The organism is Priestia sp. FW507-14D1A, assembly GCF_058781295.1.
The window spans coordinates 135,828-176,597 of sequence record NZ_JBYSWQ010000007.1; the positions used below are offsets into that span (position 1 = coordinate 135,828).

43 protein-coding genes, 1 pseudogene and 1 riboswitch are annotated in these 40,770 nt (G+C 38.7%); of the genes and pseudogenes, 33 read left to right on the forward strand and 11 right to left on the reverse strand.

Annotated features, from left to right (window positions below; genetic code table 11):
• Window positions 1-430, forward strand: a 430-nt coding sequence (locus tag AC3WJG_RS21875; RefSeq protein WP_492588581.1) for a 3D domain-containing protein, incomplete at its 5' end; no start/stop codon positions are given.
• 80 nt (window positions 431-510) lie between these two features.
• Here AC3WJG_RS21875 and AC3WJG_RS21880 read toward each other — a convergent pair.
• Complete coding sequence (locus AC3WJG_RS21880; protein ID WP_102813056.1) at window positions 511-1,653, reverse strand: C40 family peptidase; 1,143 nt, start codon at window positions 1,651-1,653, stop codon at window positions 511-513.
• Between the two features lie 194 nt (window positions 1,654-1,847).
• Between AC3WJG_RS21880 and AC3WJG_RS21885 the strand changes: the two genes are divergently transcribed.
• The 8 genes from AC3WJG_RS21885 to AC3WJG_RS21920 all read left to right on the forward strand — a co-directional run bounded on the left by AC3WJG_RS21885 (window position 1,848) and on the right by AC3WJG_RS21920 (window position 8,000).
• Complete coding sequence (locus AC3WJG_RS21885) at window positions 1,848-2,897, forward strand: anthranilate phosphoribosyltransferase (RefSeq protein WP_217598529.1); 1,050 nt, start codon at window positions 1,848-1,850, stop codon at window positions 2,895-2,897.
• Between the two features lie 152 nt (window positions 2,898-3,049).
• A complete protein-coding gene (locus AC3WJG_RS21890; protein ID WP_028409117.1) occupies window positions 3,050-3,352 on the forward strand; it encodes an urease subunit gamma in 303 nt (100 codons plus the stop codon).
• Window positions 3,353-3,366: 14 nt separating this feature from the next.
• Window positions 3,367-3,693, forward strand: a complete 327-nt coding sequence (locus AC3WJG_RS21895; protein WP_060746914.1) for an urease subunit beta — start codon at window positions 3,367-3,369, stop codon at window positions 3,691-3,693.
• A 1-nt stretch (window position 3,694) separates the two neighbouring features.
• Entirely contained in the window at window positions 3,695-5,404 is a 1,710-nt protein-coding gene (gene ureC / locus AC3WJG_RS21900) for an urease subunit alpha (protein ID WP_337134548.1), read from the forward strand.
• A 10-nt stretch (window positions 5,405-5,414) separates the two neighbouring features.
• Window positions 5,415-5,861, forward strand: a complete 447-nt coding sequence (gene ureE, locus AC3WJG_RS21905) for an urease accessory protein UreE (RefSeq protein ID WP_098332826.1) — start codon at window positions 5,415-5,417, stop codon at window positions 5,859-5,861.
• Complete coding sequence (locus AC3WJG_RS21910) at window positions 5,854-6,540, forward strand: urease accessory protein UreF (RefSeq protein ID WP_098579458.1); 687 nt, start codon at window positions 5,854-5,856, stop codon at window positions 6,538-6,540. Before ureE ends, AC3WJG_RS21910 begins: the two co-directional genes overlap by 8 nt.
• A 39-nt stretch (window positions 6,541-6,579) precedes the next feature.
• Window positions 6,580-7,194 carry an urease accessory protein UreG gene (ureG, locus tag AC3WJG_RS21915; RefSeq protein ID WP_028409112.1) on the forward strand — a complete coding sequence of 205 codons (615 nt, stop codon included), beginning with the start codon at window positions 6,580-6,582 and terminating at the stop codon, window positions 7,192-7,194.
• Window positions 7,191-8,000, forward strand: a complete 810-nt coding sequence (locus AC3WJG_RS21920; protein ID WP_098579457.1) for an urease accessory protein UreD — start codon at window positions 7,191-7,193, stop codon at window positions 7,998-8,000. Before ureG ends, AC3WJG_RS21920 begins: the two co-directional genes overlap by 4 nt.
• Before the next feature lie 256 nt (window positions 8,001-8,256).
• Here the strand turns inward: AC3WJG_RS21920 and AC3WJG_RS21925 are convergent.
• Window positions 8,257-8,895: pseudogene (locus AC3WJG_RS21925) on the reverse strand (HoxN/HupN/NixA family nickel/cobalt transporter).
• Between the two features lie 272 nt (window positions 8,896-9,167).
• Between AC3WJG_RS21925 and AC3WJG_RS21930 the strand changes: the two are divergent.
• The 17 genes from AC3WJG_RS21930 to AC3WJG_RS22010 all read left to right on the forward strand — a co-directional run bounded on the left by AC3WJG_RS21930 (window position 9,168) and on the right by AC3WJG_RS22010 (window position 25,976).
• Window positions 9,168-9,629 carry a hypothetical protein gene (locus AC3WJG_RS21930; protein WP_013057650.1) on the forward strand — a complete coding sequence of 154 codons (462 nt, stop codon included), beginning with the start codon at window positions 9,168-9,170 and terminating at the stop codon, window positions 9,627-9,629.
• 235 nt (window positions 9,630-9,864) lie between these two features.
• Window positions 9,865-10,632, forward strand: a complete 768-nt coding sequence (locus AC3WJG_RS21935; RefSeq protein ID WP_098248161.1) for a carotenoid biosynthesis protein — start codon at window positions 9,865-9,867, stop codon at window positions 10,630-10,632.
• The gene (locus AC3WJG_RS21940) at window positions 10,629-11,342 is read left to right on the forward strand and encodes a lysophospholipid acyltransferase family protein (protein WP_050689803.1); all 714 of its coding nucleotides are present in this window, start codon (window positions 10,629-10,631) and stop codon (window positions 11,340-11,342) included. Before AC3WJG_RS21935 ends, AC3WJG_RS21940 begins: the two co-directional genes overlap by 4 nt.
• Window positions 11,306-12,445 (forward strand): glycosyltransferase family 2 protein, encoded by a 1,140-nt coding sequence (locus AC3WJG_RS21945; RefSeq protein WP_231504522.1) that lies wholly within the window; start codon window positions 11,306-11,308, stop codon window positions 12,443-12,445. The genes AC3WJG_RS21940 and AC3WJG_RS21945 overlap by 37 nt, the downstream gene beginning before the upstream one ends.
• Window positions 12,442-13,902 (forward strand): phytoene desaturase family protein, encoded by a 1,461-nt coding sequence (locus AC3WJG_RS21950; protein WP_337134547.1) that lies wholly within the window; start codon window positions 12,442-12,444, stop codon window positions 13,900-13,902. Before AC3WJG_RS21945 ends, AC3WJG_RS21950 begins: the two co-directional genes overlap by 4 nt.
• 140 nt (window positions 13,903-14,042) lie before the next feature.
• The gene (locus AC3WJG_RS21955; protein WP_102813051.1) at window positions 14,043-14,771 is read left to right on the forward strand and encodes a hypothetical protein; all 729 of its coding nucleotides are present in this window, start codon (window positions 14,043-14,045) and stop codon (window positions 14,769-14,771) included.
• A 157-nt stretch (window positions 14,772-14,928) separates the two neighbouring features.
• Window positions 14,929-15,672 carry a sugar phosphate isomerase/epimerase family protein gene (locus AC3WJG_RS21960; RefSeq protein WP_098248163.1) on the forward strand — a complete coding sequence of 248 codons (744 nt, stop codon included), beginning with the start codon at window positions 14,929-14,931 and terminating at the stop codon, window positions 15,670-15,672.
• Complete coding sequence (locus AC3WJG_RS21965; RefSeq protein WP_028409102.1) at window positions 15,669-16,628, forward strand: sugar kinase; 960 nt, start codon at window positions 15,669-15,671, stop codon at window positions 16,626-16,628. The genes AC3WJG_RS21960 and AC3WJG_RS21965 overlap by 4 nt, the downstream gene beginning before the upstream one ends.
• A gap of 2 nt (window positions 16,629-16,630) precedes the next feature.
• Entirely contained in the window at window positions 16,631-17,911 is a 1,281-nt protein-coding gene (locus AC3WJG_RS21970; RefSeq protein WP_028409101.1) for an MFS transporter, read from the forward strand.
• Window positions 17,912-17,937: 26 nt separating this feature from the next.
• Window positions 17,938-18,582, forward strand: coding sequence for a bifunctional 4-hydroxy-2-oxoglutarate aldolase/2-dehydro-3-deoxy-phosphogluconate aldolase (locus AC3WJG_RS21975; protein WP_028409100.1), 645 nt, complete (start codon window positions 17,938-17,940; stop codon window positions 18,580-18,582).
• Between the two features lie 101 nt (window positions 18,583-18,683).
• Window positions 18,684-19,694, forward strand: a complete 1,011-nt coding sequence (locus tag AC3WJG_RS21980; RefSeq protein ID WP_013057640.1) for a LacI family DNA-binding transcriptional regulator — start codon at window positions 18,684-18,686, stop codon at window positions 19,692-19,694.
• 101 nt (window positions 19,695-19,795) lie between these two features.
• Complete coding sequence (gene hxlA / locus AC3WJG_RS21985) at window positions 19,796-20,431, forward strand: 3-hexulose-6-phosphate synthase (RefSeq protein ID WP_098658293.1); 636 nt, start codon at window positions 19,796-19,798, stop codon at window positions 20,429-20,431.
• Entirely contained in the window at window positions 20,431-20,979 is a 549-nt protein-coding gene (hxlB, locus tag AC3WJG_RS21990; RefSeq protein WP_028412834.1) for a 6-phospho-3-hexuloisomerase, read from the forward strand. The genes hxlA and hxlB overlap by 1 nt, the downstream gene beginning before the upstream one ends.
• A gap of 339 nt (window positions 20,980-21,318) precedes the next feature.
• Complete coding sequence (locus tag AC3WJG_RS21995) at window positions 21,319-22,290, forward strand: DHH family phosphoesterase (RefSeq protein WP_102813050.1); 972 nt, start codon at window positions 21,319-21,321, stop codon at window positions 22,288-22,290.
• Window positions 22,291-22,311: 21 nt separating this feature from the next.
• Window positions 22,312-23,061, forward strand: coding sequence for an SDR family oxidoreductase (locus AC3WJG_RS22000; protein ID WP_028409096.1), 750 nt, complete (start codon window positions 22,312-22,314; stop codon window positions 23,059-23,061).
• A gap of 270 nt (window positions 23,062-23,331) precedes the next feature.
• Window positions 23,332-23,979 (forward strand): nitroreductase family protein, encoded by a 648-nt coding sequence (locus tag AC3WJG_RS22005; protein WP_492588586.1) that lies wholly within the window; start codon window positions 23,332-23,334, stop codon window positions 23,977-23,979.
• A gap of 425 nt (window positions 23,980-24,404) precedes the next feature.
• The gene (locus tag AC3WJG_RS22010; protein WP_492588588.1) at window positions 24,405-25,976 is read left to right on the forward strand and encodes an APC family permease; all 1,572 of its coding nucleotides are present in this window, start codon (window positions 24,405-24,407) and stop codon (window positions 25,974-25,976) included.
• A gap of 57 nt (window positions 25,977-26,033) precedes the next feature.
• On the opposite strand, the gene AC3WJG_RS22015 is transcribed toward AC3WJG_RS22010, so the two are convergent.
• Entirely contained in the window at window positions 26,034-26,597 is a 564-nt protein-coding gene (locus AC3WJG_RS22015; RefSeq protein ID WP_028409094.1) for a YdcF family protein, read from the reverse strand.
• Between the two features lie 147 nt (window positions 26,598-26,744).
• Window positions 26,745-26,924: riboswitch (cobalamin riboswitch) on the forward strand.
• 92 nt (window positions 26,925-27,016) lie between these two features.
• On the opposite strand from AC3WJG_RS22015, the gene AC3WJG_RS22020 reads away from it, so the two are divergent.
• The 3 genes from AC3WJG_RS22020 to AC3WJG_RS22030 all read left to right on the forward strand — a co-directional run bounded on the left by AC3WJG_RS22020 (window position 27,017) and on the right by AC3WJG_RS22030 (window position 31,088).
• Window positions 27,017-28,543 (forward strand): cobyric acid synthase, encoded by a 1,527-nt coding sequence (locus AC3WJG_RS22020; protein WP_081732037.1) that lies wholly within the window; start codon window positions 27,017-27,019, stop codon window positions 28,541-28,543.
• Between the two features lie 206 nt (window positions 28,544-28,749).
• Complete coding sequence (locus tag AC3WJG_RS22025) at window positions 28,750-29,808, forward strand: FecCD family ABC transporter permease (protein ID WP_028409092.1); 1,059 nt, start codon at window positions 28,750-28,752, stop codon at window positions 29,806-29,808.
• Window positions 29,805-31,088, forward strand: a complete 1,284-nt coding sequence (locus AC3WJG_RS22030) for an ABC transporter ATP-binding protein (RefSeq protein WP_221841311.1) — start codon at window positions 29,805-29,807, stop codon at window positions 31,086-31,088. Before AC3WJG_RS22025 ends, AC3WJG_RS22030 begins: the two co-directional genes overlap by 4 nt.
• A gap of 17 nt (window positions 31,089-31,105) precedes the next feature.
• Here AC3WJG_RS22030 and AC3WJG_RS22035 read toward each other — a convergent pair whose 3' ends face one another.
• From AC3WJG_RS22035 to AC3WJG_RS22065, 7 genes are all read right to left on the reverse strand, one after another.
• Window positions 31,106-31,924 carry a hypothetical protein gene (locus AC3WJG_RS22035; RefSeq protein ID WP_028409090.1) on the reverse strand — a complete coding sequence of 273 codons (819 nt, stop codon included), beginning with the start codon at window positions 31,922-31,924 and terminating at the stop codon, window positions 31,106-31,108.
• A 44-nt stretch (window positions 31,925-31,968) separates the two neighbouring features.
• Window positions 31,969-32,394: an Hsp20/alpha crystallin family protein gene (locus tag AC3WJG_RS22040; RefSeq protein WP_028409089.1), complete on the reverse strand. Its 426-nt coding sequence runs from the start codon at window positions 32,392-32,394 to the stop codon at window positions 31,969-31,971.
• An 89-nt stretch (window positions 32,395-32,483) separates the two neighbouring features.
• A complete protein-coding gene (locus AC3WJG_RS22045; protein WP_013057627.1) occupies window positions 32,484-32,987 on the reverse strand; it encodes an Hsp20/alpha crystallin family protein in 504 nt (167 codons plus the stop codon).
• Between the two features lie 51 nt (window positions 32,988-33,038).
• On the reverse strand, window positions 33,039-33,281 hold the full coding sequence (locus AC3WJG_RS22050) for a spore germination protein (protein ID WP_013057626.1): 243 nt from the start codon (window positions 33,279-33,281) through the stop codon (window positions 33,039-33,041).
• A gap of 107 nt (window positions 33,282-33,388) precedes the next feature.
• Window positions 33,389-33,631, reverse strand: a complete 243-nt coding sequence (locus AC3WJG_RS22055) for a spore germination protein (protein ID WP_013057625.1) — start codon at window positions 33,629-33,631, stop codon at window positions 33,389-33,391.
• Between the two features lie 143 nt (window positions 33,632-33,774).
• Window positions 33,775-34,554: an STAS domain-containing protein gene (locus AC3WJG_RS22060; RefSeq protein WP_098658291.1), complete on the reverse strand. Its 780-nt coding sequence runs from the start codon at window positions 34,552-34,554 to the stop codon at window positions 33,775-33,777.
• Between the two features lie 182 nt (window positions 34,555-34,736).
• Complete coding sequence (locus tag AC3WJG_RS22065; protein ID WP_337134545.1) at window positions 34,737-35,942, reverse strand: TcaA 3rd/4th domain-containing protein; 1,206 nt, start codon at window positions 35,940-35,942, stop codon at window positions 34,737-34,739.
• Between the two features lie 198 nt (window positions 35,943-36,140).
• Between AC3WJG_RS22065 and AC3WJG_RS22070 the strand changes: the two genes are divergently transcribed.
• The 3 genes from AC3WJG_RS22070 (at window position 36,141) to AC3WJG_RS22080 (ending at window position 38,878) form a co-directional block, all read left to right on the forward strand.
• The gene (locus AC3WJG_RS22070) at window positions 36,141-37,286 is read left to right on the forward strand and encodes an acyl-CoA dehydrogenase family protein (RefSeq protein ID WP_337134544.1); all 1,146 of its coding nucleotides are present in this window, start codon (window positions 36,141-36,143) and stop codon (window positions 37,284-37,286) included.
• An 89-nt stretch (window positions 37,287-37,375) separates the two neighbouring features.
• Window positions 37,376-37,930: a GrpB family protein gene (locus AC3WJG_RS22075; RefSeq protein ID WP_337134543.1), complete on the forward strand. Its 555-nt coding sequence runs from the start codon at window positions 37,376-37,378 to the stop codon at window positions 37,928-37,930.
• Between the two features lie 15 nt (window positions 37,931-37,945).
• On the forward strand, window positions 37,946-38,878 hold the full coding sequence (locus AC3WJG_RS22080; RefSeq protein WP_337134542.1) for an alpha/beta hydrolase: 933 nt from the start codon (window positions 37,946-37,948) through the stop codon (window positions 38,876-38,878).
• A gap of 154 nt (window positions 38,879-39,032) precedes the next feature.
• Here the strand turns inward: AC3WJG_RS22080 and AC3WJG_RS22085 are convergent, their stop codons facing one another.
• Window positions 39,033-39,185 (reverse strand): YflJ family protein, encoded by a 153-nt coding sequence (locus AC3WJG_RS22085; RefSeq protein ID WP_081085308.1) that lies wholly within the window; start codon window positions 39,183-39,185, stop codon window positions 39,033-39,035.
• 151 nt (window positions 39,186-39,336) lie between these two features.
• Here AC3WJG_RS22085 and AC3WJG_RS22090 point away from each other — a divergent pair, with 151 nt between their 5' ends.
• Window positions 39,337-40,200, forward strand: coding sequence for an alpha/beta fold hydrolase (locus AC3WJG_RS22090; RefSeq protein ID WP_098658287.1), 864 nt, complete (start codon window positions 39,337-39,339; stop codon window positions 40,198-40,200).
• Window positions 40,201-40,770: the final 570 nt, after the last annotated feature.

Sequence of the window (40,770 nt, forward strand, 5' to 3'; positions counted from 1 at the left end):
TCAGCAGGCTCAAGCTGAACAGGCTCAAAAAGAGCAGCAGCAGGCTCAAGCTGAACAGGCTCAAAAAGAGCAGCAGCAAGCTCAAGCTGAACAGGCTCAAAAAGAACAACAACCTGCTGAATCGTCACAACAAGCCAGCGGCAAATCAATGACAGTTGAAGCAACTGCCTATACGGCTAATTGTGCTGGATGTAGCGGTACAACTGCTACAGGAGTGGATTTAAAAGCAAATCCAAATCAAAAAGTAATCGCTGTTGACCCTAGCGTTATTCCATTAGGTTCGAAAGTTTATGTAGAAGGCTATGGTGAAGCTGTAGCTGCCGATACAGGTGGAGCAATTAAAGGTAATCGAATTGATGTATTCGTTCCTTCTGAAGGTGATGCTCAACAGTTCGGAAGAAAATCTGTTAAAATCACGGTTATGAACTAAGAAGTTCTTTATAAAATTGCTAGTCTAGTATAGAAATACATAGCTAGTAAAACAAAAGAGGTGCCTTATGGCACCTCTTTTTACTTTATAATACGCTTTGCGCCCGCATAGCTGTTTTTCCAGTACGCTGTTGAAAGTGATTGCGTTTTAACGCCTTTGCTGCTGACATAAATGAATTCTTGTTTGTCTAGGTAAATTCCTACGACTGAAACGGATTTGCCGTTTTTAAAGAAAACTACATCTCCAGCCTGCAGGCTGTTTTGCTTTACGTCCGCGCCGCTTTTATACTGATCTGCTACTGTACGGGGGATAGAAATATTTGAACCCGCGTTTTTATATACATACTGTGTGTACCCTGATACATCAAAACCTTTTGGTGTCGTGCCTCCATATTTATATGGCTTTCCAATTAGCGTTTTGGCATATGATACAATTTGCTGCTGTTTTGCACTAACGGAAGTTTGAGGTGCTGGAGCCGGCGAAGATGCGCTTGCACTTTTCACTTTCAGCACTTGTCCAACTTTTAGCGCATCTGTTTTTAAATTGTTTAATTTTTTTAATTCTGCTACCGTCATGCCGTACTTTTTAGCAACTGCTGTCAGCGTGTCTCCTTTTTTCACCGTGTAGGTGCCATTGCTATCAGCCGGTGTAGATGGAGCTGTTGGTGAAGGTTGAATATCTTCATCAAGCAAATAACTCATATTTGCGTTAAACGTTACTTTTCGCTTCGTTTTATAGCTCTTCGCTTTTTGTTGAAATTGCGTATTGTATGCGTTGATTTCTTTTTCAAAATTTGCAGAGATCTTATTAAATTCCGCGTCACTTACATCTCCATACGCATAGTCTTCAAGATCCACAATGTAATTATAAAGAGCAATTAAGCTGTCGTATAAATACCCTTGAAGCTGATCAGCTTCTGAATTAAGGTGATTCATCGCATAATTTTTATCAGTCTTTGTTAGAAACTGGTCAATTTGATCCGCAAGCTGATCATATGCAGCTAACGCTTTTTCGTCATCTTTTATTCCTTCAATTTCTTTTAGCTTTTTTTCTACGGTTTTATAAAATGGTGCGTAATAATCTGCTAGCGAATTAACGTCTTTTTGATAAACGCTGACAGAAGAAGCAGCATAAGCAGAGTGACTAAAAACAGGCGTTGTCACCGATGCTCCTACTAAAACAGATGCTGCTATAAATGGTACAAGTAGTTTCTCTTTTTTCATTTGTAAAGTCCCCCAAATATCCAAATAATAGTATAGCAGATAGATTATACTATATTAGGTTATAAAAGAACTAGTACTTTTCCTTTAATTTCATATTTTTTAGCAGTTTGCGTACTTGATAGAAGATAATCTAAGGAACAAAGAAAATATGTGATACAATGTACAAATATTCAGTTAAAAAGGAAGTGTACGATATGCAGCAATTTATCAAAGAAATAGCGCGCGGAAAAAGGGGATCAACTGACTTAACGTATGAACAAGCAAAAGAAGCAGCTCGCTTAATCGCTTCTGGACAAGCTACGGATGCTCAGATCGCTGCTTTTTTTATCGCGGAACGTATTAAAACTGAAAATGCAGATGAACTATTGGGATTCGTTCATGCTTTTCGTGAAAAAACAAAAGAAATACCGCTGTCTCAGCCGTTAAAAGATAAATCAATTGATTTTGCAAGCCCTTATGCAGGGAGGAATTCATTTTTTGCGACCATTCCTGTATCGATTTTATTAGCTGAAAGAGGTGTGCCAGCTTTTTTACACTGTACAGAAGCGCTTCCTCCAAAGTTTGGAACAACGATTGAAGACGTACTTCATTCATTACAGATCCCTCAAGCTCAAACGATTGAAGACATCGGTCATGCTTTTGAAACGTTAAAAATTGGCTTTGCAAATGCCGAAACAATCTCTTATCCTCTTAGCCGCATCAAACAAGTTCGTCATGAAATAGGTGTAAGGACACTTATTAATACGGTTGAAAAACTACTAAACTTATCAAATGCTTCTTCTTTAATGATGGGGGCTTTTCATCGAACGGCCATTAATAAGATTGTGCCTATTTTTGCTTCTCTGCCTTTCAAACATGTATACGTGGTGCAAGGGATAGAAGGATCTGAAGATGTACCTGTACATAGAAGCAGCTTTGTTTTTACGATCTCAGAAGGAGAGATGGAGTCGTTTATCGTCAATCCAAAAGAATACGGACTGTTTGTGGAAGAAGAGCACTTTGAAAAGAAAATAAGTGTTGAAAAACAAGCGGAATATGTGACGCGCATTCTGGAGGGTGAATCTTCTTCCGAACTGACTTACGTCTATAATCAAGTAGTATTAAACGCTGGCTTGCGCTATTATTTATTTGGGTATGAAGCTTCTATTGAAAAAGGAGTAGACTATGCAAAACGTCAGCTAGCTGAAGGTTTGGGCTGGAAACACCTGCAGAAATGGAAAACACAAGCGATTTCAAAAGAGTAAAAGGTGAGCAAATATGCTCATCTTTTTTTATCAGAAGAGATAAATCCTTTGTTTTTTATCAGAAAATTTACTATAATTAGTTATGTATTTGTGTTAGAAAATATCACATTTGATGTTAACAAGAAAATAGATTAGCAGAAAGGAAGCTTTCATTGAAACTTACGTCGAGAGAACAAGAAAAATTAATGATTGTCGTAGCTGCAGACTTAGCAAGACGCCGTCAGACAAGAGGATTAAAACTTAACTATCCCGAAGCAGTAGCGATCATTACATATGAAATTATGGAAGGAGCTCGTGATGGCAAGACGGTAGCACAGCTAATGCAAGAAGGGACCAAGATTTTAAAACGAGAAGATGTAATGGAAGGTATTCCGGAAATGATTCATGATATTCAAGTAGAAGCTACCTTTCCAGACGGAACCAAGCTCGTCACTGTGCACGATCCAATTCGTTAAGAGGAGGGAAAGATATGATTCCAGGGGAATATTTTTTGAAAAAAGATCCAATCACATGTAATAACGGTAAGAAATCGATTAGCGTGACTGTAATCAATAGAGGCGATCGACCTGTTCAAGTAGGGTCTCACTTTCATTTTTTTGAAGTGAATGCTGCACTCGAGTTTCCCCGCGAAGCTTCGCTTGGCTATCATTTAAATATTCCGGCCGGTACAGCCGTTCGTTTTGAACCAGGTGATGCAAAAGAAGTCGATCTCGTTGCTTTCTCCGGAACAAGAGAAGTCTACGGTCTTAACAATAAAACAAACAGATCGCTTTCTGATAGAAAGGAAGATATATAAGATGAGTTTTCAAATGTCCCGGCGTCAGTATGCAGATATGTTTGGACCAACCGTCGGAGATGCTGTTCGTTTAGCAGACACAGAGCTATTCATTGAAATTGAAAAAGATTTCACAACGTACGGAGATGAAGTAAAGTTCGGCGGAGGAAAAGTCATTCGTGACGGAATGGGGCAGCATCCTCTTGCAACACGAAGCGAAGCAGCGGACTTAGTGTTGACAAATGCAATTATTGTTGATTATACAGGCATATATAAAGCAGATATTGGAATAAAAGATGGACTCATTCAAACCATAGGAAAAGCGGGTAATCCCCTGCTGATGGATGAAGTAGACATCATCATTGGGGCGAGTACAGAAGTGATTGCAGCAGAAGGGAAAATTGTAACCGCCGGCGGTATTGATGCACATATTCATTTCATTTGTCCGCAGCAAATTGAAACTGCTCTTGCCTCTGGAGTTACAACAATGATTGGAGGAGGAACGGGACCGGCCACAGGAACAAAAGCTACCACTTGTACACCTGGAGCGTGGCATATTGAACGAATGCTCGAAGCTGCTGAAGCATTTCCAATGAATATTGGCTTTTTAGGAAAAGGGAATGCAAGTGCTAAAGAGCCTTTAATTGAGCAAATTGAAGCAGGAGCCATTGGACTTAAGCTTCATGAAGACTGGGGAACCACGGCATCTGCCATTGATACAAGCTTACAGGTAGCAGACGAGTACGATGTTCAAATTGCGATTCATACAGATACTTTAAATGAAGGCGGATTTGTCGAAGATACGATTGCAGCGATTGGTGATCGAGTCATTCATACCTACCATACTGAAGGAGCTGGAGGCGGACATGCGCCTGATATTATGGAAATGGCAAGCTTTCCAAACGTGCTTCCATCATCAACTAATCCAACAAGACCCTATACTGTCAACACGCTTGAAGAGCATTTAGATATGCTCATGGTATGTCATCATCTTGATCCCTCTGTACCAGAAGACATCGCTTTTGCTGATTCTCGCATTCGCAAAGAAACGATTGCAGCTGAAGATATTTTACACGATTTAGGTGTATTCAGTATGATTTCTTCAGATTCTCAAGCAATGGGACGTGTAGGCGAAGTGATTACAAGAACGTGGCAAACAGCTGATAAAATGAAAAAGCAGCGAGGAAAACTTGATGGTGACAGCGAAGCCGGCGATAACGCACGCGTCAAACGCTATGTAGCTAAATATACGATTAATCCAGCTATCGCTCATGGAATTTCCGAATACGTAGGATCGGTAGAAACAGGGAAAATGGCTGACTTAGTCCTATGGGAGCCAGCGTTTTTTGGAATAAAGCCTGACTTGATTGTAAAAGGCGGTTTGATTGCATACAGCTTAATGGGAGATCCTAACGCTTCAATTCCAACTCCACAGCCGGTTTTATACCGTCCGATGTTTGCTTCTTATGGAAAAGCAAGAGCTAAAACGTCTCTTACATTTGTGTCAAAAGCAGCTTACGAGAACAAAGTGGACGAGAAACTGGGGTTACAAAAGCTGCTTAAACCGGTTAAAAATATTCGTCAATTAAAAAAAACAGATATGAAGTTAAACGGGGAAATGCCTAAAATTGAAGTTGATCCCCAAACGTACGAAGTAAAAGTAGATGGACAAATGATTACATGTGAAGCAGCAGAAGTTGTTCCTATGGCGCAGCGATACTTTTTATTTTGAGGTGAAAGAAATGGTAATCGAAAAAATTATCGGAAATATGGCAACATTAGAAAAACGGGCTCCACATATAGAAAAGGTATATATCGAAAGTGATCACTTAGTAAAACGCGTTCAGCGCGTTGTAACAGATCACGGCAAGGAACTAGGAATTCGTCTAAAAGAAAACCGTGAGCTCACTGATGGCGATGTGCTGTTTATGGATGAAAGCAATATGATTGTTGTGCAGGTGCTGGCAGACGATATTTTAACCATTCAGCCGATTGATATTCAGCAAATGGGAGAAATTGCTCATCAGCTTGGCAACCGACATTTGCCGGCACAGTTTGAAGGTGGAGACATGCTCGTACAGTACGATTATTTAGTCGAAGAATTGCTTCAACAGCTTGATATTCCCTATAAGCGCGAAAAAAGAAAAGTAAAAAAAGCTTTTAAGCATATTGGACACAGTCATGACTAATTCATTGCTTTCGCTGATTCAACTATGTGATTCAAATTTTCCATCCGGTGCATTTTCACATTCGTTTGGCTTTGAAACGTATATTCAGCGAGATCAAATTTACAACACGGAAACCTTTCAAGAAGCGCTTCGTACATACCTTGATGTTCAGCTGACGTATACGGACGGCTTAGCATGCAGACTGGCTTATGAGTATGCGGCTCATGACCAGTTTAACGAAATTATGAGAGTGGATCATGAATTATACGCTCTTGCTTTGTCAAAAGAAACAAGAGAAGGGACAAGACGCGTGGGCCAGCGCATGTTAAAACTTTGCTTAGAATTATTTCAAGGCTCTTATTTAGAAAAGTATATGAGTGAGGTAAAAGCAAAGAAGGCGTATGGACATCCTGCTGTTGTATTTGCGTTAGCCAGCCTGCAGTTAAATATCACAAAAGAAGAGGCAATTTTAAGTCACTTGTACGCTAGCATTTCTTCGTTAATTCAAAATGCTGTTCGCGGCATACCGATCGGTCAAACGGATGGACAAAAAACGCTCATTCTTTTTCAGCCGCTGCTGCAGCACGCACTTCAGCATATTTTACAAGCGGATCAAGAGGAATTTGGTGCCGTGACACCAGGGTTAGAAATCGCTCAAATGCAGCATGAACAATTGCATGTCCGATTGTTCATGTCATAAAAAAGGAGGGAAGGCCTTCTAACGATGAAGGCGTAAAAAATGAATGCAATTAAAATTGGAATTGGTGGACCTGTTGGTGCAGGAAAAACAATGTTAGTAGAACGAGTAACGCGTGCACTAGAAGGACAGCTAAGCATGGCAGTCGTTACAAACGATATTTATACAAAAGAAGACGCGCAATTTCTAGTAAAAAACAGTATTTTACCGGAAAATCGTATCGTAGGAGTAGAAACAGGAGGATGTCCTCATACGGCCATTCGAGAAGATGCATCTATGAACTTTGCTGCGATCGATGAGTTAGTGGAACGTCACCCCGATGTTGAACTTATTTTTGTAGAAAGCGGAGGAGATAATTTAGCCGCAACGTTTAGCCCAGAGCTCGTTGATTTTTCGATTTATATCATCGACGTAGCACAAGGGGAAAAAATCCCGCGTAAAGGCGGGCAAGGAATGATTAAATCTGATTTATTCATTATCAACAAAACAGATTTAGCCCCGTATGTAGGAGCCAGTTTAGAAGTAATGGAAAAAGATACAATCCAAGCAAGAGGGCACAAGCCTTTTGTTTTCACCAATTTAAAAGAAGATAAAGGGCTCGACCAAGTGATAGAATGGATTAAAAAAGAGGCCTTTTTAATCGGCCTTGAATCATGAGCTACACGGGTTATTTAGAGCTTCGAGCAGAAAAAAACAGCGAGCGAACCGTTATTAAAGATACGTACCATTACGGTGCTTTCAAAGTTGCCAGACCTATTTACCTGACTCCTGAATCACCTTTTGTTTATATGCTTCACGTAGGCGGAGGATACGTGAGCGGAGACAAGTATAAAACGATGATAACGGTAGAGAAAAATGCGCAGCTGACGGCTACTACTCAATCTGCGACAAAGGTGTACAAAACACCGAACGAAGCTGTTTTACAAGAAACGTGTATAACCCTTGAAGAACAAGCCATTATGGAGTATATACCCGACCCGCTTATTTTGTATGAAAATGCTGCATTTGTCCAAGAAATAACGGTTCATATGGCACAAAACGCTGCTTTGTTTATGTGTGACAGCATCACCCCGGGGTGGTCGCCGGATGGGCAGCTGTTTCAATATACCTCTATGCGTTCCAAGCTTAAACTGTATGTAAACGAGCAGCTGAAGGTATACGATCACTTATACTTGAGGCCAGAAAGCCATTTGCGCGGCATGATGAAAATGGAAGGATATACTCATTTTGGATCGATTATCATTGTACATCCAAACGCCGACGACGCATTTATAGCGAAAGTACATCAGCTGTGCGAAGAGGCAGGCTGTAAAGTAGGAGCTTCCGCACTTCCGATCCCCGGATGTGCTATTCGAATATTAGCTGCTAGTACACAAGAAGTTGAAGTCATAATCGCTAAAGTATACGGATTGTTCCGACAGCATTTACTAAAAGCTGAAGTATCACTTTTGCGTAAGTATTAAAGAGGCTGGGACAAAAATATGTTAGTTGAAAGAAGATCCGAACGAGCTGGATTCTTAATGGAGAATCAAATTCGTTCGGATCTTTTTATTGGTAGGGTGAACGTGTGTCCCCTGTATGTAGCTCCTTCTAGCCGTTGATTAAAGGGCAAAGCGACGTCTTGCACAGAAATCAACAGCTGTGGAACAGGCAGTCCAGATCATTTATCCTACTTGTTCATCTTTAGATTGAATTGTTTTCGTTATGTCTCATTCGCTTTTAGAACCACAGGCTAAACAATCCGTCGCTTACACCTAAATTATACATATAATAAAGGCCAAATATAATGCTGACAGCGCCTGTTACCTGCATCAAGCAGCGGTTTAACGTCACTTGTTTTTTAGTTGTAACGAATGGAATCCCAATAACCGTTGTAAATAACAGCATACCAAGACAAGTGCCGATTCCAAAAATGATAATGTACAGAGCACCTTGCCATACGTGAGTAACGGTGCTCATCGTTAATACAACCATCGCTGCGCTTCCGGCCAGTCCATGAACAAAGCCAATGCCCAATGACTTTAAGTAAGACGTTTTTTCATGATGCGTATGTACTTGTTTTTTGTAAGACAGAAACGATGTGAAGCCGAGGTAAACGAGCATAATGCCCACTAAAAATTCAAGTGACATGCTCATACGTTCAGAAATACTGCTTTTTAACACCATTAAAATCATGCCAAAAATAAACAGCGTAAGCGTATGACCAATCCCTCAGTATACGCCTGCAAGCGAAGAGCGCCACAGCTTTTTACTTTTTGAAGCAATGGTTGATACAGCGATAATATGATCTGGTTCTAGAGCATGCTTGATTCCTAAAAAAAACCCTAGTATTAAAATTGAAAAAAAACTTGTTTCCATGTCAGCTTTCTCATCCTTTCGTACGTATAAAACTAGTATATCGTACGATTTTGTTTTAATAAACAGAAAATTCTAAACGAAAATGTCTGGTCGAATAGCTAAACTTTTTATCAATTTACAATAAGTTACAAATATTAAAGGAGATGTAGTATAAAAATTTTACATTTACAAAAACTATGAGTAAATTATTGTGAGGTTGATAACTATGGACAAAATTTCTACTGATATCATGCTGTGGAGTTCTTTTATACGTCAAAATGTTAGGACAGAACGTGACTAGACTAGAAGCTCTTTTATGGAGCATTGCGTTGCCGGGCTTTGGACAATTACTAAACAAAAAACATATAAAAGGAATTTTGTTTATTGTACTTGAATTTCTCATTAATATGGGCGCAAATTTTAATGAAGGCATTCGCTTAAGCTTTTTAGGAGAAACAAGGCAGTCCCTAGAGGTAATGAACATGCAGTGGTTAATGTTTTATCCATGTTTGTATTTCTTTGCAATTTGGGATGCTGTTAAAGAAGCAGAAAACGGCGCATCGAGATTTACATTTATTCCTTTTGTCTCCTGTGCTTATTTTGTTACAGTAGGCATTATGTATTCCTCAGTAACAACCATCAACGGTGTTTTTATAGGACCAATTTGGCTTCCTATGCTGTCTGTTATACCTGGACTTGTTGTCGGACTCATTGTCAAAAAGCTATTAGAAGTGTATATACATAAGAAAAAATAAACGTCATTACAATCTATACATCCGTAGATTTTAATGGACGTTTATTTTATTTTTGTTTATAAATAAGTAATAAAGTCTCTTATTTAGGGAACGTACTAACAGTGGCTGTTTTTACATAATTTTAAGAGAGCGCGGACTACTCATAAAAAAGAGCACATTGAAAATGGAGAGAATGGGTACAAGCTTATATAATAGCACTTTGACAAAAAGAAGCTGGAGAGAAGGTGGATAGAGGATGATCACAAATGGTATTTATCGTTTTTTTCTTATCTGGTACGTATGCGGAGTCGTCTTGCTTTCCTTCGATTTGCTGCCTTCATGGTTAGAATGGGCAAACGCGGTCTTTTTACACGTGAGCAGTCTTCTTGCTCTTATTTATCTAGCTAAAGCTTATGGAGTAAGGCGGGCACTGCTCGTTGCGATATTTGTGACAGGCGCATCTATTTATATCGAAAGTCTAGGTGTGAAGTATGGGTTTTTATTTGGATCCTACGATTATGAAAAAGATTTTGGCGCCAAAATTTTAGGTGTTCCTCTGACCATTGGTTCGGCTTGGTTTATGGTTGTGATTACAAGCAGAATACTAGCTCTAGGAATTATGAAACGTATGGAGTTGCCTTTTGTTGTCCATGGAATTGTCTATGCAGTCATTAGTTCGCTGTTTGCTGTTATTATGGATTTGGCTATTGATCCTGTTGCCTATGTTGTTAAACAATATTGGGTGTGGGAAGGGGACAGCTTTTATTATAATATTCCTTTATCAAATTTCTCCGGCTGGTTTTTATTGTCTTTCTTCATTCAGCTGTTCGTATATTTCTTTTTAGCTAAGTCTCCTAAAGAGGAAAATCCGGTGTGGGAAAAAAGAATGGTATTTTTGTATAGTTCAGTTGTCATGATGTTTGTGATTGTAGCGCTAGCAAATGGCCTATGGCTTGTCGTATGGCTGACGATGATTCCTTTTCTTATCCTTTATATTGTGTATAAAAAGGAGACTCGCTTATGATTTACCCGAAGAAAAACTCAATATTTGAGCGATTTTTTCAACTGTTTGTCACATATCAGCTTAAAAAGCAATTTTATCGTATTCATTTACATATAGAAGAGCTCCCAAAAGATAAAAAAATTTTATTAATTGCTAATCATTCCAGCTGGTGGGACGGTTTAGTGACATTTTATTTAAATAACGCGGTATTAAAAACAGATCTATACGCTATGATGTCCGAACAAGGAATGAAGGATTTTCCTTTTTTTCAACGAATCGGAGCTTTTTCGGTAAATGCAGCGTCTCCCAAGCATACGGTGGAATCGTTAAGGTTTGCCAGTAAGCTGTTAGAAGAGAAAAAAGCGGTGCTTATTTTTCCCCAAGGAAAAGAAGAGCATCTTGAAAAAAGACCGTTAACTTTTTCTGAAGGACCTGCTTTTCTTCTAAAAAAGCATTCTGACGTTGAAGTTATTCCCATTACATATTATTATACGTTTCGCCATGATCAGCGACCGGAGCTTTTTATCTGGGTAGGGCAAGCTGTTTTTTACGACTCAGCTAAGGCAAGAGAAGAGATAACCAACACACTAGGCGGTGCAGTCACTGCTCAGCTTGATCATCAAAAACAGAAAATAATTCAAGAAAACGATGAGGAATTTACGGTTTTATTAAAAGGAAAAAAGACGCTTAGTGAATGGTTAACGTGGTGGAAAGCGAAGGTGAAAGAATGATTTACTATATGCTTTTATTTATTTTTATGCTGCTTCTAACCATTGTAAATATTCAAGCAATGCCTAAATTAAAAAGATACGAGCCGGATTCCAAAACACCTCAGCCTCTCATTTCTATTTTGATTCCAATGCGAAATGAAGAACGAAATGTAAAGCGAATCATTTCCTCTATTAAAGGATTAACGTACAGCAATCTAGAATGTGTCATACTAGACGATCAGTCCACAGATCAAACACGAACACAGCTGTTGAAAGAAATTCACGGGGATCCGAGGTTTACCATCATAGAAGGAAAAGAGCTGAGAGAGGGTTGGGTCGGAAAAGTTCATGCCTGTCACCAGCTTTCCCAAGCTGCAAATGGAGACTATTTATTGTTTGTAGATGCAGATGTAGAACTAAAAGAACGTACACTAGAACATACTTTAGCCACAGCACAAGCGACCAAAGCCGCTCTTTTAACAGGTTTCCCACGTTTTCCCGTAAAAACGTGGTTAGAAGCATTGGTTGTTCCGCTTCAGCATGTGGTTGTTTTTAGTTATTTACCGGTTGTCGTAGCTAATCGTAACAAGATGAGCAAAGCTTCAGCGGCTCACGGTGCTTTTATGTTTATAAAAAAAGAAGCTTACGAGGCCGTAGGGGGACATGAAGCCGTCAAATCTTCATTAGTAGAAGATGTCCACCTAGCCCAGCTTTTTAAGCAAAAGAAACACCGCGTCATTTTAGCTAATATTACCTCTCATGTTAGCTGTTATATGTATGAAACAACAGAAGAAGTATGGAACGGTTTTGCTAAAAACATCTTTGTAGGTCTGGGCCGCTCCGCTAAAGCAGTTTGGGTACTAAGCGTTTTTTTTGCCTGTTACTATGTGCTGCCGCTTCCTTTTTTTATAGCAGGAATATTCACAGGCAATATGCTTTGGATTCTGCCTTTTTGCATTATGCTTTTTCAGCGGTTTTTAATTGACCGGTCGGCTCAGCAAAAAGGGCTTTTATTTTGCACGATGCCCGCGTCGGCAATTGTGCTGATGCTGCTGATGAATCATTCCATGAAGCGTGAACGAAAAAAGCAGGGATATGAATGGAAAGGAAGGCATTATCAATGAAAAAAGTACTAATAGTTGGGGCAGGGTTAGGAGGATTAGCTGCAGGAGTTCTTCTTCAAACAAAGGGGTTCGATGTCACAATTGTGGAAAAAAACGAGCATGTAGGCGGAAAAATGATGCCTGTGCAGCTAGGAGAATATTCTTTTGATTTTGGGCCTAATACCATTACCATGCCCGAAGTTTTTCAGTGGTTATTTGAGCAAGCGGGTGAACGTCCAGAAGACTATATGCCTCTTGTCAAACTAACGCATCATACGAATAATTTCTTCACCGACGGCTCCAAATTTTCCATGTCTATAGATGAAAGAAAAATGATTCAGCAGCTTGAACTTCTCGATCCCTTTGCTGCGGAGCAATACCCTGCCTATTTAAAAGAAGTAAAAAGAATATACGACATTGCAAAAAGCCAATTTTTTTACCGGACATTTTCATCGTGGAAAGATTACACAAACCCTTCTTTATTAAAAGCATTGCTGCAAGTAAGGCCGTTTGAAACAGTAGATACGTTTCATCAGCGTTTTTTTCGAAACGAAAACATTCGAAATGCATTTAATCGATATGCAACCTATATCGGATCTTCACCTTATACATCACCCGCTACGTTTTCACTGATTGGACATTTAGAAATGAATGATGGGGTGTACTATGTAAAAGGAGGAAATCCTAGAATTGCAAAAGGGCTGGGACATGTGTTCCAAAAAGCTGGAGGAAAGCTGTATACAAACTGCAGCGTTACTGAAATAATCGTAAAAAATAAACGGGCTGTCGGAGTGGAAATAAATGGAGAAGAAAAGATAGACGCGGATATCGTTATTGTGAACGGCGACTTGCTAAAAGCCTATCCGGCACTTGTAAAAGAACAGGATAGGCCTCATTTTAAAAACAAAAAAGCAGCTGAATTTGAGCCTTCCATATCAGCTTATGTGATCATGGCAGCTGTTAAGAAGCGCTTTTCTCAGCTGATTCATCATCAAGTGTATTTTTCTCAGGATTATAAACAGGAATTCTATGAGCTATTTCAGAAAAAAACGCTTCCAACCGATCCCACCATCTATATTTGTAATTCTTCATATACCGATAACACGGTAGCTCCGGGTGATAATTTATTTATTTTAGTGAATGCTCCTGCAGTGAAAGAAGAGAATCAAGAAGAAATGAAAGCTTACAGAGAAGTTGTCTATCGCAAGCTTTCTCAGTTTGGTTTAGATATCGAGCCTTCACTTGTACATGAACGAATTGTTACTCCATATGAAATTGAACAAACGTTTGGTGCATTTAAAGGTGCTTTGTACGGCGTGAGTTCAAACCGGAAAATGGATAGTTTTCTTCGCCCAAGCAACGTCTCAAAAGATGTTAAAAACTTATATTTTGTAGGAGGAACGACTCACCCTGGAGGAGGGTCTCCTATGGTCACGATTAGCGGCATCAATGTAGCTATACTTATTTCATCTTCCTAATTGATAAATCAGGATTGTCAAAAAGTTTAGTTTTTTGGTACTATAAGAAAGTGCAGAGGCTGTTAACCTGCTGTTCTTACGGATGGAAAAAATGAAAAACATGTTACATAACGAAGTTGAAAAGGTGATTACATAACTATATGATTGTATTTACGTGTCTTATTATTATCATAAGCATTATCCGTCCGTACTTGGAAAGCGTGACTGTTAAGCGAATTGCTTCAGAAGGCAAAAAAATTCGCTACTACAAAGAACAGTTCTTTTTTTATGTGCTAATTTTACTATTTTATATTGCGGTGATGGTATATCATAGGGTTCCAATTTCTATGTTAGGACTACAGGGAGTATATCTCGATACGATTCATCGCACGGCTCCGTATCCAGCGTGGATTGAATATTTGCTGCTTTTAATCTTTGCAGGCTTTATCATTCTTTCCATTATGCTTCAATGGATGAAAGATCATGGAGAAACGGTTTTTGTGGAACAAGAAATGCCCACGTCAATTGAGGCAACCGTTCCTAAAACGGAAAGAGAGCAAAAGTGGTGGCTAGCATACAGCGGTATTTCCAGCTTCGTAGAAAGCACCGTCTATTTTCCTAGCTTTTATTTATATAGTCACTATATATTAGCCATTGAAAACACATGGGTATTGGCCATCTTAATTGGTATTGGTTATTTCCTATCACAGCTAGCTTTCCAGCGTGACCGTTTAAGTGTCCAGACGCTGTTAGTTGGTATCGGGCTAGGCGCTTTATTTATCATGACGAAGTCAGTTGTCATCATGGTCTTGTACTATGGCTTTAGCTTTTTGATTTATGATATTTACCAGCAAGATCGCAATCTAGTAAAAAGCACAGATGATCACTAAGAAACAACACGGCATAAAGCTGTGTTGTTTCTTTTTTTTATAATTTATAAAAAAAGCTTGAAAAGCGCTTTCAATAGTCTTATAATTTAGATAAATCGATTTACTAAACCGGTTTAGTAAGTGTTTAGTTAGTATAATAAGAAAGGTAGGTCGATTTATGAATAGTATTATTATCCCGTTAAATGCATTCGAAACAACAGGCTTTCAGCACACCATGATTGGGAAAATACATGAGCAGCAAGTACATGGAGTGGAAATTCGAAGAGAGTTAATGAAAAAAGTAGATCAAGAGATTGAGCTTATTGCCGAAGAATTAAAAAAATATCCGCTTTTTACAGTATATTCGGCTCCAATTGAACTGTGGAAAGAAAATGGAGAGTTAAACACACAAGAATTAAAAGTTATTCTTGAAGAAGCCGTATCACTTGGCGCTCAGTGGGTAAAAGTTTCTCTTGGTTTTTATCAGCTCCAATCGCCTATGGCAGATTTACAGAAGCTATTAGAAGCATTTCCAGCTTTACGTCTATTTGTAGAAAACGATCAAACCAGTCACGGAGGCAACCTAGCATCTCTGCACGCATTTTTTGATAACGCTTACGAAGTTCCTGTTTCCATGACGTTTGATATTGGTAATTGGCTTTATGTACATGAACAACCCCAGGAAGCAATCAAAATGCTAAGGTCATTTGTGGGCTATATTCATATTAAACACGTAATAAAAAACAGCGGAAAGCTAGTGACAACCACTATATCAAACGATTCAAATGAAATGTGGAAAGATATTTTGAAAGGGTTTTCTCATTCGATTTTTAAAGCTTTAGAGTTTCCAATCGATGAACCGGAACAAATCCCCGGCTTCATTTCATTGGTGCAAGCAGCAGAACAGGAGGAAGTTCAATGAATTCATTAGACGTTATTACCTTCGGAGAAGCAATGGCGATGTTCATGGCTGAACAACCGGGACCGCTGCATGAGATTAAGCATTATACGAAAGAACTGGCCGGAGCAGAAACAAATGTAGCAATTGGTCTCGCTCGTCTCGGTCTGCGCGCAGGCTGGGTGAGCAAAGTCGGCAACGATCCTTTCGGTACGTTTATTATGAAACGGCTGCAAGAGGAGTCAGTCAACACCGATTGTGTACTAGTAGATAGCGAGCATGCAACAGGCTTTCAAATTAAATCAAAAGTGGAAGTGGGAGATCCGGAAGTTTGTTACTTCCGAAAAAATTCAGCAGCCAGTCACTTACACTCCAGCGATTTTAATCAAAACTATTTTTTAGCGGCAAAACATATGCATATGACAGGCATACCGCTTGCTGTATCAGCAAGTATGCGCGATTTTGCTCTACATGCACTTACATCGATGAAAGCAGCTGGAAGAACGGTTTCCTTTGACCCAAACCTGCGACCCACTCTTTGGAAATCGCAAGAAGAAATGGTTGTTACAATCAATGAAGCTGCTAAACAAGCAAACTACGTTCTGCCGGGTATTGAAGAAGGAAAAATCTTAACCGGCTACGAAAATCCAGAAGACATTGCTTCTTACTATTTAGATGCAGGCGTAGAGCTTGTCGTTATTAAACTAGGTGAACAAGGAGCCTTTTTTAAGACGGCTAAAGAGCAAGGGATTGTTGAAGGAATAAAAGTGAAACAAATAGTGGATACAGTGGGAGCAGGAGACGGTTTTGCAGTAGGACTGTTAAGCGGACTTCTTCAAAATAATTCTCTTACTCAATCTGTAAGGAGAGCAAATGCTATTGGGTCATTAGCTGTACAAAGTCCTGGAGATAACGACGGATATCCAACTGAACAGCAGTTGCAAAGATATATGGAATCCCAAAAACAAGGAGTGAAGTAATAATGAAACAGCAGCTAGCAAAAAAAAGATGGCTTCGGTTAATTCCTATCGTATTTATTACGTATAGCCTTGCATATTTAGACCGTGCAAACTATGGGTTTGGAGCAGCGGCAGGGTTGGCAGAAGATCTTCATATTACGCCAGGTATTTCGTCTTTATTAGGATCGCTCTTTTTCTTAGGTTATTTCTTTTTCCAAATTCCAGGCGCTCACTATGCTGAAAATAAAAGCGCCAAAAAGCTGATTTTTTGGTCTTTGATTTTATGGGGAGCACTTGCTACAGCTACGGGTATGGTAAGCCACGTCGGATTTTTGTTTGTTATTCGGTTTGCTTTAGGAGTGGTCGAAAGTGCCGTTATGCCTGCTATGCTGGTATTTTTAAGCCACTGGTTTACAAAAGCAGAACGTTCTAGAGCCAACACGTTTTTAATTTTAGGAAATCCGGCAACCGTTCTTTGGATGTCTATTGTTTCTGGGTATTTGCTAGAATCGTTTGGCTGGAGATGGATGTTTATTTTAGAAGGTTTTCCAGCTGTTATTTGGGCATTTTTATGGTGGAAACTAGTAAACGACGAGCCAAAAGATGCAGGCTGGCTGTCGAAAAAAGAAAAAGCAGATTTACACGATGCGCTGCAAAAAGAACAAGAAGGAATCAAACCTGTTAAAGGCTATAAAGAAGCTTTCAAAAATCGTACTGTCATTTTATTAAGCATTCAATATGCTTTATGGAGTATTGGCGTCTACGGATTTGTTATGTGGCTTCCGTCTATTATTAAAGCAGCGCCTAACATGAGTATAGTGAAAACAGGTTGGTTAGCGTCCGTTCCTTACGTATTAGCAGTTGTATTAATGTTAACGGTTTCATATCTATCAGATAAGTTTTTAAAACGAAGCGCATTTGTATGGCCGTTCTTATTAGTAGGAGCGCTTGCTTTTTACGGATCTTATTTAGTTGGCACAAGCAACTTCTGGCTTTCCTTTGCTTTACTCGTTATTGCCGGAGGAACGATGTACGCTCCGTACGGACCGTTCTTTGCGATTATTCCTGAAATTTTACCGCGTAATGTTGCCGGAGGAGCAATGGCTTTAATTAATAGCATGGGCGCACTTGGTTCATTTGCCGGTTCTTATATTGTAGGATTTTTAAATGGATCAACAGGAGGATTTGGCGCTTCATATATCTTTATGGCTGGATCATTATTCCTTGCGGCAGTTTTAACCATTGTGGCAACGAAAAAGCCAAGAGAAGTTCAAAGTGTAAAGCCAGTCGAAACAACGGCTTAATGTAACGATAAAAAAGGAGAATTGAGATGCATATTGAGAAAATTACAAGTAGCGGTATTGTAGCGGTCATTCGAGGAGCAAGTGCTGAGCGAATTATTCCACTTGCCTACGCATTAAAAGAAGGCGGAGTAACAAACCTAGAAATTACAATGGAAAACCCTGCTGCCGTAGAGGTTATTAAAGAGTTGAAAAATGAATTTGACGACTCGATGTTTATTGGAGCAGGAACTGTTCTAGACGAAGAAACAGCACGAATTGCCATTATGGCGGGAGCGTCATTTATTTTTTCTCCTACGGTTAATGAACGAACAATTAAAACGGCTAAAAGGTACGGAGTCATTAGCGTGCCGGGAGCTTTTACACCAACTGAAATACTAACAGCCTATGAATGCGGTGCAGATATGATTAAAGTCTTCCCGGCAAGCGTAGTAGGCCCCGCTTATTTTAAAAATATAGCAGGACCGCTTCCTCATATTCCATTAATGCCAACGGGCGGCGTTACGGCTGAAAATGCGGGCGCTTATATTAAAGCTGGAGCAGCTGCTATTGGGGCAGGAAGCACATTAGTGGATGGAAAGCAGCTTCCAACTCCTGAATACTTACTTCAAGTAACAAAGGAAGCGAAGCGTTTTACTAATGAAATTCAAGAAGCTAGGCTTGCGTACGCTTAATAAATAAAGCCTTCTGCTAGCAAGAAGGCTTTTCCTTTTTCGTTTTTTTCGTTTACACTAGGAGTAGCATAATTTTAGGGATTGAATGAAAAGGACGGATTATGATGCAAAAAGTTACTATGCTGGACGTTGCAAAAGCAGCAAATGTCTCCAAAAGCACCGTATCACAATACATTAACAAACGGTATGAATATATGGGCGAAGAAACACGAAAGAAAATTAAAGAAGCGATTGATACACTCGGCTATCAGCCCAACTATCTAGCAAGGAGCTTAAAACAAAAGCGAACGTCAATGATTGGGATTATTGTCGCAAATATTATGCACAGATTTTCTACTGAAGTCATTCGTGCAATTGAAGACTATTGCCATTCACAAGATATACATGCCATCATCTGTAACGCAGATGATGACCCTGATAAAGAAAAGAAATATATTAATATGTTAAAAGCAAAGCAAGTAGATGGGCTTATTTTATTTCCAACGGGAGCCAATACTTCTCTTTATGAGCAGATGATCAAAGAAGAATATCCGGTTGTTATTATGGACCGTAAAATTCATGATGTAAAAGGAAAAATTCCATCCGTAGTGGCAAACAACCAAGAAGCCACAAAACAGGCTATTTTGCATCTCCTCGAGCTTGGACATAAGCATATAGCGATTATTACAGAACCATTAACTATTACACCCCGGATTGAACGTGTAGAAGGGTACAAAGAAGCGTTAACATCAGCCAATATGCCTGTAAATGAATCCATGATTATCAACTGCAAAAAAGCGGACATGCAAAAAGCGCTTGAGAAGCTATTTGCAGCCGATAATCCGCCGACAGCGCTGCTTGCTGGAAACGATTTAGTATTCATTGAAGTGCAGAAATTTATTAAACAACACGGATTTAATATCCCAAATGATTTATCTTTAATTGTTTATGATAATATTCCTTACGCAGATGTAGCAACGCCTGCCGTTACGACGATTTCGCAGCCCGCTTTTGATATGGGAACAAAAGCAGCAGATTTACTTATTAAACAAATTTTGAAAGAAAAGATAGCTTATGAAGAGTACCAGTATGAGTGTGAATTAATTATTCGAGAAACAACTTTGTCGCATTAAGCTAAAAAGAGCGCCTATGGCGTGCTCTTTTTAGCTCATCAAAATATTGGTTTTTTTTACGTTATTACTAAATCGGTTTAGTAGAAAGTGAGGAGAAAAATATGAAGATACAATTAGCATTAGATCGCGTCACAATTGAAGAAGCTATCATCCTTGCCAAGCTGGCAGAACCCTCTGTTGATTGGATTGAAGTAGGTACATCTCTTATAAAAGAGTATGGAATTGAAAGTATTTATAAAATCAAACAGGCATTTCCGCACAAGACGATTGTAGCAGATATCAAAACGATTGATAACGCGGAGTATGAATTTACAATGTGCTATCAAGCAGGAGCAGATATAGCAACAGTCATGGGCGTATCACCTTTACCTACGATAGAGACTTGCGCAAATGTCAGCGAAAAATGGAATAAAAAAATGATGGTGGATTTATTAAACACGTCAAGCAGCTCGCAAAAACAAGTAGGTACTTATAGAAACGCTATTTTTTGCCATCATATCAGCAAAGACGAGCAAGAAAAAGAAGGGAAATCGCTGAGTCGAATAAATTTGCGGCAGTATTTTCATTCAGATGCCCAAATAGCAGTAGCAGGAGGAATTAATCCAGCCTCAGGAGCATCATTACTTCAAATGAAAGCGGACGTCGCGATTGTTGGATCAGCGATTACAAAAAGTGCGGATGTGGCAAAGGCATCTGCTGAATTTCAAGACTTATTTATGAGCAGGGGGAACGTATAATGACAAAAACACAAACGATTTTAGACGAAATTACGGCCGTAATGAATCACATAAAAGAACCGCAAATAGAAGAAGTAGCGTTTTCACTTTACCAAGCGAAACGAATTTTTGTTATAGGCGAAGGCCGCTCTGGGCTAATGGGCAAATCATTTGCGATGAGACTGATGCATTTAGGTGCGACAGTATATGTTGTAGGGGAGACCATTACTCCTTCGATTGCAGCAGGTGACGTGTTGGTGGCCGTATCTGGTTCAGGAAAAACACAGCAAGTGGTGAGTGTAGCTAAGAAAGCTAAAGAAGTAGGATGTTCAGTTATCGGCATTTCAGCTAGTACAGAATCACCGTTAACTGCTCATACTGATGAGCTGCTGCACATTCCCGCTGCAACCAAATATCGAAGCGAAAATGAAGCAGCTTCCATTCAGCCACTTGGCTCGTTATTTGATCAATGTGCGCACGTTGTATTTGATACCATTTGTTTAGAATACGGGAATTTGAATCACACGGATCATGAACAGGCGTTTAAGCAGCATAGCAATTTAGAGTAAATGGAAAGAGGCTAGAACAAAAGTAGGTTATTTAAAAGAAAATCCGAACGAATCCAGATTCTTGATAAAGAATCACATTCGTTCGGATTTTTTCATTGGTATTGGTGAGCTTAAGTTTCATGTGTGTAGTTGCTTCTAGCCGTTGATTGAATCGATGTAGTTATGCCTCACTCTCTTTTGATACAGATAAGTCTAAGTCTGAACGTTTACTTCAGTTTTGTTTATTGCGAGTATATTCCTTCTCTTAAAAGTAAATAACAGCATTTTTATGCTGAAATTGCTATAATATACAAGCCGGTACATATACTAAGGCGACTGAAAATAAAGGAGTTTTGATTAATGACAAAAATAAAATTAATTTCACATAACGATTTAGACGGGGTAAGTCCAGCACTATTGGGTCGGTTAGCGTTTGGCGATGATAACTTTGATTACAGCACGGTAAGCATTGGCCGCATCAATGACACTGTGACACATTTTATTGAAGAAGAAAATGATGGAGACACAGCTTTATACATAACGGATATTAGCGTAAATGAGGAAGTAGCGGAAAAATTAAATGAACTGGTAAAAAAAGGCCAGAAAATCACTCTTATTGACCATCATATCTCTGCTCTTCCACTAGCTGAGAAATACGATTGGGTTCATGTTATTGCAGAAGACGAAAACGGTAAAAAGACGGCAGCTACATCTCTTTTCTACCACTACTTAGTGCGCAACAACATGCTTCAAAAAACGACGCTGCTTGATGAATACGTAGAACTTGTACGCTTATTTGATACGTGGGACTGGTTCCATGAAAATAATTTGAAAGCAAAGCGCCTTAATCACCTATATTATCTAATCCCGCATGAAGAATTTAAAGAAACCATTCTAGAAACACTTCGTGAATCGTATCATACTGAAAATCAAGAATTTACATTTACGGACAAACACGAAATTTTACTAGAAGCAGAAGAAAAAAAGATTGAAAAATACATTTATGACAAACAAAAACAAATCATAAAAGAAAGTGTTGAAATTGATAACACAGCGTACAATGCAGGAATTGTATTTGCAGATACATATCAGTCTGAGCTAGGAAATGCACTGTGTCTAGAAAACGAAGATATCGACTTTTCCGTTATGGTGGACATGGGACGCCAAAAGATTGGCTTCCGTGCAGTAAAAGACGAAATCAACTTAGCAGAAATTGTTGGACACCTTGGAGGAGGAGGTCATCCAAAAGCTTCTGGATGCAAGCTAACGGCTGAAACATTTGCTCTTTTCGTCACGGATCACTTGTTTAAAGACGAAGAAAAAAGTGAATAAAGCGTATAAGGAGGAGATGATATGTCGTTTAAAGATTTAGTTGTTGTTGTTACCGGAGCTGCGAACGGAATAGGTAAAGATGTATCCCGCGCATACGCGAAACAAGGAGCAAAAGTGGTACTGGCAGATGTGGACGAAACCGAAGGAGAGCGTCACGCAGAAGCTATTCAAAGACAAGGCGGAGAAGCCATTTTTGTGAAAACAGACGTCCGAAAAGAAGACGACATTTTAAATCTCGTTGAAAAAACGGTCAGTACGTATGAAACGATACATATTTTGATTAATAATGCAGGCGTTTCCCGCTGGAAATCACCGTATGAGCTAACCATTGATGAATGGGATGATATTATCAATACGAACCTGCGCAGCGTGTTTCTATGCTCTCGCGAAGCAGCTAAGGTGATGAGAAAAAACGAAAGCGGAGGCTCCATTGTAAACTTAGCTTCTACGAGAGCTACAATGTCTGAACCTCATACAGAAGCCTATGCTGCTACAAAAGGAGGAATCGTTGCTTTAACTCATGCACTTTCCATTTCACTTAGTGATGACAACATCACGGTAAATGCTATTTCTCCAGGATGGATTGAGACATCTGACTACGATGGCCTTCGTGAAATCGATCATACGCAGCATCCGTCTAATCGGGTGGGAACGCCAGCCGATATCTCAAGAGCGTGCATGTACTTAACAAACGCCGAAAATGATTTTGTAACAGGAGCTAACCTCGTAGTAGACGGGGGAATGACGCGAAAGATGATTTATGAACATTAAGTATCTCCGAAAAAAGACTGCCGTATTTAGCAGTCTTTTTTCATATAATCAAGAAAAGAAAAAGATAATATTTTTTTCTTGACAGAACAAAATAATCATTGTAAAGTAAGTTACATAAAGTAATTAAATTTCAATTAATATTTTTTTAGTTTAATATCTCGAATTAGAGATATAAGAATTCATTATATCTTGTTTATCTCCTTTTATCAGGGGGAAGGGTATAAACATGCAATTTAAGCTTAAAAAAACAAACAATTAGGAGTGTGGAAAATGGGTTTTTTAGATAAATTATTTGATAAATCAAGTGATCAACAACAGGTTGGAAAAGATTTTTATGAAGCACTTAAAAACCGACGTTCTATTTATGCAATTGATAAAAATGTAAAAATATCAGAAGAAAAAATTGAAGAAATTATTAACTTTGCGGTGAAACATACTCCTTCAGCATTTAATTCCCAAAGCGCACGCGTAGTCGTTTTATTTGGCGAACAGCATGATAAAGTATGGGATATTACGAGAGAAACGCTTCGTAAAATTGTTCCTGCTGAAAATTTTTCAGATACGGATCAAAAAATGAACTTATTCGGAAGCGGCTATGGAACAGTTCTTTTCTTTGAAGATCAAGAAGTAGTGGAAGGACTGCAGAAGCAGTTTGCATCTTACAGCGAAAATTTCCCGGTTTGGTCTAACCAATCATCAGGCATGCTTCAGCATGTGATTTGGAAAGCGCTTGAGCTCGAAGGCCTAGGAGCAACATTACAGCATTACAATCCATTGATTGACGATGAAGTAAAAGCAGCTTGGAATATTCCAAGCTCATGGAAATTAATTGCCCAAATGCCATTTGGTAATCCCGTGGCACCTGCGGGTGAAAAAGAATTTCAACCGCTAAGTGAACGTGTAAAAGTATTTAAATAAGCAAAAAAAGAGGTACGGAAAAAATTATTTTAGTTGAAGCAAAATCCGAACGATGAATCGTTCGGATTTTTTTATTGGTATGGCAAGCCTAGGTGTTGCGTATGTAACTGCTTCTAGCGGTTGATTTCGTTATGTCTCAGCCTCTTTTTTTCGGTAAATAGTTTGAATATTCTTTTATGTTTAACCTAAGAAAAATGCGGTTAAATAGGAGGAGTAGTCCTCAAATCTTCTGTGGAATTTATGCGCTATACATAAGTAATTCAACGATGTTTTACAAAAAAATAAAGTTTTTAACTTGGTTTTTTAGAGAATATTTGTTAACATATCCACTTGTGAGGTCTTAGTAAGAGGAGGATGATGTAAAGAATCCCATATCGGACGCAAGGGCGTAGATGTGTGGAGTGGAAATTTTAAAGGAGGATATTATGTCTGATCAAGGAAATCAAGGAAAGTTTAAAAAATCAATATCGTTACTTGACCTAACGTTAATTGGGATGGGGGCTATTTTTGGTTCCGCCTGGTTATTTGCGGTTAGTAACGTAGCGTCAAAGGCTGGTCCAGCCGGAAGTTTTTCGTGGCTGATTGGCGGAGTCATCATTTTACTTATCGGTTTAGTGTATGCTGAACTTGGAGCAGCGCTGCCGCGTACCGGTGGAATTATCCGTTATCCGGTTTACTCACATGGTCATTTAGTGGGTTACTTAATTTCATTCATTACCATTATTGCTTACACAAGTTTGATTGCCATCGAGGTAACGGCTGTACGTCAGTATGTTGCGTTTTGGCTTCCTGGTCTAACTAAACATGGTTCTGAATCGCCTACTACAGTCGGCTGGTTATTTCAGTTCGCGTTATTAACGCTATTTTTTATCATTAACTACGTAAGTGTAAAAGCATTTGCTAAGTCAAATGTTATTATATCTGTGTTTAAATATGCGGTTCCTCTTACAATTATCGTCGTGTTAGCTTATCACTTTAAATCAGCTAACTTTACAACTGGCGATTTTACTCCGTTTGGTTTTAATGGTATTCAAGCAGCCATTTCAACAGGTGGCGTTATGTTTGCTTACCTAGGACTTCACCCTATTGTTTCTGTAGCCAGTGAAGTTAAAAACCCGCAGCGTAATATTCCAATCGCGCTCATTATCTGTATTGTACTTTCAGCGATTATTTACACAGCACTGCAAGTATTGTTCATTGGTAACATCCCGGCTGATATGCTATCAGGAGGATGGGGAACAATTCAAGAGCAATTCTCTTTACCATTTAAAGATATTGCACTTATTTTAGGCCTTGGCTGGTTAGTAACGCTTGTTATTTTTGATGCTATTTTATCACCAGGCGGTAACGGGAACATCTTCATGAATACAACTTCTCGTTTAGTTTATGCTTGGTCTCGTAATGGAACATTATTTAAACGTTTCTCAAAAGTAGATAAGAAAACAGGAATTCCACGTGCGTCACTATGGCTATCATTTGGAATGTCCGTATTCTGGACACTGCCATTTCCTTCTTGGGAAGCGCTAGTAAACGTATGTTCAGTGGCACTTATTCTGTCTTATGCGATTGCGCCAATTTCAGCTGCTGCATTCAGAGTAAATGCAAAAGACCTTAAAAAACCTTTTAAATTAAAAGGCATGAGCGTTATTGCTCCTGTTTCATTTATTTTCTGTTCATACATTGTATACTGGTCAGGGTGGACGACAATTTCTTGGCTGCTAGGATCACAGCTTCTAATGGTTGTTATCTACGTAGCGTTTAAGAAATACGTACCAACTGACGTTGTAAAATTTGCACAGCAGCTTAAATCTGCTTGGTGGCTAGTTGCTTATTATATTATTATGCTTGTTATCTCTTATCTAGGTTCATTTGGTGGAGGACAAGGTGTGCTAAGCAACCCGCTTGACTTAATTTTAATTGCTCTTTTTTCACTCGGTATTTTCTACTGGGCGAAATACACAGGTTTACCAAAAGCAGTTATCGATACAGATGATTAATAAAAAACACGGCATGAATTCATGCCGTGTTTTTTATTTGTAGAATACTTACTCTATTTATTTATCAAACAGCCATGTTTTTAAAATAGCAGCATACTCACGAAAGTAGGCTTGAAGTTTAATTGAATTTGGTGTTTTTGCACCTAAAGGATAAACGTCAAAGCCTTGACGTTTGGCAATAATAGAGGCGCGAAATAAATGAAAATCACTGCTAACAAGCACGACTTTTTTGTGTTGAATATCAACTTTCTGTTTAGTAAAAGTGAAATTCTCAAAAGTAGAAGTTGACTGATCTTCTTTTATAATTCGATTCTTTTTAATTCCTTCTTTTCGCAGAAAACGATAGGCTGCTTCTGCTTCAGAAATTTCTTCATCAGATCCTTTTCCGCCCGTTACGATAACTTTTGTCTGTTGATTTGCTTGTAAATAAGATAAAGCCGTCTTTACTCGTTCTTTTAAACTAGGAGACATTTGATCACCATCTACTTTAGAACCTAAAACGAGCACATAATCCGCGTTTTGTGGAACAGACTTGTGAGCAGTTTGATACATACAAAAAGATATGATTGCTATATAAAGAACAAACACGCTGATAAAGACATAAATGATTTTTTTCTTCAACTGTGAGCACCTTCCTAGCTATTCCATAAGATGTTTGGAAAATAATTGTTATTATAGCATACGAGACCCAAATAAGTATAAACACAGTAATATATAATAATAGAAGAAAATCGTTATTGTGAATGGTTATAAAATTCGTTACAATAAAGAATAAATAATTTTAAAAGTGCCTCTAAGGAGGATAATAGGGAAATCGGTGTAAATCCGGTGCAGCCCCCGCTACTGTAAATGTGGATGAACCTGCAAAGACCCACTAGTCAAACTAGGAAGGGTGCAGAAGTAAAATGAAGCATAAGCCAGGAGACCTGCTTTTAAAAACCCCTTATTTTTCGGTGGGAGAAATAAGTCAAGACAATGTGTTAATGAGCGCATGACCAAACCTTGACTTTTACAGTTAAGGTTTTTTTATGTGGTAGGGAGTGGAAAAAGTGAAAAAAGGAAAACCGCTTATGATTCAAGGAACGCACTCAGACGCTGGAAAAAGCATGATTGCTACAGCATTTTGCCGTATTTTTAAAGAAGACGGCTATCAAACTGCACCGTTTAAATCGCAAAATATGGCGCTTAATTCATACATTACAATGGATGGAAAAGAAATTGGCAGAGCGCAAGGAATTCAAGCAGAAGCGGCTGGAGTAGAAGCAACAACCAATATGAACCCTATTTTAATTAAACCAACTCGTGATCATGAATCTCAAATAGTTGTTCATGGAAAACCGCTACGTAATATGTTTGCTTTTCAGTATCGGCAAGAATTTTTTAATGAAGGTTTGAACGTTATCACGGAAGCTTATAAAGAGCTTGCCAATCATTATGATCGAATTGTGATTGAAGGCGCTGGAAGTCCTGCTGAAGTCAATTTGAACGATCGGGAACTCGTAAATATGCGCGTTGCAAAAATAGCAGAAGCGCCTGTTGTGTTAGTAGGAGATATTGATAAAGGTGGCGTTTTCGCGAGCCTAGTCGGTACTCTTCAATTGCTTCCAGATGAACACAAGTCTAGAGTTATCGGGGTGTTAATTAACAAATTTCGAGGAGATTTAGAACTTTTAAAACCAGGGTTAAAGTGGTTTGAAGAATACACGGGTGTTCCGGTGCTAGGAGTTATTCCTTATATGAACAACGTGGAAATTGATGCGGAAGATTCGTTATCACTTAGAAATTACTCAACGCTTGTGAATCCGTTAAAAGAAATTGATATTGCGGTCATCTCGTACCCGCGCATCTCAAATTTTACAGACATCGATCCTTTAAGCTTAGAAGAAGACTGTCACGTGAGGCTTGTAACCAAGCCGTCGCAATTAGGTACGCCTGATTTAATTGTTTTGCCAGGAAGCAAAAATACGATTGAAGATGCTCAGTTTTTACAAGAAAGCGGCCTGGCTCTAGCCATTAATCAAGTCTTGAACACAACGAACGTTCACGTCATTGGCATCTGCGGAGGATATCAAATGCTAGGGGAGACAATTACAGACCCTGATGCAGTAGAATCTCGGATTGAATCCATTAAAGGGCTGGGCTTGCTTCCAGTGGAAACCGTTATGACAACCAGCAAAAAAACAGAAAGAGTTTCTGGGTATGTCCAGTTAGAAAATGAAAGAGTTTTGATTGAAGGCTACGAAATTCATATGGGAAAGACAGTTTCTAAGAGCACCACGAAAGCTTTTGCAGTGGTAGAGCATGAAAAAGAAGGAACGGTTAAAGACAACGTTATTGGCACGTATGTTCATGATGTGTTTCATAACGATTCTTTGCGCAGAGCTTTGCTTAATCAAATTCGCAAACATAAAAAATTGCCGCCTATTACGGACACATTCAACAGTCGCCTGCAAAAAGAGGAGTCTTTTTCAAAAGCAGCAGCATATGTGAGAGAAGCCGTAGATATGGAAAAGCTATATGAGTTAATAGACAACTATAAAAGCCCGGAGCAAACACAAAAAGTATAGCTTGTAGAGGCTTTCGCTTGTTTTTTTACCGAGAACTTTAGTACGCTATTCTATGTTGCCTAAGTTCAACAGTCTAGCACTCGTAACAAAGAAAAGATGATTGTTTCCAACTTAATGCATGGTGGAAGCATGGTTTATGGACAGGAAAATGAATGGTTAATGTAATGTAAAACATCACGCCTCGTTTCCTAGAGGAGCTGAACGTATTGATTTTTAAACGTATTTTTTTAAACAAAGCATCTATTTTATACATAGTCAGTTTATTTATTGTATGTACTTCGGTAATTATGGCCGTATTTATTGGTACAGTTTCGTTAACCGTAGGAGATACAATCAAAATTATTCTTGGTCACCTTACCGGGCTATCCTTATATCACGGTCCGGAAAACATGGATTTAATCATTTGGCAAATTCGTTTTCCAAGAGTACTGGTGGCATTTTTAGTAGGAGCTTCGCTTTCAATAGCAGGGGCTGCCTTTCAAGGGCTATTAAGAAACTCGCTTGCTGATCCTTATACGATCGGGGTTTCCTCAGGTGCAACCCTTGGCTCTGTCATGGCAATTTATTTTCATTGGAGTATTTTTGGTTTGTCTATCTTCACGCTGCCTGTAGTCGGCATTGTATCTGGTTTTATTACTCTTCTTTTAGTTTTTGGTATTACGAAACTCGCAAGCGGCAATTTGGCCAATGAAACCATCATCTTAGCGGGGATTATTTTATCATCCTTTATGAGCGCACTTATTTCATTAATTGTGGCTCTTTCTCCCGAAGAAGATGTAAGGCAGGTTTTATATTGGCTAATGGGAAGCGTATCAATGAGAGGATGGTCTCATATTCAAATTTTAGGGCCGTTCTTTTTGATCGGTACAATTATGCTGTTGTTACATGTAAAAGAGCTGAACGGCTTAGCATTTGGCGATCAATCCGCTCAGTTTATGGGAATAGACGTAAAGAAGAAAAAAAGAATGATTTTAATAGGTGCATCCGTATTAACAGGAGCTGCGGTATCAGTATCTGGGGCAATTGGATTTGTTGGCTTAGTTATCCCCCACGTAGTGCGTCTCGTAGCGGGAGCTAATCATAAGCATGTACTGCCGCTTTCTATTTTAATTGGAGGAAGTTATTTGGTTTTAGCAGATTTATTGGCACGAACGATATTAGAACCTCGTGAACTGCCTATTGGAGTCGTAACCGCCTTAATTGGTTCGCCGATTTTTACCCTGCTCCTTGTAAAAGAACGTATGCGGAAGAGAGGAATATCATGATTGAACTATATAATGTGACAGGAGGATACGATAAGCAGCAGCCGACCGTTCGTGACATCACGTTCACCGTAGACAAAGGTTCTTTTGTCGCTTTACTAGGACCAAATGGAAGCGGGAAAACAACGCTTATTCGCTTAATTATGAATGTATTAACCATTCAATCAGGAGAAGTGAAGGTGGAAGGAAAGTCAGTGAAGGCTTATTCACCAAAACAACTGGCGCAAAAAGTTGCAGTCATGACGCAAGAAAATCAAATTGGGCTAGAATTTACGGTTCAAGAAATTGTTTCACTTGGACGTTACCCTTATCAGGCAAAAGGATTGTTTAGCACTGTATCAGCACAGGATGAAGAAGTGGTGGAAAGTGTGATGAAATTAACAAACGTCTGGCACTATAGAAATCATACTTTTCAATCGTTAAGCGGTGGAGAAAAACAGCGGGTTTTACTGGCTAAAGCACTAGCGCAAGAACCTGACTACTTACTTCTTGATGAACCAACGAATCACTTAGATGTAAAACATACAATGGAACTGCTTCAGCTGTTAAAAACTTTACAGCAGGAAATGAGCTTAACGGTCCTGGCCATCTTGCATGACCTCAACATCGCCTCGCTGTTTGCAGATAATGCCGTGTTACTGAAAGATGGAAGAGTAGAAGAAACCGGGATGGATGCCATTTTTCAAGATGCAGCTACGTTAAAAAGAGTATATGGCGTTGATTTGCACGTATTTCACCATCCCGCTGTGAATAAGCAACAAATTGCTTTTGTGCCGCCGTATCAATATCCAGAGACGGACTTCGATGAGTTGTATCAGTTGCAAAAGGAACCGGGCAAGCTATGTTTATCCTTTATTCGTCCTTTGAGAACTCTTTCACTGGGTTCCAATGAAACAGGTCTAGACTGGTGTCAAGAAATTGTTCAACAGCAAAGCAGCGCTAACGCGGCGTGGAAATCTGCGTCTTTATCTAGTCATGAAGTTCGCTTAAAAGACGATAAAGGTTACTCGTGGCTGGCTGTGCTGACACATGGACAAAAAGAAAACGAAGTAAATATTGTTCTGCTAACAAATGCGCCGCTTTCGGACGGGAACTTACTTCATACTGCGATGAAGGTAATTGAGTACCGGGCTTTCTTAGGAAAAACAGGACGTATTGTTGTAGCATCATCTCATCATAAAGAAGAAAATCAAGAAGAAATTTCAGAGTTCTTGATGGGACGCCTCCAGAAAGAATTACAACTATTTATGGAAACAAAAATGACCGACAATTGCTTTAAATAAGCAGTAGCGGTCATTTTTTATTCCTCGGAGTGATCAGGCTTTTCTGTTTCACCTCCTGAACTCATCGTTGTCTCAGTTGTATGTTCATCAATCTTTTTTTCTTTTAGCTTAACAGAAAACAAGTCTTTGACTTCTTCATCCACTTGATCAGAGTCAGCGCTGTAAGTGGTACCGATGTTTAGGTGACCGGTCAGATCTTTAATACCTAGCTGCCCAAAATTATTACTAAGGTCAATTTTGTCTAACAATACTTTTTCGACCATGATTTTTTCAACAACAATGGACTGCTTTGGCTGAGTTACTTCATCAATCTTTTTGTCAAGAGTTTTCACCATCTCATATAAGGCTGTATTGGACGATTCTTCCTTTAACGCAGAGAGCTGATTTTGAATAGCTTCGAAATTAGGAGCTGACTGCATAGCCGAGAGTAAATGAGCTGTTTGCTCGTGCAGTTGAGACAGTGATTGAATAAGGTGAGCTGATTCATTTAATTGCTGATGCAGCTCTTCTATTTTAGCGATCGCGTCGGTTAAACGCGTCACTTGATCAATAATTCCCTGCAGGTTCAGCGCTGAATCTGACGAAAGAGCAGGTTTTGTGAATTCAGCTTCATCAGAGGTCTTAGGCTCCATATGGCTAGGCAACTTCTTTGGCTGTTGAGGGGGTTTTTTTAGACTAGACTGTTTTTTAGCTTTCATCTTTTCGGGTAATTCTTTCCGCTTTTGATTAGAACGTTGGTCTATGGGACTTGCTTTTTTTTGAGTTGGAAGGGAAGACGGATTTATTTTACGGACTGTTTCAATTTTAGGCGATTGTTTAAACCACTTAGAAAACATGAAATTCCCTGCCTTTCATGCTACGTATAGTTCTGCACAATAAATTACAAATCAAATTTCACATGCAAAAGACCATCTTTAAATGATGCGTGACACGGCGCTTCCCCTACACCAGGCGGAAGGATGATTGATCGTTGAAACGTTCCTTCACGTCTTTCTTTGTGAAGAACATTTGCATCTTTCACGGTTAAAAGAGATGAACCGGATATGTGTAAAGTATTTTCGTGCATGGTCAATTCGACATCTGTTCGTTTAGCACCGGGTATTTCAATTACAACTAACAGCTGATTTGCCCATTCATATACATCAATTAAAGGATAATCTCGATACTCATTTACAATTTGAGGAGAAGCATCTGCTTCCGTATCATTCTTTTCTTCATGATCATCATCAAAAATCTTTTCCCAAAATTTCGTATGGTTTTCTTCTTGTAACGTTTCTGCCCACTTTTTAAATTTTCCGTGATTCATATTTGTCACCTTCTTAAAAAAAATAAAACAAGGCCTTTTGCAGCTTTCTATTTTATATGTATGCATGAAAATAGAAAAAAACGTCCACTTTAATCTAAATCGTGGACGTCTATTTGAGACATAGGAATATTAACATGTTTAGGCATCCGGATTTCCAACACTCCGGAACGATAGATGGCGCGTGTGCCTTTTTTACGAACCGAACAAGGAAGCTGAATTTCTTCTTTGAAGGATTCTTCTCCATCTATTCCTTCAATCGTACACACATATGGCGTATGATAGACTTTAATGCTTGATACAATATCGCGGTTAGGGATTTTTAGCTGCACAATGCATTCATCTAATGTATTGATGACGTTTGAATCAAATCTTCTTGGCTTTTGTCCATGACCTTCAGTTCCCATATCCTGCTGTTCTTTCATCATGTCTTGGGCTTGCTTAAAGAATTCATTTCCTTGCATAAAATCCGGAAAAGAATGGGACATCGTAGAAGAAATCATTTGCTGAATATACTTATTCATGTCTTTAGATGCCATTCCTTTTGGGATATTTTCCATCATTCCTTTAAAAGGAGACTTTCCAAATGGAAACATATTTACACACCTCCTTGTAATGTGCCAAGTAAAATAACAAAATTGTTAAAGCTAAATTTGATTTCCAATTGGAGCTGAAGGGTTCGCAATTTGATCTTGATCGCTTACATCAGGATCTAACACGCCCGTATTCATTTGAGAGCAAGTAGGAGAGAAGTTACCTAAAGAGAAATTTGCGCCGTTAAACTTGGAGTTCGCCGTGTGACTGTTTTGAATGGTGGAACCAAAATCAATATTTGCGTTTTGCGTGACACCGTTTGTTACGATATTAAAAACGTTAATTTGAAGAGGCATAAAGAGACTCCTTACTGTTTTTATTCATTCTACTCCAACGGCCTATTGCGTTCAGAGAGAATGTATTCACCGTTTGTCGTCATGCTGTTGACAAGCATTGCCCTATATCACTGCTGATAACCATTGACATGATCAACGTTTGCAATATCTGTTTGGTCATTTGTATCAGGATCGATATAAATGTTTCGCATTTTCGAGGAAGCAGGTGAGACATCGCCATAAGAAGAGTTCGTACCAGTGGATTTTGAATGAGCCGTGTGACTGTTATGGAGTGCTTCGCCAATGTTGACAGAACCGTTGCTTGAGATACTGTTGATCTTTAAATTATAAATGTTAATAACACTTGGCATACGCTCTCACCCTTTTCTATGGTTGATTAATGTATCCTATGATGATAAGTGCCTAAACGTTCACAATTCCTCATAACTAAAATCGCCTTTTCCGATTGAAGGAAAAAGCGATTGAGAGAGGATTACTTAATGATATGATGGGCTTATGAAATGGGTGCAATACGACAATTCTTTTTTTCTAAAATGTAAGAGATGCTTTGTTGGACAGTGGAAAATGTTCGCCAATTAAACTGAGAATCTACAAGCGACAGAGCCATTTTTGAAGAAAGACCAACAATAAGGCAAGTGGTACCAATCAAACGCAAAGCATCGTGAAGCGTGTTAATATAATAACCGTGTTCTTCATCTAACGAATGAAGGGAAGACAAATCAATAAGCAAATAGCGTGCCTGTTCTTTTACAACTGCCTCTAACACCGTTTCAGTCAGCTTCTTTCCACGTTCTATATTCATCTTACCGGTAATGGGCACAGCTAAAACCTCGTCCCATATCTTTAATAAAGGGGTAGATAAGTCCTCAATTAACTGTTCTTTTTCAAGCTCTGCTTCTGCTTGATCAGTAAAGTCTAATAACATAAGCAAGTAGCCATAACGCTCACCGTCTTTTGTGTCAATGGGGTGAATCACGGCTTCTGCTACGTATTGAGTTCCAATCGTTATACGCGTTCGGTAAGTGGTATGAAGAGAGGTGAGTAATTTTTTTGCTTCTTCAGAATTGGAATGAAAGAAATCCATATGCTTTCCAATTAACTCCTCAGTGTGAGATAACTGATAGATTGGGAGTACTGCTTGGAGTGTTTCAATTGCTCTTGCATTCATCCACTGCACACGGTGTTTTTTATCGGCAATGATCATGGTTTCTTGAATATTTTCTAAAATCAAATGTCCATTAAGCTTTTGTGGAAGTCGTCCAATTCCATTCATTCTCCATCTCTCCTTATGCGTGTAGTAAGTTTATGTACATCTATTTTATATTTTACAGTGAAAAGAATGAAGAAGGCTATAAGAAATTTAGTAACATGTACAGAAATCATGGTAAGTTAAAAACGTAGGAGTAAGCACTTGCTTCAATCAAAAAACTCCCCTGTGTAAAAGGGGAGTTCACTTTATTCATATGATTTGATAAAATCAACGTTATATTTTTCAACGCTTGATAAGTAGGAGTCTCTAAATGATGAATCAGGCGTATACCACGACTTTCCATAAAAATAGGCTTGAAGATCTTTCGATTTAAATACATACCCATGCCGCGCATAGATTTCATTCCGAGCTAGCCTTAGTTCACCAGAGTTCAAACTGCTAATATCACTATAGCTTAATTTGTAAGAATCCGAACCAGGAAGAATATAAGAGCTTGAAGTAGCATAAGAGCGCGGCCCAGGCACGATCACTTCTCGTTCTTTTATGACGGTTTTTTCCTTTTCGACGGGCGGCGTTTGTATATTTAACATAATATTTTCTTCACTTTGAATAGTGTAGGGACTGCTTTTGAACGTTGTGCCGTCTTTTTGCACTTCTGCATGAACAGTGACGCTTCCATCCGTGGCAACAGGCCCTATTTGTGATGAGCTATTCACCTGCAGTCCCGTGCTTTTTCCATTTACGAATAAAATAGCGTCATCTCTATTCGATGAGATTGTAACGTAAGCCCCTTTAAATACCGCAGATATATTCTCTTCTTTTTGTCGGTGAAAATTTACAGTGGTTTGGTCTGTAAGTTTTCCATAAGAGCTTTCATAAGAAGCCGTAAGCGGGTAATTTCCAATCATAAAAGGTCCTATTTTTTGCGTTTGATTCTTGGATATCGATTGTTTTGTATCATTTACTGTAACCGTTGCATCCTCTGGCATGGTGAGGGAGATATAATATGATGACGGCACAACCACGTACTGTTTTGTGAAAAGTAGTGAATGTTTCTGTTCTTTTATTGTAAAGTAGATACTCGATTTATTTTTTAAATCATTTTCGACGTCTCGTAAAATAGAACCATCGGAAGTTGCGTCTAACAGAGCTTGAATAGATGTGTCATTAATAACTATAGTAGACTGCGAAGAGTCTAATAACTCTCTTAACACAGCTGTATCTTTCGATTCTAATGCCTCAATAAAGCGGTCAGCCGTCTTTTCTTCTGAGTCAGAGAAAAAGAAATAAAATACAAAAGTTAAAAGAAGTATAAGCGCAATACCCCCGCCAATATACCAGCTCTTTTTATGCTTGGCTGCAGCTGGCGACACGGTGAAAGAAAAGCCGCAGTTATTGCAAAATAATTGGTCTGTGCTTGCACTGGCCCCGCATTTTGGACATTGATTCATTCACACCATTCCTTTCTTTTTATTCCATTAAATGTATGGAATGTGTAGGTAAAACAGACCATTAAATTGGAAAAAGAATAGATTCAACAAGAAAGATAAACACACCAAACATGCACAGAAAAGGTGAGGTATGCTATGATAAGAACTATATATTAATCCGATAGGGACACTCTGTCATATAAAAAGGAGATGAAGCAAATGAGTGTTTCATTTGTAAATAAAAATCAAGAGTCTACGTATGAAAAATTGCTGCCTCTAGTCGAAAAATTTAAGAAACGAGCTTTTAAAATAGATGAAGAAGGTACGTTTCCCTTTGAAAATATTCAAGAGTTAAAAGAAGCGGGCTATACACGTCTTTCTCTCGAAAGCAAATATGGCGGAGATGAATTACGCCTTTATGATTTTTTATTATTTCAAGAATTAATTGCTCAAGGAGATGCTTCTACGGCTCTTAGTATTGGATGGCATATGGGGATTACAATGGACTTGCGTGAAAAACAGCCTTGGAATCAGCAAATGCTCGATTTTATTTTTAAAGAAATAGAAAAAGGTGCACTTATTAACACCGCTGCTACTGAACCGAAGACAGGAAGTCCTACTCGAGGAGGAAAACCGGAAACGATAGCCGTAAAAACAAAAGAAGGCTGGCGAATCAATGGCCGAAAAACATTCACGACGATGTCTCCAGTGTTAAATTACTTTTTGGTAAAAGCAAGCATTGAAGGTGAAGAAGAGATCGGCTTATTTTTAATTCCTCGTGAAACAAGTGGACTTTCAATAGAAGAAACATGGGATATGATTGCAATGCGCGGAACAGGAAGTCACGACCTTGTGCTAGAAAACGTCGATATTAAACACGACTTTCTTGTTGAACGCCTTGGTGGTTTTAAAAAGAATGAGCCAAGCGGCTGGCTGCTTCATATACCAGCTTGCTACATGGGTACAGCCATCGCAGCAAGAGATTATGCTGTCGCATTTGCTACAGAATATTCGCCTAATAGTATTGAAGGAACGATTAGCGAGTTGCCAAATGTGCAGCGCTTAGTAGGAGAGATGGAACTTGAACTTATGCAGGCGCGTCACTTTATGTACAGCGTGGCAAGTAAATGGGATGAAACCAGCGACCGAGCAGCATTAGCGGGAGAGTTAGCAGCTGTCAAACACGTAGTGACCAATAGTGCCTGTACGGTTGTCGACAAAGCCATGCGCATAGTAGGAGCACGTAGCTTGCAGCGCAGTAATCCGCTGCAGCGCTATTATAGAGACGTGCGTGCTGGCCTTCACAACCCTCCAATGGATGATATGACAATTGTTAATTTAGCGAAGCAGGCGTTTACTAGATAAAACTTAATAACATGTTAAATGATGAAAAACTGCTTATTATAGGCTATTCTATAATAAGCAGTTTTTTCGTTGCAAGAGGAGGAATTGAGATGAAGTCCATGAGAGAAATTCAGCTGACACCCTATAATATCGCGTGGGAAAAGGAATTTTCAAAAGAAGCTGCCACCTTAACAACTATAATGTCAGCTCAAGTTTTAGGGGTTCATCATATCGGAAGCACTGCTGTTCCCGGCTTAAGCGCAAAACCGATTATTGATTCACTTATTGAAGTGAAAGATATAAAAAAAGTAGATACGTATAATCAGAGGATGGAACAGCTTGGTTACGAAGCGAAAGGTGAAAACGGCTTAAAAGGAAGACGATACTTCCAAAAAGGCGGGAATGAAAGAACGCATCATGTTCATATTTATGAAAAAGGCCACCCAGAAATTAATCGGCATATATGGTTTCGAGATTATCTGCGTACTCACCCTGATGCAGCAAAAGAATACGAAACGTTGAAAATAGAACTAGCGCACCGCTATCGCTTTGAACCAGAAAAATATGTAGAAAATAAAACGAATTTTATTCATAAAATAGATGGGCTAGCTTTAAAATGGAGAAAGGGAAGCAGCAATAAGAATAGGAAAGATGATCTTAGATAAAAAGGAGGAACGAGCTTGACTCCAGTTCTAAATCGACAGACAAATACAGGAAAAAAGAAAAAAACAATATGGATCAGCCTGATATCCTTTGTTATTCTTTGTTTTGTACTTTGTACGGCAATTTCTCTTTATGTAGGCATAAGCCTGACAAAACTAGATAAAAATCCTGCTGTGAAAAATCCTAGCGATTACGGCATGCACTATAGCAATCAAGTATTTTTGAGCAAAGACGGGATAACCCATTTAAAAGGATGGATGATTGAACCAACGGAACAGCCAAGAGCGACCATTATTATGTCACATGGATACGGAAATAACCGTGAAGCACAAGGAGCTGGCTTTTTACCGCTGAGTAAAGAATTTGTAAAAGCGGGATATCGAGTAGTCATGTTTGACTTTAGAGATTCAGGAGACTCAGAAGGAAATCAAACGACGATTGGTGTAAAAGAACAGCTCGATTTATTAGGCGTTATTCAGAAAATGAAAGAAACAACAAAAGAGCCAATTGTGCTCTACGGCATTTCAATGGGAGCCGCCACTTCTTTATTAGCAGCCTCTCAAGATGACGACGTAAAAGCTGTAGTAGCGGATAGTCCTTTTAGCGATTTAACCTCTTATTTAAAAGAAAATCTATCTGTATGGTCTCATTTACCAAACTTTCCGTTTACATCGCTAACAATTGCTATTCTTCCTGTTATTGCAGATGTAAATCCTGCTGAAGCTAGTCCTATTAAAGCAGTCGAGCATATTTACCCTCGACCAATTTTATTTATACACAGCACAGGAGATACAAAAATTCCTTACACTGAAAGTGAAAAAATGGCTAAAACGCATCCAGATGCTTTTCACTTCTGGAAAACTAAGAAAGCAGAACACGTTCAAAATTATCACGTATACAAAAAAGAATATGTAAAGCGCGTATTATCTTTTATTGAGCAATCGCTGTAAAAGAAGAGGCTGGGACAAAAATATTTTAGACGAAATGAAAAACGAACCATTGATCAAGACTTTTGATTAGTGGTTCGTTTTTTGTTAAGACAAACGTAGATTTCATTTGTGTAAATCTTTAGATGGAATTCATTTCGTTATGTCTCAACCTCTTTTAGCCGTTGATTTTACTTTGTTCTATAAGCTCAGCATATAAATTACGAAGAATGTAGGTTTTATAACTTTCTAGCTTTCTTCCATCAATTTTAGAGATATTGGCCGCTTTTAACTGTTGAACAAACCAGCCCTTGGAATAGATATAAGCCATCGTTAACCACTCCTTTAAAAAAGATGCACGCTAAATAATTAACTATATTCATAAAAGGAACTTAAAAGAAGTAAACAAAGCAAATGAATTGACGTTCATTTTTTACAGCGTTATACTGCTCTACAGCTACTTATAAAGGAGGAAATGAACAATGAGCAAACAGTATATAAACGTAAATGGGGTTAATTTGCACTACATAAGCAAGGGACAAGGAGATCTTATGCTATTTCTTCATGGGTTTCCTGACTTTTCGCATATTTGGCGACACCAGATAGATGAATTTTCTAATAATTTCCACACAGTTGCTTTGGATTTAAGAGGATATAATCTATCTGAAAAGCCAAGCGGACTAGAATCATACGAAATTGATGTATTAGTAGAAGATATCCGCCAAGTGATTGAAGGTTTAGGATATAGCTCCTGTACGCTAGTTGTACACGACTGGGGAGCAGGAATCGGCTGGACATTTGCTTATCGCTACCCTGAATATGTACAAAAATTAATTGCTTTTAACGGTCCGCACCCTTATACATTTATGCGTGAGCTTAGAACAAATAAAAATCAGCAAAAAGCAAGTGAGTATATGAAATGGTTTCAAAAACAAGAAGCACAGGACTATATGGAACGAGATAACTTCTCAGGTTTGCGTAAGCTTGTGATCGACCCAGGTGTAAAAAAAGGATACCTAACAGCTGATGATGTTCAAGCATACATGAACTCTTGGGAAAATGGCTCTGTGCTGTCCATGCTAAGTTATTACCGCAATTTAAAGATCTTCACGGAAGAAGACCTTCAAAGAAAATCTTTGTTTCCGTTAGAAGAAGAAGTGTTAAACATCCCGGTACAAATTATTTGGGGAAATCAAGATCCTACTTTTATGCCTAAAAACTTAGATGGTATTGAAGAATATGTGCCAAACATATCTGTTCACCGATTAGCTGAAGCATCTCATGCCCCTCAGCATGAAAAGCCTCAAGAAGTAAACGATGTGATATGGAATTTTTTAAATAAGTAAAGATAAAAAAAGGCTCAGACAAAAGTATTTTAGTTAAAAGAAGATCCGAACGATGAATTGAGATTCTTAATGGAGAATCCAACTCGTTTGGATTTTTTTATTGCGCAGGTTTCATATATATAGTGGTTTCTAGCCGTTGATGGCGAAGACTCCTGCGAGAAAGACCCTGCAGGGCGCAAACGACGAGAAGGCTTAGCGGCTGCCTGCAGAAAGCGAAGTCTTGAAAGGAAATCAACAGCGGTGTTAAAAGTGATTCATACTAACTCATTTATCCCATGTGTTCGTCTTTAAATTGAATTTATCTTGTTATGTCTCAATTTCTTTTTCTGTTAAATTTAAAATATTTATTCAAAAAGTGATCCAAATGAATAAGGTGTTCGTTAGGTAAGTAGAAAAGGAAGTACTTCTTAAGAAAAGGCGGTTAAAAACTTTTTAAAAAAAAGTGATCTAACTGAAGAAGGCGTTCGTTAGATAAGTAGAGAGGGAAGGAATTCTTCACGAAGATGACATTTAAAAAAATTTTAAAAAAGAGTGATCCAACATCACTCAGCAATCGTTTAGTAAATAGAA

Excerpts from the sequence above, each read along its gene's own strand:
- ureG (WP_028409112.1), top strand. The coding sequence starts at position 6,580 with ATGAATGCAATTAAAATTGGAATTGGTGGACCTGTTGGTGCAGGAAAA.
- AC3WJG_RS22065 (WP_337134545.1), bottom strand. The coding sequence starts at position 35,942 with ATGAATCAATGTCCAAAATGCGGGGCCAGTGCAAGCACAGACCAATTA.
- AC3WJG_RS21895 (WP_060746914.1), top strand. The coding sequence starts at position 3,367 with ATGATTCCAGGGGAATATTTTTTGAAAAAAGATCCAATCACATGTAAT.
- AC3WJG_RS21880 (WP_102813056.1), bottom strand. The coding sequence starts at position 1,653 with ATGAAAAAAGAGAAACTACTTGTACCATTTATAGCAGCATCTGTTTTA.
- AC3WJG_RS21940 (WP_050689803.1), top strand. The coding sequence starts at position 10,629 with ATGATTTACCCGAAGAAAAACTCAATATTTGAGCGATTTTTTCAACTG.
- ureC (WP_337134548.1), top strand. The coding sequence starts at position 3,695 with ATGAGTTTTCAAATGTCCCGGCGTCAGTATGCAGATATGTTTGGACCA.
- AC3WJG_RS22045 (WP_013057627.1), bottom strand. The coding sequence starts at position 32,987 with ATGTTTCCATTTGGAAAGTCTCCTTTTAAAGGAATGATGGAAAATATC.
- AC3WJG_RS21960 (WP_098248163.1), top strand. The coding sequence starts at position 14,929 with ATGAATAGTATTATTATCCCGTTAAATGCATTCGAAACAACAGGCTTT.
- AC3WJG_RS22005 (WP_492588586.1), top strand. The coding sequence starts at position 23,332 with ATGGGTTTTTTAGATAAATTATTTGATAAATCAAGTGATCAACAACAG.
- AC3WJG_RS21935 (WP_098248161.1), top strand. The coding sequence starts at position 9,865 with ATGATCACAAATGGTATTTATCGTTTTTTTCTTATCTGGTACGTATGC.
- AC3WJG_RS21950 (WP_337134547.1), top strand. The coding sequence starts at position 12,442 with ATGAAAAAAGTACTAATAGTTGGGGCAGGGTTAGGAGGATTAGCTGCA.
- AC3WJG_RS21955 (WP_102813051.1), top strand. The coding sequence starts at position 14,043 with ATGATTGTATTTACGTGTCTTATTATTATCATAAGCATTATCCGTCCG.
- AC3WJG_RS21920 (WP_098579457.1), top strand. The coding sequence starts at position 7,191 with ATGAGCTACACGGGTTATTTAGAGCTTCGAGCAGAAAAAAACAGCGAG.
- AC3WJG_RS21980 (WP_013057640.1), top strand. The coding sequence starts at position 18,684 with ATGATGCAAAAAGTTACTATGCTGGACGTTGCAAAAGCAGCAAATGTC.
- AC3WJG_RS21975 (WP_028409100.1), top strand. The coding sequence starts at position 17,938 with ATGCATATTGAGAAAATTACAAGTAGCGGTATTGTAGCGGTCATTCGA.
- AC3WJG_RS22010 (WP_492588588.1), top strand. The coding sequence starts at position 24,405 with ATGTCTGATCAAGGAAATCAAGGAAAGTTTAAAAAATCAATATCGTTA.
- AC3WJG_RS22040 (WP_028409089.1), bottom strand. The coding sequence starts at position 32,394 with ATGAATCACGGAAAATTTAAAAAGTGGGCAGAAACGTTACAAGAAGAA.
- AC3WJG_RS22090 (WP_098658287.1), top strand. The coding sequence starts at position 39,337 with ATGAGCAAACAGTATATAAACGTAAATGGGGTTAATTTGCACTACATA.
- AC3WJG_RS21995 (WP_102813050.1), top strand. The coding sequence starts at position 21,319 with ATGACAAAAATAAAATTAATTTCACATAACGATTTAGACGGGGTAAGT.
- AC3WJG_RS21965 (WP_028409102.1), top strand. The coding sequence starts at position 15,669 with ATGAATTCATTAGACGTTATTACCTTCGGAGAAGCAATGGCGATGTTC.
- AC3WJG_RS22085 (WP_081085308.1), bottom strand. The coding sequence starts at position 39,185 with ATGGCTTATATCTATTCCAAGGGCTGGTTTGTTCAACAGTTAAAAGCG.
- AC3WJG_RS22035 (WP_028409090.1), bottom strand. The coding sequence starts at position 31,924 with ATGTTTTCTAAGTGGTTTAAACAATCGCCTAAAATTGAAACAGTCCGT.
- AC3WJG_RS22000 (WP_028409096.1), top strand. The coding sequence starts at position 22,312 with ATGTCGTTTAAAGATTTAGTTGTTGTTGTTACCGGAGCTGCGAACGGA.
- hxlB (WP_028412834.1), top strand. The coding sequence starts at position 20,431 with ATGACAAAAACACAAACGATTTTAGACGAAATTACGGCCGTAATGAAT.
- AC3WJG_RS21885 (WP_217598529.1), top strand. The coding sequence starts at position 1,848 with ATGCAGCAATTTATCAAAGAAATAGCGCGCGGAAAAAGGGGATCAACT.
- ureE (WP_098332826.1), top strand. The coding sequence starts at position 5,415 with ATGGTAATCGAAAAAATTATCGGAAATATGGCAACATTAGAAAAACGG.
- AC3WJG_RS21910 (WP_098579458.1), top strand. The coding sequence starts at position 5,854 with ATGACTAATTCATTGCTTTCGCTGATTCAACTATGTGATTCAAATTTT.
- hxlA (WP_098658293.1), top strand. The coding sequence starts at position 19,796 with ATGAAGATACAATTAGCATTAGATCGCGTCACAATTGAAGAAGCTATC.
- AC3WJG_RS22030 (WP_221841311.1), top strand. The coding sequence starts at position 29,805 with ATGATTGAACTATATAATGTGACAGGAGGATACGATAAGCAGCAGCCG.
- AC3WJG_RS21970 (WP_028409101.1), top strand. The coding sequence starts at position 16,631 with ATGAAACAGCAGCTAGCAAAAAAAAGATGGCTTCGGTTAATTCCTATC.
- AC3WJG_RS22070 (WP_337134544.1), top strand. The coding sequence starts at position 36,141 with ATGAGTGTTTCATTTGTAAATAAAAATCAAGAGTCTACGTATGAAAAA.
- AC3WJG_RS21945 (WP_231504522.1), top strand. The coding sequence starts at position 11,306 with ATGGTTAACGTGGTGGAAAGCGAAGGTGAAAGAATGATTTACTATATG.
- AC3WJG_RS22055 (WP_013057625.1), bottom strand. The coding sequence starts at position 33,631 with ATGCCAAGTGTTATTAACATTTATAATTTAAAGATCAACAGTATCTCA.
- AC3WJG_RS22075 (WP_337134543.1), top strand. The coding sequence starts at position 37,376 with ATGAAGTCCATGAGAGAAATTCAGCTGACACCCTATAATATCGCGTGG.
- AC3WJG_RS22050 (WP_013057626.1), bottom strand. The coding sequence starts at position 33,281 with ATGCCTCTTCAAATTAACGTTTTTAATATCGTAACAAACGGTGTCACG.
- AC3WJG_RS22060 (WP_098658291.1), bottom strand. The coding sequence starts at position 34,554 with ATGAATGGAATTGGACGACTTCCACAAAAGCTTAATGGACATTTGATT.